Annotated in this window: 38 protein-coding genes, 1 tRNA gene and 1 pseudogene (1 of these 40 only partly in view); 27 read left to right on the plus strand and 13 right to left on the minus strand. The window is 61.1% G+C overall.

Annotated features, from left to right (window positions below; translation table 11 throughout):
- The 7 genes from BM017_RS20705 to BM017_RS20735 form a co-directional block, all read left to right on the plus strand.
- Window positions 1-2,000, plus strand: partial view of a 2-oxoglutarate dehydrogenase E1 component gene (locus BM017_RS20705; RefSeq protein ID WP_092247832.1) — the 3' portion only. The gene continues 832 nt to the left of window position 1, outside the view; 2,000 of the gene's 2,832 nt are visible here — the last part of the coding sequence; its start codon lies off the left edge, out of view; it ends in the stop codon at window positions 1,998-2,000.
- Between the two features lie 44 nt (window positions 2,001-2,044).
- On the plus strand, window positions 2,045-3,268 hold the full coding sequence (gene odhB / locus BM017_RS20710) for a 2-oxoglutarate dehydrogenase complex dihydrolipoyllysine-residue succinyltransferase (protein ID WP_092247835.1): 1,224 nt from the start codon (window positions 2,045-2,047) through the stop codon (window positions 3,266-3,268).
- 99 nt (window positions 3,269-3,367) lie between these two features.
- Window positions 3,368-4,804, plus strand: a complete 1,437-nt coding sequence (gene lpdA, locus BM017_RS20715; RefSeq protein WP_092247838.1) for a dihydrolipoyl dehydrogenase — start codon at window positions 3,368-3,370, stop codon at window positions 4,802-4,804.
- A gap of 204 nt (window positions 4,805-5,008) precedes the next feature.
- Window positions 5,009-6,175, plus strand: a complete 1,167-nt coding sequence (sucC, locus tag BM017_RS20720; protein ID WP_003190011.1) for an ADP-forming succinate--CoA ligase subunit beta — start codon at window positions 5,009-5,011, stop codon at window positions 6,173-6,175.
- Window positions 6,175-7,056, plus strand: a complete 882-nt coding sequence (gene sucD, locus BM017_RS20725) for a succinate--CoA ligase subunit alpha (protein ID WP_003172813.1) — start codon at window positions 6,175-6,177, stop codon at window positions 7,054-7,056. The genes sucC and sucD overlap by 1 nt, the downstream gene beginning before the upstream one ends.
- Window positions 7,057-7,473: 417 nt before the next feature.
- Complete coding sequence (gene brnQ / locus BM017_RS20730) at window positions 7,474-8,787, plus strand: branched-chain amino acid transport system II carrier protein (RefSeq protein ID WP_092247841.1); 1,314 nt, start codon at window positions 7,474-7,476, stop codon at window positions 8,785-8,787.
- A 141-nt stretch (window positions 8,788-8,928) separates the two neighbouring features.
- Window positions 8,929-9,666: a DUF599 domain-containing protein gene (locus BM017_RS20735; protein WP_092247844.1), complete on the plus strand. Its 738-nt coding sequence runs from the start codon at window positions 8,929-8,931 to the stop codon at window positions 9,664-9,666.
- A gap of 90 nt (window positions 9,667-9,756) precedes the next feature.
- Here the strand turns inward: BM017_RS20735 and BM017_RS20740 are convergent, their stop codons facing one another.
- Entirely contained in the window at window positions 9,757-9,999 is a 243-nt protein-coding gene (locus BM017_RS20740) for a hypothetical protein (protein WP_058427885.1), read from the minus strand.
- Window positions 10,000-10,155: 156 nt separating this feature from the next.
- Here BM017_RS20740 and BM017_RS20745 point away from each other — a divergent pair, with 156 nt between their 5' ends.
- From BM017_RS20745 to BM017_RS20760, 4 genes are all read left to right on the plus strand, one after another.
- Window positions 10,156-10,632 carry a PaaI family thioesterase gene (locus BM017_RS20745; RefSeq protein ID WP_092247847.1) on the plus strand — a complete coding sequence of 159 codons (477 nt, stop codon included), beginning with the start codon at window positions 10,156-10,158 and terminating at the stop codon, window positions 10,630-10,632.
- The gene (locus tag BM017_RS20750; RefSeq protein ID WP_092247850.1) at window positions 10,629-11,081 is read left to right on the plus strand and encodes a PaaI family thioesterase; all 453 of its coding nucleotides are present in this window, start codon (window positions 10,629-10,631) and stop codon (window positions 11,079-11,081) included. The genes BM017_RS20745 and BM017_RS20750 overlap by 4 nt, the downstream gene beginning before the upstream one ends.
- Before the next feature lie 89 nt (window positions 11,082-11,170).
- Window positions 11,171-13,075: a molecular chaperone HtpG gene (gene htpG, locus BM017_RS20755; protein ID WP_092248088.1), complete on the plus strand. Its 1,905-nt coding sequence runs from the start codon at window positions 11,171-11,173 to the stop codon at window positions 13,073-13,075.
- A gap of 66 nt (window positions 13,076-13,141) precedes the next feature.
- Window positions 13,142-13,870: a dienelactone hydrolase family protein gene (locus BM017_RS20760; protein WP_092247853.1), complete on the plus strand. Its 729-nt coding sequence runs from the start codon at window positions 13,142-13,144 to the stop codon at window positions 13,868-13,870.
- Window positions 13,871-13,967: 97 nt separating this feature from the next.
- On the opposite strand, the gene BM017_RS20765 is transcribed toward BM017_RS20760, so the two are convergent.
- Window positions 13,968-14,834, minus strand: a complete 867-nt coding sequence (locus BM017_RS20765; protein ID WP_092247856.1) for a pirin family protein — start codon at window positions 14,832-14,834, stop codon at window positions 13,968-13,970.
- Window positions 14,835-14,898: 64 nt separating this feature from the next.
- Entirely contained in the window at window positions 14,899-15,315 is a 417-nt protein-coding gene (locus tag BM017_RS20770; protein ID WP_092247858.1) for an OsmC family protein, read from the minus strand.
- A gap of 139 nt (window positions 15,316-15,454) precedes the next feature.
- Here BM017_RS20770 and BM017_RS20775 point away from each other — a divergent pair, with 139 nt between their 5' ends.
- Window positions 15,455-16,477, plus strand: a complete 1,023-nt coding sequence (locus BM017_RS20775; protein ID WP_092247861.1) for an amidohydrolase family protein — start codon at window positions 15,455-15,457, stop codon at window positions 16,475-16,477.
- Window positions 16,478-16,650: 173 nt separating this feature from the next.
- Here BM017_RS20775 and fabB read toward each other — a convergent pair whose 3' ends face one another.
- From fabB to BM017_RS20800, 5 genes are all read right to left on the minus strand, one after another.
- Window positions 16,651-17,871 carry a beta-ketoacyl-ACP synthase I gene (gene fabB, locus BM017_RS20780; protein WP_016974674.1) on the minus strand — a complete coding sequence of 407 codons (1,221 nt, stop codon included), beginning with the start codon at window positions 17,869-17,871 and terminating at the stop codon, window positions 16,651-16,653.
- An 11-nt stretch (window positions 17,872-17,882) separates the two neighbouring features.
- Window positions 17,883-18,398 carry a 3-hydroxyacyl-[acyl-carrier-protein] dehydratase FabA gene (fabA, locus tag BM017_RS20785; protein WP_071489573.1) on the minus strand — a complete coding sequence of 172 codons (516 nt, stop codon included), beginning with the start codon at window positions 18,396-18,398 and terminating at the stop codon, window positions 17,883-17,885.
- 249 nt (window positions 18,399-18,647) lie between these two features.
- On the minus strand, window positions 18,648-20,549 hold the full coding sequence (locus BM017_RS20790; protein ID WP_092247864.1) for an ATP-binding protein: 1,902 nt from the start codon (window positions 20,547-20,549) through the stop codon (window positions 18,648-18,650).
- The gene (locus BM017_RS20795; protein WP_092247867.1) at window positions 20,546-21,475 is read right to left on the minus strand and encodes an ABC transporter substrate-binding protein; all 930 of its coding nucleotides are present in this window, start codon (window positions 21,473-21,475) and stop codon (window positions 20,546-20,548) included. Before BM017_RS20795 ends, BM017_RS20790 begins: the two co-directional genes overlap by 4 nt.
- A gap of 1 nt (window position 21,476) precedes the next feature.
- Window positions 21,477-23,597, minus strand: a complete 2,121-nt coding sequence (locus tag BM017_RS20800) for a TonB-dependent receptor plug domain-containing protein (RefSeq protein WP_331459194.1) — start codon at window positions 23,595-23,597, stop codon at window positions 21,477-21,479.
- 195 nt (window positions 23,598-23,792) lie between these two features.
- Here BM017_RS20800 and BM017_RS20805 point away from each other — a divergent pair, with 195 nt between their 5' ends.
- The 9 genes from BM017_RS20805 to BM017_RS20845 all read left to right on the plus strand — a co-directional run bounded on the left by BM017_RS20805 (window position 23,793) and on the right by BM017_RS20845 (window position 31,638).
- Window positions 23,793-24,818, plus strand: coding sequence for an NAD(P)H-dependent glycerol-3-phosphate dehydrogenase (locus tag BM017_RS20805; RefSeq protein WP_092247873.1), 1,026 nt, complete (start codon window positions 23,793-23,795; stop codon window positions 24,816-24,818).
- Window positions 24,819-24,828: 10 nt separating this feature from the next.
- Complete coding sequence (locus BM017_RS20810) at window positions 24,829-25,176, plus strand: DUF4389 domain-containing protein (protein WP_071489568.1); 348 nt, start codon at window positions 24,829-24,831, stop codon at window positions 25,174-25,176.
- Window positions 25,173-25,622 carry a phosphohistidine phosphatase SixA gene (gene sixA, locus BM017_RS20815; protein WP_092247876.1) on the plus strand — a complete coding sequence of 150 codons (450 nt, stop codon included), beginning with the start codon at window positions 25,173-25,175 and terminating at the stop codon, window positions 25,620-25,622. Before BM017_RS20810 ends, sixA begins: the two co-directional genes overlap by 4 nt.
- An 85-nt stretch (window positions 25,623-25,707) precedes the next feature.
- Window positions 25,708-27,357 (plus strand): AMP-binding protein, encoded by a 1,650-nt coding sequence (locus tag BM017_RS20820; protein WP_092247879.1) that lies wholly within the window; start codon window positions 25,708-25,710, stop codon window positions 27,355-27,357.
- Between the two features lie 30 nt (window positions 27,358-27,387).
- Window positions 27,388-27,831 (plus strand): hotdog fold thioesterase, encoded by a 444-nt coding sequence (locus BM017_RS20825; RefSeq protein WP_092247882.1) that lies wholly within the window; start codon window positions 27,388-27,390, stop codon window positions 27,829-27,831.
- A gap of 97 nt (window positions 27,832-27,928) precedes the next feature.
- A complete protein-coding gene (locus tag BM017_RS20830) occupies window positions 27,929-28,732 on the plus strand; it encodes an alpha/beta fold hydrolase (protein ID WP_071489564.1) in 804 nt (267 codons plus the stop codon).
- A complete protein-coding gene (locus tag BM017_RS20835; RefSeq protein WP_092247885.1) occupies window positions 28,729-29,583 on the plus strand; it encodes an alpha/beta hydrolase in 855 nt (284 codons plus the stop codon). Before BM017_RS20830 ends, BM017_RS20835 begins: the two co-directional genes overlap by 4 nt.
- A gap of 102 nt (window positions 29,584-29,685) precedes the next feature.
- The gene (locus BM017_RS20840; RefSeq protein WP_092247888.1) at window positions 29,686-30,504 is read left to right on the plus strand and encodes a DUF4892 domain-containing protein; all 819 of its coding nucleotides are present in this window, start codon (window positions 29,686-29,688) and stop codon (window positions 30,502-30,504) included.
- A 72-nt stretch (window positions 30,505-30,576) separates the two neighbouring features.
- Window positions 30,577-31,638, plus strand: a complete 1,062-nt coding sequence (locus BM017_RS20845; RefSeq protein WP_071489561.1) for an AI-2E family transporter — start codon at window positions 30,577-30,579, stop codon at window positions 31,636-31,638.
- Here the strand turns inward: BM017_RS20845 and BM017_RS20850 are convergent.
- Both BM017_RS20850 and BM017_RS20855 read right to left on the minus strand, forming a co-directional pair.
- Window positions 31,635-32,669, minus strand: a complete 1,035-nt coding sequence (locus BM017_RS20850) for a sensor histidine kinase (protein WP_092247891.1) — start codon at window positions 32,667-32,669, stop codon at window positions 31,635-31,637. The genes BM017_RS20845 and BM017_RS20850 overlap by 4 nt on opposite strands.
- Window positions 32,669-33,433, minus strand: coding sequence for a response regulator (locus BM017_RS20855; protein WP_058427191.1), 765 nt, complete (start codon window positions 33,431-33,433; stop codon window positions 32,669-32,671). Before BM017_RS20855 ends, BM017_RS20850 begins: the two co-directional genes overlap by 1 nt.
- 259 nt (window positions 33,434-33,692) lie before the next feature.
- On the opposite strand from BM017_RS20855, the gene pyrF reads away from it, so the two are divergent.
- On the plus strand, window positions 33,693-34,391 hold the full coding sequence (gene pyrF, locus BM017_RS20860) for an orotidine-5'-phosphate decarboxylase (protein WP_010211681.1): 699 nt from the start codon (window positions 33,693-33,695) through the stop codon (window positions 34,389-34,391).
- Window positions 34,392-34,459: 68 nt separating this feature from the next.
- Here pyrF and BM017_RS20865 read toward each other — a convergent pair whose 3' ends face one another.
- Entirely contained in the window at window positions 34,460-35,467 is a 1,008-nt protein-coding gene (locus tag BM017_RS20865; protein ID WP_092247895.1) for an NADP-dependent oxidoreductase, read from the minus strand.
- Between the two features lie 226 nt (window positions 35,468-35,693).
- Between BM017_RS20865 and BM017_RS20870 the strand changes: the two genes are divergently transcribed.
- From BM017_RS20870 to BM017_RS29725, 4 genes and pseudogenes are all read left to right on the plus strand, one after another.
- Complete coding sequence (locus tag BM017_RS20870; protein ID WP_092247898.1) at window positions 35,694-36,455, plus strand: SDR family oxidoreductase; 762 nt, start codon at window positions 35,694-35,696, stop codon at window positions 36,453-36,455.
- A 203-nt stretch (window positions 36,456-36,658) separates the two neighbouring features.
- Window positions 36,659-38,071: an aminotransferase-like domain-containing protein gene (locus BM017_RS20875; protein ID WP_092247901.1), complete on the plus strand. Its 1,413-nt coding sequence runs from the start codon at window positions 36,659-36,661 to the stop codon at window positions 38,069-38,071.
- A gap of 1,023 nt (window positions 38,072-39,094) precedes the next feature.
- Window positions 39,095-39,292, plus strand: a pseudogene (locus BM017_RS29720) (HAMP domain-containing protein); the annotation flags it as partial.
- 18 nt (window positions 39,293-39,310) lie between these two features.
- Window positions 39,311-40,153, plus strand: a complete 843-nt coding sequence (locus BM017_RS29725; RefSeq protein WP_371322049.1) for a methyl-accepting chemotaxis protein — start codon at window positions 39,311-39,313, stop codon at window positions 40,151-40,153.
- Window positions 40,154-40,189: 36 nt separating this feature from the next.
- On the opposite strand, the gene BM017_RS20885 is transcribed toward BM017_RS29725, so the two are convergent.
- Together BM017_RS20885 and BM017_RS20890 are read right to left on the minus strand one after the other, a co-directional pair.
- Complete coding sequence (locus tag BM017_RS20885) at window positions 40,190-41,002, minus strand: alpha/beta fold hydrolase (protein ID WP_092247907.1); 813 nt, start codon at window positions 41,000-41,002, stop codon at window positions 40,190-40,192.
- 183 nt (window positions 41,003-41,185) lie between these two features.
- Window positions 41,186-41,956 carry a hypothetical protein gene (locus tag BM017_RS20890; protein ID WP_092247910.1) on the minus strand — a complete coding sequence of 257 codons (771 nt, stop codon included), beginning with the start codon at window positions 41,954-41,956 and terminating at the stop codon, window positions 41,186-41,188.
- A gap of 360 nt (window positions 41,957-42,316) precedes the next feature.
- On the opposite strand from BM017_RS20890, the gene BM017_RS20895 reads away from it, so the two are divergent.
- Window positions 42,317-42,392: transfer RNA gene (locus BM017_RS20895), tRNA-Glu, on the plus strand.
- The last annotated feature ends 15 nt before the right edge of the window (window positions 42,393-42,407 follow it).

Consider the following 42,407-nt stretch of genomic DNA (forward strand, 5'->3'; position numbering starts at 1 on the left):
GCAAGAACCCGCGTGAGCTGTTCGACGAGTTCGAAGGCAAGAAGAAGGTCGAGCTGGGCTCCGGTGACGTTAAATACCACCAAGGGTTCTCGTCCAACGTGATGACCACCGGCGGTGAAGTTCACCTGGCCATGGCCTTCAACCCATCCCACCTGGAAATCGTTTCTCCAGTGGTTGAGGGGTCGGTGCGTGCCCGCCAGGATCGTCGCAACGACACCACGGGTGAAAAGGTCCTGCCGATTTCCATCCACGGTGACGCGGCATTCGCCGGTCAAGGCGTGGTCCTGGAAACCTTCCAGATGTCGCAGACCCGCGGCTTCAAGACCGGCGGTACCGTTCACATCGTCATCAACAACCAGGTTGGCTTTACCATCAGCAACCCGCTGGATGCGCGCTCCACCGAGTACGCCACCGACGTTGCCAAGATGATCCAGGCGCCGATCCTCCATGTGAATGGGGATGATCCGGAAGCCGTGCTGTTCGTGACCCAACTGGCTGTCGACTACCGCATGCAGTTCAAGCGTGACGTGGTGATCGACCTGGTTTGCTACCGCCGTCGCGGTCACAACGAAGCCGACGAACCAAGCGGCACCCAGCCGCTGATGTACCAGCAGATCACCAAGCAGCGCACCACACGTGAACTGTACGCCGAGAGCCTGACCAAGGCCGGTGTGGTTGACGATGCGCGTGTTCAGGCGAAAGTCGACGAATACCGCAACGCGCTGGACAACGGCCTGCATGTAGTGAAGAGCCTGGTCAAAGAGCCGAACAAAGAGCTGTTCGTTGACTGGCGTCCATACCTGGGCCACGCCTGGACGGCGCGTCACGACACCTCGTTCGACCTGAAGACCTTGCAGGAACTGTCCGCCAAGCTGCTGGAAATCCCGGAAGGCTTCGTGGTGCAGCGCCAGGTTGCGAAGATCTACGAAGACCGTCAGAAGATGCAAGCCGGCGGCCTGCCGATCAACTGGGGTTACGCCGAAACCATGGCGTACGCGACCCTGGCGTTCGAAGGTCACCCGATCCGCATGACCGGCCAGGACATCGGCCGTGGTACGTTCTCGCACCGTCACGCGGTCCTGCACAACCAGAAAGACGCCAGTACCTACGTTCCGTTGAAGCACCTGTACGAAGGCCAGCCACGTTTCGACCTGTACGACTCGTTCCTGTCCGAAGAAGCCGTGCTGGCGTTCGAATACGGTTACTCGACCACCACGCCGAACGCGCTGGTGATCTGGGAAGCCCAGTTCGGTGACTTCGCCAACGGTGCCCAAGTGGTTATCGACCAGTTCATCACCAGCGGCGAGCACAAGTGGGGTCGCCTGTGCGGTCTGACCATGCTGTTGCCACACGGTTATGAAGGCCAGGGTCCTGAGCATTCCTCGGCCCGTCTGGAGCGTTACCTGCAGCTGTGCGCCGAGCACAACATCCAGGTGTGCGTGCCGACGACCCCGGCCCAGATCTACCACTTGCTGCGTCGCCAGGTGATCCGCCCGCTGCGCAAGCCGCTGGTAGTACTGACACCGAAGTCGCTGCTGCGTCATAAACTGGCCATCTCGACCCTGGAAGATCTGGCGGATGGTTCGTTCCAGACCGTTATTCCAGAAATCGACGCGCTGGATGCGGCCAAGGTGACTCGCCTGGTCCTGTGCAGCGGCAAGGTCTACTACGACCTGCTGGAAAAACGTCGTGCCGAAGGCCGCGAAGACATCGCCATCGTGCGTATCGAGCAGCTTTACCCGTTCCCGGAAGACGACCTGATGGAGGCCATCGCGCCTTACACCAACCTCACTAACGTAGTGTGGTGCCAGGAAGAACCGATGAACCAGGGCGCGTGGTACAGCAGCCAGCATCACCTGCGTCGCAGTATCGGCAACCACAACAAGGCCCTGGGCCTGGAATATGCCGGCCGTGATGCTTCCGCTGCACCTGCGTGTGGTTATGCGTCGATGCACGCCGAGCAGCAGGAAAAACTGCTGCAAGATGCTTTCACTGTTTAACGCCTTCGCGCTGACTGAAACCGAATTTTAAGGACCCACAGATAATGGCTATCGAAATCAAAGCCCCGTCATTCCCGGAATCGGTTGCCGATGGCACCGTTGCCACCTGGCACAAGAAACCAGGCGACGCTGTAAAGCGTGACGACCTGATCGTCGACATCGAGACCGACAAAGTCGTGCTGGAAGTGTTGGCCGAAGCTGACGGCGTGCTGGGCGCAATCGTTGCCGAAGAAGGCACTACCGTTCTGTCGAACCAGGTGCTGGGCTCGATCGAAGAGGGCAGTGCTGCTGCCGCTGCGCCTGCTGCTGCACCGGCCACCGCCGCTGCTGCTCCTGCTACCGCTCCGGCTGCTGGCGCTGAAGACCCGATCGCTGCACCGGCTGCCCGTCAGCTGGCTGAAGAGAACGGCATCAATCTGGCTTCCGTCAAAGGCACCGGCAAAGACGGCCGTGTGACCAAGGAAGACGTGGTTGCGGCTGTTGAAGCCAAGAAAAACGCTCCGGCTGCCGCACCTGCCAAGGCTGCTGCGCCGGCTGCCGCTGCGCCTGTGTTCGCTGCCGGCGACCGCACCGAGAAGCGCGTACCGATGACCCGCGTACGTGCCACCGTGGCCAAGCGTCTGGTTGAAGCCCAGTCGAACATGGCGATGCTGACCACCTTCAACGAAGTCGACATGACCGAAGTCATGGCGCTGCGCTCGAAGTACAAGGATCTGTTCGAGAAGTCCCACAATGGCGTGCGCCTGGGCTTCATGTCGTTCTTCGTGAAAGCGGCCACCGAAGCGCTGAAACGCTTCCCGGCAGTCAACGCTTCCATCGACGGCAACGACATCGTTTACCATGGCTATGCAGACATCGGCGTTGCCGTGTCCAGCGACCGTGGCCTGGTGGTTCCGGTACTGCGTAACGCCGAACTGATGAGCCTGGCTGAAATCGAAGGCGGCATCGCCACCTTCGGCAAGAAAGCCCGTGACGGCAAGCTGACCATCGACGAGATGACCGGCGGTACCTTCACCATCACCAACGGTGGTACCTTCGGTTCGATGATGTCGACCCCGATCGTCAACCCGCCGCAAGCCGCGATCCTGGGCATGCACAACATCATCCAGCGTCCGATGGCCATCAACGGCCAGGTCGTGATCCGCCCGATGATGTACCTGGCGCTGTCGTACGATCACCGCCTGATCGACGGTAAAGAAGCCGTGACTTTCCTGGTGACCATCAAGAACCTGCTGGAAGACCCGGCTCGTCTGTTGCTGGATATCTGATTGAAGCAGCTGCAAGTTGCGAGCTACAAGCTGTAAGAAAAAGCAGCTTGGCTTGCAGCTTGCGGCTAAAAGCTTGTCGCAAATAGAGGATCTATTTTCATGACACAGAAATTTGACGTCGTAGTGATTGGTGCAGGTCCTGGCGGCTACGTTGCCGCGATCAAGGCTGCACAACTGGGCCTCTCGACTGCTTGCATCGAAAAATACACCGACAAGGAAGGCAAACTGGCGCTGGGCGGTACTTGCCTGAACGTCGGTTGCATTCCTTCCAAGGCGCTGCTGGACAGCTCCTGGAAATTCCACGAAGCCCAGGATGGCTTCGCGATCCACGGCATCAACCATGCTGGCGTGACCATGGACGTGCCAGCGATGGTCAGCCGTAAAGCCAACATCGTCAAGGGCCTGACTTCCGGCGTTGCCACCTTGTTCAAGGCTAACGGCGTCACTTCCCTGCAAGGCCACGGCAAGCTGCTGGCTGGCAAGAAAGTTGAAATCACCAAGCCAGACGGCTCGACCGAAATCATCGAAGCCGAGAACGTGATCCTGGCTCCAGGTTCGCGTCCAATCGACATTCCGCCTGCTCCAGTCGACAACAACGTGATCGTTGATTCGACCGGCGCCCTGGAATTCCAGGCTGTGCCTAAGCGCCTTGGCGTGATCGGCGCCGGCGTGATCGGCCTGGAGCTGGGTTCGGTGTGGTCCCGCCTCGGTGCTGAAGTGACCGTGCTGGAAGCCCTGGACACGTTCCTGCTGGCTGCCGACACCGCCGTTTCCAAGGAAGCGCTGAAAACCCTGACCAAACAAGGTCTGGACATCAAGCTGGGCGCTCGCGTCACCGGCTCGAAAGTCAACGGCGAAGAAGTTGTCGTCAACTACACCGACAAGGATGGCGAAAAAACCATCACTTTCGACAAGCTGATCGTAGCCGTGGGTCGCCGTCCAGTGACCACCGACCTGCTGGCTGCCGACAGTGGCGTGAACATCGACGAGCGTGGTTTCATCCATGTTGACGATCACTGCGCGACCACCGTGCCGGGCGTCTACGCCATCGGCGACGTGGTTCGCGGCATGATGCTGGCGCACAAGGCTTCCGAAGAAGGCATCATGGTTGTCGAGCGCATCAAGGGTCACAAAACCCAGATGAACTACGACCTGATCCCATCGGTTATCTACACCCACCCGGAAATTGCATGGGTCGGCAAGAACGAACAGCAGTTGAAAGCTGAAGGCGTTGAAGTTAACGTCGGCACCTTCCCGTTTGCCGCTTCTGGCCGTGCCATGGCAGCCAACGACACCGGTGGTTTTGTCAAAGTCATCGCTGATGCCAAGACTGACCGCGTATTGGGCGTCCACGTGATTGGCCCGAGCGCTGCAGAACTGGTTCAGCAGGGCGCGATCGGTATGGAATTCGGCACCAGTGCCGAGGACCTGGGCATGATGGTCTTCTCCCATCCGACCCTGTCCGAAGCGTTGCACGAAGCAGCGTTGGCAGTGAATGGCGGCGCCATCCACATCGCCAACCGCAAGAAGCGCTAAGCGAGATAATAAGAAACCACGGCGGAGTTGCCCGTCGTGAGCCTTGCGCGCAAGACTCACCGCGGAATATCCGCTGGACGCAGCCTTGCGCAGCTTTACGGGCCTTGAGCCCCGCAAGTTGCGCAAGCAGCAGTCACAGGTGGCGCGGCACTCATAATGAGCGCAGCGCCGAATGCGCAGTACCTAACGAAGACGGTAAAAAGCATGAATCTTCACGAGTATCAGGGTAAGCAGCTGTTCGCTGAATACGGCCTGCCAGTTTCCAAGGGCTACGCAGTAGACACCCCGGAAGCAGCAGCAGAAGCTTGCGACAAAATCGGCGGCAGCGAGTGGGTTGTCAAAGCCCAGGTCCACGCCGGTGGTCGCGGTAAAGCGGGCGGCGTTAAGCTGGTTCGCAGCAAAGAAGACGCCAAGGCCTTCGCACAGCAGTGGCTGGGCAAGCGTCTGGTGACTTACCAGACTGATGCCAATGGCCAGCCAGTCACCAAGATCCTGGTTGAATCGTGCACTGATATCGCTAAAGAGCTGTACCTGGGCGCTGTCGTTGACCGTTCGAGCCGTCGCATCGTGTTCATGGCTTCCACCGAAGGTGGCGTGGACATCGAGAAGATCGCTCACGAAACCCCAGAAAAAATTCTGAAAGCCACCATCGACCCACTGGTTGGCGCTCAGCCATTCCAGGGTCGCGAGCTGGCTTTCCAGCTGGGCCTGGAAGGCAAGCAAGTTGCCCAGTTCGCCAAGATCTTCGTTGGTCTGGCCAAACTGTTCCAGGATCACGATCTGGCCCTGCTGGAAGTGAACCCGCTGGTGATCAAGGCTGACGGCGATCTGCACTGCCTGGACGCCAAGATCAACATCGACGCCAACGCCATGTACCGTCAGCCTAAGCTGAAGACTTTCCACGATCCGTCGCAAGACGATCCGCGCGAAGCGCACGCTGCCAAGTTCGAACTGAACTACGTAGCCCTGGAAGGCAACATCGGCTGCATGGTCAACGGTGCCGGCCTGGCCATGGGTACCATGGACATCGTCAACCTGCATGGCGGCAAACCAGCCAACTTCCTCGACGTGGGCGGTGGTGCTACCAAAGAACGCGTGACCGAAGCCTTCAAGATCATCCTGTCCGACTCCAACGTCGCAGCAGTACTGGTCAACATCTTCGGCGGCATCGTTCGTTGCGACATGATTGCCGAAGGCATCATCGGTGCAGTGAAAGAAGTCGGCGTTAAAATCCCGGTTGTTGTTCGCCTTGAAGGTAACAACGCTGAACTGGGCGCTAAAGTACTGGCAGAAAGCGGTTTGAACATCATCGCGGCTACCAGCCTGACCGACGCTGCTCAACAAGTTGTCAAAGCTGCGGAGGGCAAATAATGAGCGTCCTGATCAATAAAGACACCAAAGTTATCTGCCAGGGTATTACCGGTTCGCAAGGTAGTTTCCACACCCAGCAAGCCATCGAATACGGCACCAAGATGGTTGGCGGCGTAACTCCGGGCAAAGGCGGCACCGAGCACCTGGGCCTGCCAGTGTTCAACACCGTGAAAGACGCTGTAGCGGCCACTGGCGCCACCGCCAGCGTGATCTACGTTCCAGCACCTTTCTGCAAGGACTCCATCCTGGAAGCGGCATTCGGCGGCATCAAGCTGATCGTCTGCATCACCGAAGGCATTCCTACCCTGGACATGCTGGACGCTAAAGTTAAGTGCGACGAGCTGGGCGTAGTCCTGATCGGCCCTAACTGCCCAGGCGTGATCACTCCAGGCGAATGCAAGATCGGCATCATGCCAGGTCACATTCACTTGCCAGGCAAGGTCGGTATCGTTTCCCGTTCCGGCACCCTGACCTACGAAGCTGTGAAGCAGACCACTGACGCCGGTTTCGGTCAGTCGACTTGCGTCGGCATCGGCGGTGACCCGATCCCGGGCTCCAACTTCATCGACATCCTGAAGCTGTTCCAGGAAGACCCGAAGACCGAAGCGATCGTGATGATCGGTGAGATCGGCGGTTCGGCTGAAGAAGAAGCGGCTGCCTACATCAAGGCACACGTGACCAAGCCGGTTGTTTCCTACATCGCTGGTGTGACTGCCCCTGCGGGCAAGCGCATGGGCCATGCTGGCGCAATCATCTCTGGCGGCAAAGGCACTGCAGACGAGAAATTCGCTGCGCTGCAAGACGCCGGTGTAAAAACCGTGCGTTCGCTGGCAGACATCGGCAAGGCCCTGGCCGAGCTGACCGGTTGGGCTGTCAAGTAAGCCTCGCGCTTAGCTGACGCTTCACCACACAAAGGCCACCTTCGGGTGGCCTTTGTGCTTTCCGGGGTTTAATAAAGATCAAAATGTGGGAGGGGGCTTGCCCCCGATTGCAGTGGGTCCGTCAATAAATACAGTGACTGACACGCCGCCATCGGAGGCAAGCCCCCTCCCACATTTGCCTGTATTGCCAAATTAGGTATGAAAATGCGACATGCAGATGTCGCTTATCGGACAGTCCGCCCCGCAACAGTGCGTTCGTCAGCCAATTTCTGTACCCTGGCTGCCTCGTTATGCGTGCGCCTCCCAAAAGGAAGCCTCGCGCTAGACCGGTCGGCCGCCATAAGGGCCGGCAGTATTTCCCTCATCCACAGGGAATCCCTCTCTAAATTCCGATTCAGTAGTGTGGTATTTCCCGAAATGAAAGTGTTGAAAAGCCAGGACATCCTGGCGTTGGGCTTTATGACCTTTGCCCTGTTCGTGGGCGCCGGCAACATCATCTTCCCGCCTATCGTTGGACTGCAGTCGGGGCCTCACGTCTGGATGGCAGCGCTGGGCTTCCTGATCACCGCAGTCGGCTTGCCGGTGGTCACCGTGATCGCCCTGGCCAAGGTCGGTGGTGGCATGGACGCGTTGAGCAGCCCGATCGGCAAGATCGCCGGTGGCCTGCTCGCGGCGGCGGCGTATCTGGCGGTAGGGCCGCTGTTCGCCACCCCGCGTACCGCGACCGTGTCCTTCGAAGTAGGCCTGGCGCCGCTGACCGGTGAAAGCCCGCTGGCGCTGTTCCTCTATAGCTCGGTGTACTTCCTCGTGGTGTTCTTTGTCTCCCTGTACCCCGGTCGGCTGCTGGACACCGTGGGGCGTTTCCTGGCGCCGCTGAAGATCATCGCCCTGGCCATTCTCGGCATCGCCGCGTTTGCCTTGCCGGCCGGTGATGTGGGCGTCGCTACCCCGGAATATGTCGCCGCACCGTTTTCCCAAGGCTTTATCCAGGGTTACCTGACCATGGATACCCTGGGTGCCCTGGTGTTTGGCATCGTGATCGTCAATGCCATCCGCTCCCGTGGCGTCGAGTCGCCCAAGCTGATTACCCGTTACGCCATCATTGCGGGCTTGATTGCCGGCGTGGGCCTGGCCCTGGTGTACTTCAGCCTGTTCCGCCTGGGTTCGGGCAGCCATGCAGTGGCTGCCGGTGCCACTAACGGTGCTGCGGTGCTGCACGCCTATGTGCAACACACCTTCGGCTCCCTGGGCAGTGGCTTCCTGGCCGTGCTGATCTCCCTGGCGTGCCTGGTGACCGCGGTAGGCCTGACCTGTGCCTGCGCCGAGTACTTCAGCAAGATCCTGCCGCTGTCCTACAAGACCCTGGTGGTGATCCTGGCGCTGTTCTCGTTGTTCGTCTCGAACCTGGGCCTGACCAAGCTGATTGCCTTCTCGATCCCGGTGCTGACCGCGATCTATCCGCCGTGCATCGTGCTGGTGGCGCTGAGTTTCTGCAAAGACTTCTGGCAGGAGCAGGGCCGTATCGTTGGCCCGGTAATGCTGGTGTCGTTCATCTTTGGCTGCATCGATGCGCTCAAGGGCGCTGGCCTGGCGGGCTGGATGCCTTCGCAATTGGCCAACCTGCCATTGAGCGAGCAGGGCCTGGCGTGGCTGGTGCCGTCAGTGATGACACTGGTCGTGGCGTTCGGGGTCGATCGCATGCTCGGCAAGCGCAGCGAAGCTATCGCATAACCCACGTTTCTCGCTGTACTGAAATGCCCCGTATCAATCGATACGGGGCATTTTTTATGGGTGAACGGCAGTGTCTTTTTATGTGCGCTAACGTCGAACTGACGCAAATGCTTTTCAGCCCTCATTCTGCAAAGGACCCGCATGTCGTTCATCGAAACCAATCAGATCCACCTGCTTGCCGCCCTATGGTTCGCCCTTTGCTGGGGTGGCTATACCCGATACGCCATTTGGAAGGCCCGCGACACGGCCTGCCTCGCCAGCGTGCTGCACCTGTACCGCGAAGACTGGATGCGCCGCATGCTGCTGCGCGACAACCGCATCGCCGACGCCAGTGTGATCGGCAACCTGGAGCGCAATGCTTCGTTCTTCGCCTCCAGCACGTTGATCATCCTCGCCGGCATTCTCACGGTGTTGGGTGCTTCAGAGCGGGCGGTGTCGTTGCTGGCGGACATACCGATGGTGCAACAAGCGTCCCAAGGCATGTCGCAGATCAAGCTGCTGTGCCTGGCGCTGGTGTTCGTCTATGCGTTCTTTACGTTCAGTTGGTGCATGCGTCAGTACAACTTCGCGGCGGTACTGGTCGGCTCGGCGCCGATGATCGGCGAGCGGGAGGTGTCGGAGCAGGAGCGCAAGGCATTTGCTCTGCGTGCGGCGCGAGTCATCTCCATGGCGGCCAACCAGTTCAACTTTGGCCTGCGCTCTTATTACTTCGGCATGACCATGCTGGCGTGGTTTGTCAGCCCCTGGCTATTCATGTTGATGAGCGCGGGGGTGGTGTTGGTGCTGTATCGGCGGGAGTTTCATTCCGACGTGCTGCAAGTGATGGTGTTTACCCAGACGGATACACCGCCGTCGGAACCGGTTAAAGAAGCAGTTTGATCAACCCTTCAAGTAAAAACACCAGGCAAAGTAAAGCCCGCTATCTAAGCGGGCTTTCTTTTTGCAGCGAAGCTGTTACACGCCGCGGTCTCAAGAACCGGTAGCAGGTGCTGCTTCTTTTGCGGCGGCCTGGTTCGATTCAGCCTGAGCTTTGGCAGCTTCGGCGTTTTCTTTCGCAGCGTCGTTCACTTTATCCTGAGCCTTGGCCATATCTTTCTGAGCTTGCTCAGAATGGGCAGCAGCGTCTTGGGCTTTGTCTTCGGATTTCTTGTCGCAGGCAGCCAGACCGAGGGCAGCGGCCAGCATCATGGAAATAGCTAAAGTCTTGCGCATGGGTGTTTCTCCTTATTGAAGATATCTACTGGCCTTTCGAGCATGGCGCTTCGGCATTAGTTCCTTTTATTTGGTAGATATATAAATCGCAGACTAACCGGAACTTTTACCCTGCCGCCCATTCTGCGGATCAACACTAATAAGAGTCTGGAACGAATGACCGAAAATCCCCTGTTAGAGCGTGCGAAGCGCTTTGTATCGGCCTTGCGCCACTGTCAGGTGCTGGGCATTACCGCTCATCAGGCCAGCGAGGAGGGCATCACGCTGATCATGCCTTATGCGCCCCATCTGGTCGGTGATCCCCAATCGGGGGTGATCCACGGCGGTGCGCTCACTTCCCTGATGGACACCGCCTGTGGCATGGCCACCCTGTGTGTGTTGCCGGAATTCGAGGTTTGTCCGACCCTCGACCTGCGCGTCGACTACATGCATCCCGCTACCCCACACAAACCGGTGTACGGCTTCGCCCAATGCTACAGGGTGACCACCGACGTGATCTTCACCCGTGGCTTCGCCTACCAGGATGATCCCCAGCAACCCATCGCTCATGTGGTTGGTACATTCATGCGCATGGGCAAGCGTCTCAAGGGCACGCAAGGACTGGGCAGCACGATCAAGGGAGAGCAGGCATGACGCACCGATTCAAGACCCGCCTGGAACAGGCCCACGGGCGCGGCGATTACGCAGCGCTGCTCAACCTGATCCCCTACGCCAGGCTGATCGGCATCGAATGCACCCGGCTGGGGGATGAGCTGCTGTTTCGCCTGCCGGCCAACAAGGACAATATTGGTAACCCCATATTGCCGGCGCTGCACGGCGGGGTGATCGCGGGTTTCATGGAACTGTCGGCGGCGCTGCACCTGCTGGTGTTCACGGGCGCGCCGGGCATTCCGAAAATCATCGATTTTTCTCTGGACTACCTGCGCGCCGGGCAATTTCGTGACACCTACGCCAAATGCCAGGTATGGCGCCAGGGCCGACGGGTGGCGAACGTGGCGATCACCGCCTGGCAGAGCACCGCGGCCGAGCCCATTGCCACGGCTCGCGCGCATTTCAAGATCGAGGAACCAGGCCACCCTTGAAATCCTGCTCTTAGCCCCCAACTTTGATGACAACCCGCCGCCAACCCTCTAGGGCGCGGCCATTGCCATCCAATTGGAGTTTGATGACCATGAGTGTGGAAACTCAAAAGGAAACCCTGGGCTTCCAGACCGAGGTGAAGCAACTGCTGCACCTCATGATCCATTCGCTGTATTCCAACAAGGAAATCTTCCTTCGCGAATTGATCTCGAACGCCTCTGACGCTGTCGACAAATTACGTTTCGAAGCCCTGTCCAAGCCTGAGTTGCTGGAAGGTGGCGCCGAACTGAAAATTCGTGTGAGCTTCGACAAGGACGCCAAGACCGTCACGATCGAAGACAACGGTATCGGCATGAGCCGTGACGATGCGGTCGCCCACCTGGGCACCATCGCCAAATCTGGCACCGCCGATTTCATGAAGAACCTCTCGGGCGATCAGAAGAAAGATTCGCACCTGATCGGCCAATTCGGCGTGGGCTTCTACTCGGCCTTCATCGTTGCCGACAAGGTTGAAGTATTCAGCCGCCGTGCCGGCCTCGACGCCAGCGAAGGTGTGCACTGGTCCTCCAAAGGCGAGGGCGAATTTGAAATCGCTACCGTCGACAAGGCTGACCGTGGCACCCGTATCGTGTTGCACCTGAAATCCGGTGAAGACGAATTCGCCGATGGCTGGCGACTGCGCAATATCGTCAAGAAGTACTCCGACCATATCGCTCTGCCGATCGAATTGCCGAAAGAACAAGCGGCTGCTGAAGGCGAAGAGGTCCCTGCCCAGGAATGGGAAGTGGTCAACCGTGCCAGCGCGCTGTGGACCCGTCCGCGTACCGAGATCAAGGACGAGGAATACCAGGAGTTCTACAAGCACATCGGTCACGACTACGAAAACCCGCTGAGCTGGAGCCACAACAAGGTCGAAGGCAATCTGGAATACAGCTCGCTGCTGTACGTGCCGGCCCGTGCTCCGTTCGACCTGTACCAGCGTGAAGCGCCAAGAGGCCTGAAACTCTACGTGCAGCGTGTGTTCGTGATGGACCAGGCGGAATCGTTCCTGCCGCTGTACCTGCGCTTCATCAAGGGTGTGGTCGATTCCAACGACCTGTCGCTGAACGTGTCGCGGGAAATCCTGCAGAAAGACCCGATCATCGACTCGATGAAGTCGGCGCTGACCAAGCGCGTGCTCGACATGCTGGAAAAACTGGCGAAGAACGAGCCTGAGCAATACAAGGGCTTCTGGAAAAACTTCGGCCAGGTCATGAAAGAAGGCCCGGCGGAAGACTTTGCCAACAAGGAAAAAATCGCCGGCCTGCTGCGTTTTGCTTCCACCCAGGGCGACGACGGCGAGCAGGTTGTGTCCCTGGCCGAGTACCTGGCGCGCGCCAAGGAAGGTCAGGACAAGATCTACTACCTCACTGGCGAAACCTACGCCCAGGTCAAGAACAGCCCGCACCTGGAAGTCTTCCGCAAGAAAGGCATCGAAGTGCTGCTGCTGACCGACCGTATCGATGAGTGGCTGATGAGCTACCTCAACGAGTTCGACGGCAAGGCCTTTGTCGACGTGGCCCGTGGTAACCTGGACCTGGGTAGCCTGGACTCCGAGGAAGAGAAGAAAGAAGCCGAAGAAGTCGCCAAGTCCAAAGAGGGCCTGGTCGAGCGCATCAAGGCATCCTTGGGCGATGCCGTCAGCGAAGTGCGTGTCTCGCACCGCCTGACCGATTCCCCGGCGATCCTGGCCATCGGCGAGCAGGACCTGGGCATGCAGATGCGCCAGATCCTCGAAGCCAGCGGGCAGAAGGTTCCGGATTCCAAGCCGATCTTCGAATTCAACCCGGCTCATCCGCTGATCGAGAAACTCGATGGCGAGCAGAGCGAAGAGCGTTTTGGCGACCTGTCGCACATCCTGTTCGACCAGGCGGCCCTGGCCGCTGGCGACAGCTTGAAAGACCCGGCTGCCTATGTGCGCCGCCTGAACAAGCTGTTGGTTGAACTGTCGGTTTGATCCTGATGTAGAAAAACCCGCTTCGGCGGGTTTTTTCGTTCTAACGCACCTCAACTGGAGTAAATGATGAGCCAAGTCACTGTACGTTCCGTGGTCTATCAGATTGATGGCCAGTCCTACGAAAGCCGCCTTGCGTTCGACGCCAATCATAAAGGCCCGCTGCCGGGGCTGTTGATGGCTCCGAATTGGATGGGGGTGAGTGCGGGTGCCGAAGAGATCGCCAAAAGCGTGGCCGGCAAGGGCTACGTGGTGCTGATTGCCGACCTGTACGGGCAGACCGTACGCCCGTCGAATGGCGATGAAGCCGGCGCAGCGATGATGCCGCTGAAGAACGACCGTGCGTTGTTGAACAAGCGTATGCAGGCGGCCTTCGAGCAGTTGCAGGGACAGACCGAGGCCGTTGTCGATACGTCGAAACTGGCGACCTTTGGTTTCTGCTTCGGTGGTTGCTGCTCCCTGGAGCTGGCGCGTACCGGTGCGCCGGTCAAGGCGGCCATCTCGTTCCACGGCACCCTCGACACGCCAAACCCGGCGGACGCAAAGAACATCAAGGGCTCAGTGCTGGTGCTGCACGGCGCTTGCGACCCGCTGGTGCCGAAGGAACAACTGCCGGCGTTCGAAGATGAAATGAACGCAGCCGGCGTGGATTGGCAACTGCTGAGCTATGGCGGCGCGGTGCATTCCTTCACCGACCCCCATGCCAATGTGCCGGGCAAGATGATGTACGACGCCAAGACCGCCAAGCGGGCGTTCCAGTCGATGCATAACTTGCTGGATGAAGTGTTCAAGGGCTGATTTTTCAGCGCCTGTCCGGGCCTAATCGGGGGCAAGCCCCCTCCCATACTTGGATGCAATCACTGATCAAATGTGGGAGGGGGCTTGCCCCCGATGGCTATCTCAATGGCAACTCAATTCTTTCAGACTCACCCGGCACCGTCGGCCAATCCCCGGCTGCCCAGCGCTGCCTGGCCTGTTCAATCACCGCCGGATCACTCGCGACAAAATTCCAATTGATCCGCCGTGGCCCATCCAGCGGCGCGCCACCAAACACCACCAAGTGGCAATCACTGTCCGCAAACAACGTCATCTCCTGCCCCGCCGGCAATACCACCAGGCTGTGCACTTCCAGCGCCACGCCGTCCAACTGAGCTTCACCCTCCAATACATACACCGCACGTTCTTCATGCTCTTCAGGCACCAGCAGGGTCGTAGCCGTCTGCATCCGCACCTCGGCATACAGGGTGGGCGACAGCACCGGCACCGGTGACTTGAGACAGAACCCATCCCCTGCGATCAGGCGTATCTGCACGCCCAGGTTCTCACTCACCGGCAGACTCGCCGCCGGGTGATGGCTGTAATGTCCCGGCCCGGTCTCGTGGTCTTTGGGCGAGGCCAGCCACACTTGCAGCCCGTGCAGGCTGAAACCCTCGGCCCTGAGGGCTTCGGGTGTGCGTTCGACATGAGCGATGGCACTGCCGGCGGTCATCCAGCTGACGTCGCCGGCCTGCACCACCTGGTCCGAGCCCAGGCTGTCCTTGTGCTGCAACGCGCCTTCGAACAGATAGGTGAGGGTGGACAGCCCGATATGCGGGTGTTGGCGGATATTCATGCCATCGCCCGGTGCATAGCGGGTCAGCAGCATATGGTCGAAAAACACAAAAGGCCCGACGCTGCGGCATTCGCGCGACGGCAGCGGGCGCAGGATCGGTTGCCCTTCGACATCTTCGGGGCTAGGGCGGATCACGGTGAGGGTGGTCATGGTGCGTCCCAGTCTGAGCGGGTTGGATGCTGCTGAGCATAACCCGCTCGACGGGAGGTTGCCGCTATTGGCTGAAGGCGCCTTCCGACAGCTTGGTGTCGATGCTGATCTCGGCGGTAGTCATCAGCTTGTGCACCGGGCAGCGATCCGCTACGCGATGCAGCTCATCGCGTTGTTCGTCAGTGAGCACGCCCTTGAGCGTGAGCTTGACGTTGAGTCTGTATTTGCCCTTTTGTTCTTCGGTGGCGTCGTGGCTGACTTCCACGGTCACGCCGGTGAGCGGGATGTCTTTTTTCTGGGCGTAGAGCTTCACCGTCAGGGCTTTGCACGAGGCGAGGGCGGCGTCGAAGTAGTCATGGGGGGAGGGCGCCGAATCGTCACCGCCCAGGCTTTTGGGCAGGTCGGTGAACAACTCGTGGTTGTCGATATTGAGGCTATGGCGAAAGTTGTCCTGGTTCAGGGTGTTTACGGTAACAGGCATGGCAAACCTCACAGGGTGGCAGGATGAAGGTCATGCAGTTATAGAGCATGCTGGCACTTCGGTGTTCCTTGTTTTTGCCGGATGAACCCCGGCAAGGCGTTCAGGGTCTACCCGTATCAGCCCCTATCGAGGTGTTACCGTGCCCTGGACTCGCCTGACTCTTGCCCTGTTGTTCGCCGCCGGCAGCCTGGCCGCGCAGGCCCGCGACTATGCCTACAGCGATGCGCACCTGCATTACGTGGACTTCTTCCAGGAAACGGCGGGCATGGACAAGCTGCTCAAGGCGATGGCCGACAATCGCATCGATCACGTGATGATTTCTGGTATTCCCGTTGCGAAGAAATGGCACGAGGACGAACCCAAGCGACCGCGCTACTACGCCGGCGACGACGCGGATGCCTATTGGTACAGCGCCACCGATGTGATCGTGGCCGCAGCGGTCAACAAGCTGGCCCCTGGGCAGCGCCAGCACTTTCATCCGTTCCTGTCCGGCTTCAACCCCAACGACAAGAACTCGGCCGCCCATATCCAACGTATGCTCGATCTCAATCCAGGACTGTGGCAGGGCATCGGCGAGGTTTTTACCCGACATGACGACCTCACGGCCATCACTGCTGGTGACACACCACGGGCCAATAACGAAGCCATGACCCGCATCTATCACCTAGCGGCGGAAAATGACTTGCCGGTGATGCTGCACTCCAACATCACCTCCAAGCGCGAGCGCAACCCGCTGTACCTGGCTGAGGTCGAAGAACCCCTGCGCAACCACCCGCACACCCGTTTTATCTGGGCCCATGCTGGCACCAGCAAGGAGATCCATCGTCACCAGGTACAGATGGACTTTTTGCTGCCCACCTTGAGCCGTATGCTGGAGGCGTACCCCAACCTTTACATCGATCTGTCCTGGAGCGTGCTCACGCCCTACTTGCTGGATGATGCAGGCCAGCCTCGCCCCGAGTGGGTAAAACTGGTGGAGCGCTTTCCCGAGCGCTTTATGCTCGGCTCGGACGTCGTAGGGCGCTTCAACAAGTTGGGTAAGCAAATGCGCAGCTTCGACCCGTTCCTCGATGCACTCTCCGAAGGGGTCGCCCGCAAAGTGGCCCGCGATAACTTCCTGGCGATCCTGCCTGAGTCGACTCGCGATGGTGCCGCTGATTGATATCGCGTTTTGCTCTTGCTTCGGTATAGGGCACAGGCAGTTGCAAGCCTTGAGCGACGAGCTGCAAGTGGTTCGAGTGCTCTTCTCTTGCGGCTATAGCTTGAAACCTATGGCTCTGAAAGCAAAAAGCCCCGAACCAGTCGGGGCTTTTTCATGCGGTCAAGCTACAGGTCTTACTGACCCTGCCAGCGTTTCAGCACCAGGGTGGCGTTGGTGCCACCGAAGCCGAAGCTGTTGCTCATCACGGTGTCGATTTTTGCATTCTCGACAGTCTTGGTCAGGATTGGCATATCCGCCACGACCGGATCAATCTCGTCGATGTTGGCTGAGCCGGCCATGAAGTTGCCTTCCATCATCAGCAGGCAGTAGATCGCTTCGTGAACGCCGGCGGCGCCCAGGGAGTGACCGGACAGGCTCTTGGTAGAGCTGATGGCCGGGGCCTTGTCGCCGAATACCGCACGCACGCCTTCCATTTCCTTGGCATCGCCGACCGGAGTCGAGGTGCCGTGGGTGTTCAGGTAGTCGATTGGGGTGTCCACGGTGGACATGGCCATCTGCATGCAACGGATGGCGCCTTCACCGCTTGGGGCAACCATGTCGTAACCGTCGGAGGTCGCGCCGTAGCCGACGATTTCCGCGTAGATCTTGGCGCCACGGGCCAGGGCGTGTTCCAGCTCCTCGACCACCACCATGCCGCCACCGCCGGCGATGACGAAACCGTCACGCTTGGCGTCGTAGGCGCGGGAGGCCTTTTCCGGGGTTTCGTTGTACTGGGTGGACAGTGCACCCATGGCGTCGAACAGGAACGACTGGCTCCAATGTTCTTCTTCACCGCCGCCGGCGAACACGATGTCCTGCTTGCCCAGCTGGATCTGCTCAACGGCAGTCCCGATGCAGTGAGCGCTGGTGGCGCACGCGGAGGAGATCGAGTAGTTCACGCCCTTGATCTGGAACGGCGTGGCCAGACAGGCCGAAACGGTGCTGCCCATGGTCCGTGTGACACGGTACGGGCCAACGCGCTTGACGCCTTTTTCGCGCAGGATGTCCAGCGCTTCCATCTGGTTGAGGGTCGATGCGCCGCCGGAGCCGGCGATCAGGCCGGTGCGTACGTTCGATACCTGGTCGTCGCTCAGGCCGGAGTCGGCGATCGCGTCTTTCATCGCCAGGTAGGCGTAGGCGGCAGCGTGGCCGACGAAGCGATAGATCTTGCGATCGATCAGTTCTTCGAGGGGCAGGTCGATGGAGCCGGAAACCTGGCTACGCAGACCCATTTCGGCATATTCCGGGTTGAAGCGGATGCCAGGGCGACTTGCACGCAGGTTAGCGGTGACGGTCTCTTTGTCATTGCCCAGGCAAGAAACAATGCCCAGACCAGTGATAACGACGCGGCGCATGCGGATAACCCTTAAAAGTTGTCAGTGGAAGTGAATACGCCGACCCGAAGGCCTTCGGCAGTATAGATCTCGCGACCGTCGACGCTCACCGAACCATCGGCGATGGCCAGGTTCAGCTTGCCCTTGAGGACGCGCTTGATCTGAATGTTGTAGGTGACTTTCCTGGCGGTCGGCAGGACCTGGCCAAAGAACTTCACTTCGCCCGAACCCAGGGCGCGACCGCGGCCCGGCAGGCCTTGCCAGCCCAGGAAGAAACCGACCAGCTGCCACATGGCGTCAAGGCCCAGGCAGCCCGGCATCACAGGGTCGCCTTCGAAATGGCAGGCGAAGAACCACAGGTCCGGGGTGATATCCAGCTCGGCGACCAATTCACCTTTGCCGTACTTGCCACCCTCTTCGCTGATATGGGTGATGCGATCCACCATCAGCATGTTCGGGGCGGGCAGTTGCGCGTTACCTGGGCCGAACAGCTCACCGCGACTGCAGCGCAGCAGATCTTCCCGAGTAAAGGCGTTTTGTTTGGTCATGCGAGCTCCTCAATAATCCCATGCGGCAGGGTAGGGCAAATCTTCCCGAACCGAATGAAGCGTTCATGCCTCATGTCGGCAGCCTACACGTAGACTATTGCGTTGTAGTGAAAGTCACAGCGGCAAGGTACTGAATGTACACTTGTTCACTGAAATTTTAAACCGGGCCCGTTTATGGGCCCGTTCGGGTGCCTAAGACTGCCGCACTTTCGTCTTTCACGCCAGTCGGAGTTGGCTGATGGCGCGGCGCTATTGCACCCAGCGCTGCAGGATTTGCTGCAAATCCGTACGTTTGAACGGCTTGGCCAGGTAATCGTTCATTCCGGCTGCCAGGCAGGCTTCACGGTCGCCCTGCAACGCGTTGGCAGTCAGGGCGATGATCGGCAGGTCGGCGCAGCCCGGCAGTTGACGGATCCTGCGGGTGGCCTCGTAGCCGTCGATCAGCGGCAGCCGGCAATCCATCAGGATCGCGGTGAAAATCAGGCTCTCGGCACTGCGGATCGCCTCGGCACCGTCGGTGGCCAGGCTCACTTCAAAGCCCAGGCTGCGCAACATGGCTTCGACCACGGTGCGGTTGACCGGGTTGTCCTCCACCAGCAATACATGGCGGCCATCGCCGGCGTTGGCTTTGCCGTCGGCGCCTTGCGCGATGGCCGGCACGCTCTGCTGGTCGATGGCCAGGGGAATTTCCAGGGTAAATACCGAGCCGCGGCCTTCTTCACTTTGCGCGCGCAGGGTGCCGCCCATGCGTTCGGCCAGGGTACGGGCGATGGGCAGGCCGAGGCCGGTGCCACCGTAACGTCTTGAAATGGAACTGTCGGCCTGCTGGAACGCGTCGAACATCAACTCCAGGCGTTCGGCGCAAATCCCGATGCCACTGTCGCGCACGGTGCAGGTGAACCACACCAGTTCATGGTCAAGGGTCTGCCAATGGGGTTCGACGCTGACGCTGCCCTGCTCGGTGAACTTCAGCGCGTTGCCGATCAGGTTCACCAGGATCTGGCGGATTCGCGTCGGGTCGCCCTGCACGCGCAAGGCGTCCAACCCCGGTGGTATCGACAGTTTCAACGCCAGCCCGCGCTGCTGGGCGCTGTGCTGGAACGCCTGGGCGCAGCTGTTGATCAGGTCCGCCAGGTTGAACGGAATATGCTCCAGTTCCAGGGCAGCGCGTTCGATGCGCGAGAAGTCGAGGATGTCGTTGATGACCTTGAGCAAATGCTCGGTGGACTCGGAGGCCAGCGCCGCGTACTCGGTCTGCTCCTCGGTCATCTCGGTGGTTTCCAGCAACTGCAACATGCCCAGCACGCCGTTCATGGGCGTGCGCAGCTCATGGCTCATCATCGCCAGGAAATCCGACTTGGCGTTGTTGGCGCGCTCTGCCTCTTCGCGGGTCTGGATCAACTGGGCCATGGCCTGCTGCTGTTCGCGGCTGGCCTGGTTGAGGCCTTCGGCCAGGTTATTGATGTGTCGCGACAGGTCGCCCAGTTCCGAGTCGTCCACGATCGGCAGCGGCGTCTTGTAGTCACCTTGTTGGATGGCTTTTACCGCGTGGCCCATGGCGCTGATCGGCTGAGACAGGCTGGCGGCCAGGCGCCGCGCGAGCAGGAAGGTAAACAGCAGGGCGAACAGCGCCAGGATGCCGGCCTTGAACAGGATTTCCTGCTGGCGCTGGCTGAATGCGTCGTTGGACATGCCGACGATCACCCGGCCCAGGTAGTCGGCCCGCGGTGCCTTGGGTTCGTTGAGGTTGTCCTGGAAAAAATCATTGCCCAACTGGATGTGTTGCAGGCGAATCGGTGCCTGGAACACTTTGACGGACAACGAGCGGTCGTGTTTTTCCGACGGCTGCTCGACATACACCAGGATGTTCTCGCTGCTGTCCTGGATCTCCAGGAACCGCACATGGGGCGTAGCGAGCGTGGCGCGCAGCAGGCTGTCGAGCACTTCGTTGTTTCCGGAGATCACCCCGTACTCGGTGGCGGGCGCCAGTTGGTTGGCGATCAACTGGCCGGTGTGGTCCAGTTCCTGGCGCAAGTCCTGGATCCGCACGAAGGTGAAAAAGCTGATCAGCAGCAACGTCAGCAACAGCGCCGGGCCCAGGGTGATGAGCTGGGTGCGGGTGTTGATGTCCCAACGACGGCGCAAGGTCATGGGCGTTTTTCTCCTTCGGCCAGGCGGATCGCGACGCCGGCTTCGTCCACCTGTTCGATCCCCAGTGAGCGCGCGACTTGCGGGTTGCCCACGACTTTGAAGTGTTCCGGGTACAGCGAGCGCGGCCAGTTGGCCGGCGGGTGGTCTAGCAAACGGTCAAGCACGGCCAGCCAGTCGGTCTGGTCGCTGTAGGTGCTGGCCAGGCTGCCGGCCCGCACAAAGCCTGCATTCGGGCCCACCAGCGGCAATTGCTGGGCATAGCTGCTCAGCAACAGGTTCTTCGCGGTTTTCGAGTTGTACAACTGCGGGTCATCCAGGCCGAGCAGCACGTCACTGTTCCTGAACAGGTTTTGCAGGGGGCGGCTGTCATTAATGTTGTCCCAGAGCTGTGGCACGATTTCCAGGCCGAGGGGTGTGGCGTGCTGGCGCAGTTCGGGCAGCAGGAACTCACTGTCGGCGCCGTAGAGCACGCCGATGCGCCGCGCCTGGGGCAGGATGGCGGCGATCAGGCGCAGTTGGCGTTCCAGCGGTGGGTCGCTCCACAGCAGGCTGATGTGCGGGTGAGGTGTGGTGCCCAGGCGTTGATGGGCCTGCAACCGACTGATACGCAGCACCAGGGTCGGCGGGCCTTGGGTCTCCTGCAGGCGCCAGTCGAGGCTGGGCAGGTCGAGCAGGATCAGACGTGTGTTGGCCGGCAGTCGACCAGGGGCTGGCAGGTTTTTGAGCGGGGTGAAGGTGATGTGGTCTTCGGGGCGTTGCTGGGCCAGGGCCTGGGCGAAGGCCTGGACGCCGGCGCTGTCTTCGGCAGCGGTCAGCAGGATCTCGGCACTCCAGGCCGGCGCGGCAGACAGCAGGCAAGCGAACAGCACAATGCGTCGCCAGAGCGTGTGGATAAAAAAGCAGGTCATCCGTGACGAGTCGCCCATGTCAGAACTCTAACTCTGCGCTGAAGTAGAGCACGTGGCGATGGTCATAATTGTTATCGGCCCAGGTGGTGGGCTGGTGATCCAGGCGTTCTTGCAGCATGCCGGCCAGCTCCACGTTGGCTTTGCCCAGGGCAATGCGCTTGGCCACCCGCAGGTCGACCCGTTCGAAGCGATATTGGTTGAGTGCGTCATCGCCGTAGTAGAACAGCGCGCTGGACCAGCCTTGGCCCCATTCACGCAACCAACCGGCAGAGCCACTGTTGCGTGCGGTCTGTGCCTTGTCCAGCGGGTTGCTGGCGCTGGCATCGACATAAGCATAGGTCAGCCGCAAGCGGTCGGCGTTGCTCACGCGCCAGTCGAACTGGGTTTCGGCACCGGTGAAGCGTGCGCTGTTGGCGTTGCTGGCAATGTACTGGTTATTGCGCAGCGGCGAACTGATCATGTCGGTAATTTCGTCGTAGAACAGTTTCACGTCCATGTTCAGCCCGATGTCGGCAAAGAAGCCGTTGTACCCCAGTTCCCGCGACTTCATCATCTCTTTATCGAGGTTGCCCGGCCCCCGCGTCTTTACGAAGTATTGCCCGGTGGTCTGACCGTAGGCCGGGGAGCTGAGGTTGGTGACGCGATAACTCCAGTTGACGTTGTTCTCGAACATGTCCGGGGAGCGGATGGCTTCGGAGTACACCGCGCGCAAGCCATGGCGCGGGTTGATCAGGTAGTTGACCGCCACCCGTGGCGTCAGCGAATTGCCGCTCAGGTGCGTGTCTTCATACATGGCGCCGCCTTGCAGCAGCCAATGTTCGCTGGCGCGCCATTCCAACTGGCCGAACAGGCGCCAGGTGGTGTCGTCCAGGGTGCCATTGAAGTAGGTATCGGAGTCGGCGCGGTCGTAGCGGTAGTTCATGCCGCTGACCAGGCGCAGGCTGTCGGACAGGCTGAGGGTGTCCTGGATTTCCAAGTCATAGCGACTTTCGCGGGTGCTCTGGTCGATGTCGCCGCACACGCTTTGACTGGCACCGTCGCGCCACTGCTGCAACACCTGGTTGGCCAGCGCTTGCTCGGCAGCGCTACCCGGCGGTGCGCTGCCCTGGCTGTAGGTGTCCATGTGGCGGGCCAGCAGCTCGGCGTAGTTGGGGTTCATCTGCCACAGCTGGGTCAATTCCGGGCTGAACGACACCTTGGCGTCGCAGGCCTTCCAGATTTGCCGGCGGTCCCACTGCTGGGCCGAGCCCTGGATATAGAGGCTGTGTTCAGGGTTGAAATCGAAATTCCAGCGCAGCGAGCCGGCGTAGTCCTTGGCCGTGACGTCGGAGTTGTTGCCACCTTCGGTAATCCCGGCGAATACCGGGCTGTAGGTATACGGACGTTGGTTGGTGCCTTCCTTCGCATCCAGTTGCCAGTCGATGCTCTGCTGCGCGTTCAACGTCTGGCTCACCGCCAGGCTGAAGCGATTGAGACGACGCCCGTCGCGGCGGTCGGCGCCAGCGGCGTCGCTGTCGAACCCATCGTCCTGCTGGCCGGACAGCGACAGGCGCAAATCGCCGGTTTCCCAGCCGATGCCCTGGCTGGCATAGAAGTCATTGATGCCACGCTCGCCACGCACCACTTTGACCCGTGTGCCGTGGCTGTTAGCCGGCGAGCGCGTGAGAATGTTGACCACCGCCATCAAGGCATTGGCGCCGTAGCTGACGGTGTTGGGGCCGCGGAAGACTTCGATGCGCTCGATATCTTCCATCGCTACTGGAATGTCGCTCCAATCCACGGTGGCCAGGCCGGCGCGGTACACCGAGCGGCCGTCGATCAGCACCTGCATGCGCCGCGCATCGCTGGCGCTGGTGCCGTGGTAGTTCACCGCCGCTTGGTTGCCGGAGGTGTAGCCGACCATCATCCCCGGCACCAGGCGCAGCAACTCGCTGATATCCCGCGCGCCGCTGGCCTTGATCAACTCGCTGTCGATCACGGTCATGCTGCCGGGCACGGCGGCGGCCGATTGCTTGAGACGCGTGGCGGTCAATACCTGGGGCAGCGGCTGGCTGTCGAGGAACAGGTCGTCGGCCATGACAGGCGCACTGCACAGCAGCATCAACCACAGAGATGAACGGGGAGGAGGGCCCAAATACACGGCACGGCCTTGATAATTACGGATAGCCGCCCATGTTAACTGAGGTGGGGCCATTTGCCAGTCGCCGGACTTGCAATTACTTCATGTAAGTGTGGCATTTTCCGACAAGCGCACGAATTGATACGGGGGCTGGCCGCCGACGGGTCGGCCCGTATAATGCCGCCATCGCCACTGGTATGGATTAACGGATTGCATATGACTGAACAGCGCCCTATCGCGGTCCTGGGAGGCGGAAGTTTTGGTACCGCCGTGGCTAACCTGCTGGCCGAGAACGGTCACGCTGTGCGCCAGTGGATGCGCGATCCCGAACAGGCCGAGGCCATTCGGGTGCACCGGGAAAATCCGCGTTACCTCAAAGGCATCAAGATTCATCCGGCGGTCGAGCCGGTTACCGACCTGCTGGACACCCTCATGGCCTGCGACCTGTGCTTCGTCGCGCTGCCGTCCAGCGCCTTGCGCTCGGTGCTGGCACCGCACGCCGAACGCCTGGCGGGCAAGCTGCTGGTCAGCCTGACCAAGGGCATCGAGGCGCAGACCTTCAAGCTGATGAGCGAAATTCTCGAAGAGATCGCGCCCCAGGCGCGCATTGGCGTGTTATCCGGGCCGAACCTGGCGCGGGAGGTCGCCGAGCACGCGCTGACCGCCACCGTAGTCGCCAGTGAAGACGAAGAGCTGTGCGAACGGGTCCAGGCTGTATTGCACGGCCGTACCTTCCGGGTCTACGCCAGCAGCGACCGCTTTGGCGTCGAGCTGGGCGGTGCGCTGAAAAACGTCTACGCGATCATCGCCGGCATGGCCGTGGCGCTGGGCATGGGTGAGAACACCAAAAGCATGTTGATTACCCGCGCCCTGGCCGAGATGACCCGCTTTGCGGTCAACCAGGGGGCCAACCCGATGACCTTCCTCGGCCTGGCGGGCGTGGGCGACCTGATCGTCACTTGCTCCTCGCCGAAAAGCCGCAACTATCAGGTCGGGTTCGCCCTCGGCCAGGGCCTGAGCCTGGAAGACGCTGTCACGCGCCTGGGCGAAGTGGCCGAGGGCGTCAATACCCTCAAGGTGCTCAAGGCCAAGGCCCAGGAAGTCGGCGTGTATATGCCGTTGGTCGCCGGGCTGCACGCGATCCTGTTTGAAGGGCGCACCTTGAACCAGGTCATCGAGTTGCTGATGCGCGCCGAGCCCAAGACCGATGTCGACTTTATTTCCACCAGTGGTTTCAACTGAGGAACGCGTCATGAACGATCCGCAAGCAGCCCCCAAGTACGAATCCATTGCCCTGCGCATCCTGTGGATGCTGGTGTTTGCCCTGGTTTGGCAAGTGGCGCAGTTCCTGCTCGGCGCGCTGGTGGTGGTGCAACTGATCTACCGCCTGGTCTACGGCGCCCCGAACCTGGGCCTGATGAACTTCGGCGACAGCCTCAGCCAGTTCCTGGCGCAGATCGGTCGTTTCGGCAGCTTCCATACCGAGCAAAAACCGTGGCCGTTCGCCGACTGGCCGACCCCGCGCGCACCCGAGGGCGAAGCTGCCCACAGCGTGCCGCCGGCGCCGCACCCGGTGCGTGATGAAGAGCCGAAACTATGAAGTTGTGGATACTGCGCCACGGCGAGGCCGAAGGGCATGCGCGCACCGATGCCGAACGCAACCTCACCGAGCATGGCCGTGGCGAAGTGTTGCGCAGTGCCGCGCACCTGATCGGCCAGCCCCTCAGCGCGATCATCGCCAGCCCCTATGTGCGGGCACAGCAGACCGCGCATCTGGTGCGTGATGCGCTGGGCTTCGAGGCGCAGATTCGCACGGTGCCGTGGCTGACCCCCGATGGCAGCCCGTTGCAGGTGCTGGAAAAGCTCGACACCGACGACAATGTGCTGCTGGTCAGCCATCAGCCCCTGGTGGGCAGCCTGATCAGCTTTCTGCAGCATGGTCATCAGCGCCAGCCGCAGCCCATGCACACCGCCAGCCTGGCGGAACTGGAAGGGGATTTCCCGCTGGCGGGGCTGATGAGCCTGGTCAGCGTGAAGAATCCGTAGGCGTTATCGCGGCTTTGTGTGTGCTATATAGTCAGCCAAGCAAGTGCTTGGTTGGCTATCGTCGGACCACAAAGGAGCGCGTCCCATGCCCGTCGCATTTCGATTGCCGTTGCAGGTGTTCTTCGAACGTGAAGCGCGGCACCCGCGCCAGACCTTTCTGGTGCAGCCCGTGGGCGGCGGTGAGGTGCAGCGCCTCACCTGGGGCGATGTCGGCCAACAGGCCCGGTGTGCCGCGCACTGGCTGCGCGCCCGCGAGCTGCCCCCAGGCTCGCACATTGCCCTGATTTCGAAAAACTGTGCGCACTGGATCATTGCCGACCTGGCGATCTGGATGGCCGGGCATGTCTCGGTGCCGCTGTACCCCAACCTCACTGCCGACTCCGTGGCCCATGTGCTCGCCCATTCCGAGGCGGCGCTGGCGTTCATCGGCAAGCTCGACGACTGGCCCGCTATGGCGCCCGGCGTGCCGTCCAATGTCCCGACCATCAGCTTGCCGCTGTGCCCAGCCGGCGCGTTCGATTTCAGCTGGGCCGACCTGCAAGCCTGTTCGCCGATCCAGGATGACCCGGCGCCTGCGGACTGGGACTTGGCCACCATCATCTACACCTCTGGCACCACCGGCCTACCCAAAGGCGTGATGCACAGCTTCGGCGCGCTGGGGTTTGCCGCCACCCGTGGCACCGAATTATTCGGGTTGGGGGAGGGCGACCGCCTGCTGTCCTACCTGCCGCTGTGCCATGTGGCCGAGCGCATGTTTGTGGAAATGGCGGCGATCTACACCGGGCAGACAGTGTTTTTTGCCGAAAGCCTGGAGACGTTTCTGACCGACCTGCGCAGGGCACGTCCGACCGCCCTGTTTGGCGTACCGCGTATCTGGACCAAATTCCAGATGGGCGTCTACGCCAAAATCCCGGAAAAACGCCTGGACACCCTGCTGCGTCTACCCTTCATCGGCAAGCGCGTGGGCCACAAGGTGCTCGCCGGGCTGGGCCTGGATGCGTTGCGCATCGCACTGTCCGGGGCGGCGCCGGTGCCCGAGGCGCTGCTGCGCTGGTATCAGCGCCTGGGCCTGGACGTACTGGAGGTGTACGGCATGACCGAGAGCTGCGGCTACTCCCATGTGTGTCGCCCCGGGCAACAGTCCATCGGCTGGATCGGCCTGCCGTGCCCTGGTGTCGAGGTGCGCATCGATCCTGCGGGCGAAGTGCAAGTGCGCAGCGGTGCGACCATGCTCGGCTACTACAAGGACCCGCACAAAACCGCTGAGACCATCACCGCCGACGGCTTCCTGCGCACCGGCGACAAGGGCGAGCAGGCTGCCGACGGTCGGCTGCGCTTGACCGGGCGCCTCAAGGAGATCTTCAAGACCAGCAAAGGCAAGTACGTGGCCCCGGCACCGATTGAGAACCGCCTGGCCGAACATGCGCGCATCGAACAGGTGTGCGTGGTGGGCGATGGCCTGACCGCGCCGATGGGGCTTTGCGTGTTGTCGGCAATGAGCGAAGAACCGCATGTGCTGCGCAGCAGCCTTGAACGCTGGCTGGAGCAGGTCAATCAAGCATTGGATAAACATGAACGCCTGCGACAGTTGGTGGTGGTGAAAGACAACTGGGCGGTGGAAAACGGCTTTCTGACCCCGACGCTCAAGATCAAACGCAATGTGATCGAATCGACCTACGGTGAACATTTCCAGACGTGGAGCGAGCGTTCCGAAACTGTTCTGTGGCAGGATTAGGGCCATCATAAAACCAACAAGGACAACCGTATGAGCCTGTGGCGCACTCAACCGAATATTGACCAACTCAATGCGATCCAGAAGAACACCATCGGTGAATTGCTGGATATCCGTTTTGAACGCTTCGATGACGAATCGCTGACCGCCAGCATGGTGGTCGACCATCGCACCCATCAGCCTTACGGCTTGTTGCACGGCGGCGCATCGGTGGTCCTGGCCGAAAGCGTCGGCTCCATGGCCGCCTATCTTTGCATCGACGCGAGCAAGTTCTACTGCGTGGGCCTGGAGATCAACGCCAACCACCTGCGCGGTGTGCGCAGTGGGCGGGTGACGGCGGTGGCCAAGGCGATCCATATCGGCCGCACCACCCAGGTGTGGGACATTCGCCTGACCAGCGACGATGGCAAGGCCAATTGCGTGTCGCGCCTGACCATGGCGGTGGTGCCGCTGGGCGAGAACCCGCCGGCGCGATAGGCGTGGCGTGAGTGTCATCATTCCTGGCAGTTACAGTCATTGCTGTGGCGGTCGGGGCTGGTGACAATCAATCTCTGTTTTTGTCGATGGATCCGGTATGTCGCAGCATGTGTTTTTCGCCCACGCCAATGGTTTCCCCTCGGCCACCTACGGCAAGCTGTTTGCCGCCCTGGCCCCGGAATATGCAGTGGCGCACCTGCCGCAGCACGGTCACGACCCCAGGTTTCCGGTGGACGATAACTGGCAGAACCTGGTGGATGAGCTGATCCACCACCTGGAGCGGCAGCCGGAACCGGTGTGGGGTGTGGGGCATTCCCTCGGTGGCGTTTTGCATCTGCATGCAGCCATGCGTTGCCCTCAGTTATATCGCGGAGTGGTCATGCTCGATTCGCCGGTGCTGACCCGCGCCGACCGCTGGGTGATCCGCGCGGCCAAGCGCTTTGGTTTTATTGACCGCCTGACCCCGGCCGGGCGCACCCTGGGACGCCGCGAAGAGTTCAGCGACCTGGACGCCGCGCGCAGCTATTTCGCCGGCAAGACCTTGTTCCGTGGCTTTGACCCGGAATGCTTCGACGCTTACCTGCAACACGGCCTGCACCAGGTCGGTGACCGCCTGCGCCTGCGCTTCGACCCGGCTACCGAGATCAGCATCTACCGGGGCGTGCCCCACACCAGCCCCGGTCAGGTGCGCCAGATGAAGGTGCCGCTGGCGGTGGTGCGCGGCCGGCAGAGCCGGGTGGTGATGCGTCACCACGCCAGCGGCGTCGGTCGCCTGCCCATGGGCGAAATGCTCACCATGCCCGGCGGCCATATGTTCCCCCTTGAACGCCCCCAGGACACCGCGACCTTGATCAAGAACCTGTTCTCCCGCTGGGAAGCCCGCGAGCGCAGTTGCGCATGAGCACACCGGTCGAAGAAGTGCGCCTGAGCCTGCCGCATATCGAGTTGGCGGCCCATCTGTTCGGGCCCGAGGACGGTTTGCCGGTGATCGCGCTGCATGGCTGGCTGGACAACGCCAACAGCTTTGCGCGACTGGCGCCGAAACTTCAGGGCTTGCGCATCGTTGCACTGGATATGGCCGGGCATGGGCATTCGGCGCATCGTCCTATCGGCGCCGGTTACGCCTTGTGGGATTACGCGTACGACGTGCTGCACGTCGCCGAGCAACTGGGTTGGAAACGTTTTGCATTACTTGGCCACTCCCTCGGCGCCATCGTTTCCCTGGTGCTGGCCGGTGCGCTGCCGGAACGGGTGACGCACCTGGGATTGATCGACGGGGTGATCCCGCCCACTGCCAGCGGTGACAACGCCGCCGAACGCTTGGGCATGGCGTTGCAGGCGCAATTGAACCTGCAGGACAAACGCAAGCCGGTCTATAGCACCCTGGATCGAGCGGTCGAGGCGCGCATGAAAGGCGTGGTGGCGGTCAGTCGCGAAGCCGCGGAACTGCTGGCCCAACGCGGTCTGATGCCAGTGCCGGGCGGTTACACCTGGCGCACCGACAGCCGCCTGACCCTGGCTTCGCCGATGCGTCTGACCGATGAGCAGGCAATGGCTTTCGTGCGGCGTGTGGGTTGCCCTACACAGTTGGTGGTCGCGGCTGATGGCATGCTGGCGAAACATTCCGAATTGCTTTCCCAGCTACCCTTTACCGTGACCACGCTGCCAGGCGGCCATCATTTACACCTGAATGACGAGCCCGGCGCGGTCCTTGTTGCAGACTGTTTCAATCGGTTCTTCTGCGCGCCTTGACTTGGGGCGGTCAACTGCCGAGGCTGGGCGGATTGAAAGGGAGTCAACCATGAACTACTTCAACACCGCTGTGACCGCCGATGGCCAGGGCTCGTTGATCCTATGAGCGTGCGTAACGGATGTATCCGTATCCTGGGCTTGGGCCTGCTGAGCCCACTGGTATTTGCCGCCGACATACCGGGTAGCCAGGACCTGCCCACCGTGGCCCGCCAGGTCGACGCGCAAATCGTCGATTACCGTCCCACCGAAGAAAAAGAACGCATCTACCCCATGGGTGCCATCCGCAAGATCAGCGGCCAGCTGCGTTATGAAGGCCAGGCCACCGCACGGGGCCAAGCCACCGCCATCACCTATGAATTACCTGCCGAACACAGCTCCAGTGCCGCATTTACTGCGACGCGCGAAGCATTGCAGGCGAAGGGCGCGCAGTTGCTGTTCTGGTGCCAGGCCCGGGATTGCGGCGAAAGCAGCCTGTGGGCCAATGAAGTGTTCGGCAACGCCAAGTTGGTCGGCGCCGACGGCCAGCAGGAATACCTGCTGCTGCGCCTGGCAGCCCCCCAGGAAAACTCCCTGGTGGCGCTGTATGGCATCACCCGTGGCAACCGTCGCGCCTATCTGCACGTGGAGCAACTGGACGCCAACGCGCCGCTGGCCGACCTTCTGCCCACCTCCGCAACGCTGCTGCGAGAGCTGAAAAGCACCGGCGAGCTGGATTTCCCCGCGCTGGGCGGCGACCCTGACGACACCTGGCTGACCCTGATTTCCCGTGGGTTGAACCTTGATACCACCTTGCGCGTCAGCCTTACCGGCCCGAACGCCGAAGCCTGGCGCCAGGCCCTGGTCGACAAAGGTGTGCGCGCCGCGCGCATGGAAACCGGCTCCGCTGAAACCAAAGGCCTGCACCTGCATCTGATACGCTGACCGTTACAAGGCGAACGGACCCGCGCCGTTCGCCTAAGCTCTCTTCCTATAGCCTTCTTCTAGAGATACTCCATGCTCAATAACGATCGCCTACTGGTGCAAATCCTGCTGCTGGTGCTGTTCGGTGCCAGCTTCTGGGTGATGGCGCCGTTCTGGTCGGCGCTGTTCTGGGGCGCGGTACTGGCATTTGCCAGTTGGCCGTTGATGGTCCTGCTCACCCGCTGGCTGGGGGGGCGCGAATCCCTGGCCGCCGGCATCCTGACGTTGGGTTGGATGCTGCTGGTGGCGCTGCCGCTGGTGTGGCTGGGCTTCAACCTCGCGGATCACGTGCGCGATGCGACGGCGTTGATCAAGGATATCCAGGTTGACGGCCTGCCGGAGGCACCTGCCTGGCTCGGCTCGATCCCCTTAGTCGGTGAGCGGCTGGTGGCCATGTGGGACAGCATTGACCAACAGGGCGCGGCCTTGATGGTCAGCATCAAGCCCTACCTGGGGCAGGTCGGCAATTGGTTGTTGGCGCGCAGTGCGCAAATCGGTGGTGGGATTCTAGAACTGACCCTGAGCCTGGTCTTCGTGTTCTTTTTCTACCGGGACGGGCCGCGCCTGGCGATGTTTGTTCACCGCCTGCTGGAGCGCTTGATCGGCGAGCGTGCCGGCTATTACATCGAACTGGTGGCCGGCACCGTGCAGCGCGTGGTCAACGGCGTGATCGGCACGGCCGCCGCCCAGGCCCTGTTGGCGCTGATCGGTTTCCTGATCGCCGGGGTGCCGGGTGCGCTGGTGCTGGGCATCGTCACCTTCCTGCTCAGCCTGATTCCCATGGGCCCGCCACTGGTGTGGATCCCGGCCACGGCGTGGCTGGCCTGGAAGGGCGATTACACCTACGCGGTGTTCCTCGGCGTGTGGGGCACGTTCATCATCAGTGGCGTGGACAACGTGCTCAAGCCTTACCTGATCAGCCGCGGCGGCAACCTGCCGTTGGTCATCGTGCTGCTCGGGGTGTTCGGCGGCTTGATTGCCTTTGGTTTCATCGGCCTGTTTATCGGCCCGACCCTACTGGCGGTGGCCTACAGCCTGTTGATGGACTGGAGTGCAACCCAGGCCCAGGGGCGGCGGGAAGACAAGCCGCTCTAGACGCGTGGTAACCACATCACGGCGGTCAAACCACCGCCGGGGGTTTCTTCCAGGTGCAGCCGACCGCCGAGGCGTTCCGCCGCTTCCCTGGAAATCGTCATGCCCAGGCCGACCCCGCCAGAGTTGCGGTTGCGTGAGCCTTCCAGCCGATAGAACGGTTCGAACACCGCCTCACGCTGGTCGGCGGCAATCCCGGGGCCATGGTCGATGACACGGATGACCAGCGCCTCGCGGCTGTCTTTCAGCTCGATGCGCGCCGAACCGGCGTACCGCAGGGCGTTGTCGATCAGGTTGTTGAGGCACGATCGCAAGGCCATCGGCTGCACTTGCAGCGGTGCGCAGGTCCCGCCGAACTGCACATCGGAACCCTGGTCCTGGGCGTTTTCGCTCATCGACTCGACCAGCGCCTGCACGTCCAGCCAATGCCGGGTTTCGCTGGTGCGTTGTTCGTGCAGGTAGCTCAGGGTCGCGTCGAGCATGCCGATCATGTCGTCCAGGTCCTGGCGCATCTGGCCTTGCAGCCGGGTGTCTTCGATCTGTTCCAGGCGCAGCTTCAGGCGTGACAACGGGGTGCGCAGGTCATGGGAGACAGCGCCGAGCATACGGGCGCGTTGGCTGACTTGCTCGCGGATGCGTCGCTGCATCAGGTTGAAAGTCGACGCCGCTTGCTGTGCCTCACGCGGGCCAGATTCGTCGAGGGGCGGGCTGTCGAGGTCCAGGCTCAGGCGCTCGGCAGCTTCGCTCAGGCGCTGGATCGGCCGGCTCAGCAGCTTGGCACCGTACCAGGCGGCGATAATCAACGAGATGAACTGGAACGTCAGTGGCACCACCGGGCCACCAAACCATGGTCGCTTGTGCCTGGCCAGGTGTTTCATCGTGCCGTCCGGCTGCTCGACAAAGGTCTCCTGAGGCGGCGGCGGAGGCGGGCCGTAATAGCGAAACCAGGAAATGGCCAGCACATGAGCCAGCACAATCGCCACCAGCAACACGCCAAACAGTCGACCGAACAGCGTGTTGAAGGCGTTGCGCATCAACCGATATCCCGGGCGTCGAACAGGTAGCCTTCACCCCGCACGGTCTTGATCAATTGGGGCGCCTTGGGATCATCTCCGAGTTTTTGCCGCAGGCGCGACACCAGCAAATCGATGCTGCGATCAAAGGCTTCGATGGAGCGGCCACGGGCGGCATCCAACAGTTGTTCGCGGCTCAACACCCGGCGCGGACGTTCGATGAATACCCACAGCAGGCGAAATTCCGCGTTGGACAGCGGCACCACCAGGCCATCGTCGGCGACCAGTTGGCGCAGCACGCTGTTGAGGCGCCAATTGTCGAAGCGGATATTGGCGCGTTGTTCGGTACGGTCGTCACGCACACGGCGCAGGATGGTCTGGATGCGCGCTACCAGTTCGCGGGGTTCGAAGGGCTTGGACATGTAATCGTCGGCGCCCAGCTCCAGGCCGATGATGCGGTCAGTGGGTTCGCAGCGGGCGGTGAGCATCAGGATCGGGATATCCGATTCCGCGCGCAGCCAGCGGCACAGCGACAGGCCGTCTTCGCCCGGCAGCATCAGGTCGAGCACCACCACGTCGAAGGTTTCGGCCTGCATGGCCTGGCGCATCGCCGTACCGTCGGTGACGCCGCTGGCGAGAATGCCGAAGCGGGCCAGGTAGTCGATCAGCAGTTCACGGATCGGCACATCGTCGTCAACGATCAGCGCGCGGGTGTTCCAGCGTTTGTCGTCGGCGATCACCGCGCCTTTTTGCTCGTCGTTCATGGAGACGGAAGGGGTATGCATAGTGCGATCATCTGCCCTGTTGTTGCGCTCAGCATAGGCGCCCAGCCCCATGGCTGGAAGTGCTGGTCGGTGGGTCGTGCAAGCGAGGCTAGCCGTGAGGCGTGTTGGGGGCATGTCGTGAATGTATCGGCTTTGAAATAATTCCCTGAAATGCCTGCCCGATAGCGCTTGGTCAGTATTTACCGATCATCGGATCCCGCAACGCCGCCGCTTGCGCTACAATCCGCGCCGATTTCGACTTGCCTGAGAGCCCATTCCAATGTCCGTCTGCCAGACTCCTATCATCGTCGCCCTGGATTACCCCACTCGTGACGCCGCACTGAAGCTGGCTGACCAGTTGGACCCGAAGCTGTGCCGGGTCAAGGTCGGCAAGGAATTGTTCACCAGTTGCGCGGCGGAAATCGTCGGTACGCTGCGTGACAAAGGTTTCGAAGTGTTCCTCGACCTGAAATTCCACGATATTCCGAACACCACCGCGATGGCGGTCAAGGCCGCCGCCGAAATGGGCGTGTGGATGGTCAACGTGCACTGCTCCGGCGGCCTGCGCATGATGAGTGCCTGCCGTGAGGTGCTGGAACAGCGCAGCGGGCCTAAACCGTTGTTGATCGGTGTGACCGTGCTCACCAGCATGGAGCGCGAAGACCTGGCCGGTATCGGCCTGGATATCGAGCCCCAGGAGCAGGTACTGCGCCTGGCCGCCCTGGCGCAAAAAGCCGGCCTGGATGGCCTGGTGTGTTCGGCGCTGGAAGCCCAGGCCCTGAAAACCGCGCACCCGTCGCTGCAACTCGTGACCCCGGGTATTCGTCCGGCGGGCAGTGCCCAGGATGACCAGCGCCGTATCCTGACCCCGCGCCAGGCGTTGGATGCAGGTTCCGATTACCTGGTGATCGGTCGCCCGATCAGCCAGGCGGCCGATCCGGCCAAGGCATTGGCGGCAGTCGTCGCCGAAATCGCCTGATTTTCGAATGTGGGAGCGGGCTTACCCCCTCCCACATTCAGATCTCCAACATTTAGATCTATGGGTGGTCAGCTGACCTTGAGCACCAACTTCCCGAAGTTCTCACCGTTGAACAGCTTCATCAGCGTTTCCGGGAACGTCTCCAGCCCCTCCACGATATCTTCCTTGCTCTTGAGCTTGCCCTGGGCCATCCAGCCGGCCATTTCCTGCCCGGCAGCGGCAAAGCCTACGGCGTGATCCATCACGACAAACCCTTCCATGCGCGCGCGATTGACCAGCAGTGACAAGTAGTTGGCCGGACCTTTCACGGCTTCCTTGTTGTTGTATTGGCTGATGGCGCCGCAGATCACTACGCGTGCCTTCAGCGCCAGGCGGCTGAGCACTGCGTCGAGGATATCGCCGCCGACGTTATCGAAATACACATCCACGCCCTTGGGGCACTCGCGCTTGAGTGCGGCAGGCACATCTTCGCTTTTGTAATCGATAGCAGCATCGAAGCCCAGTTCATCCACCAGGAACTTGCACTTGTCGGCGCCGCCGGCAATGCCCACCACACGGCAGCCTTTGAGCTTGGCGATCTGCCCGGCAATGCTGCCCACGGCACCGGCCGCGCCGGAGATCACCACGGTTTCGCCAGCCTTCGGCGCACCGGTGTCCAGCAGTGCGAAGTAGGCGGTCATGCCGGTCATGCCGAGTGCCGAAAGGTAACGGGGCAGGGGCGCCAGTTTCGGATCGACCTTGTAGAAACCCCGCGGCTCGCCCAGAAAGTAATCCTGCACGCCCAGGGCGCCGTTGACGTAGTCCCCGACTGCGAATGCCGGGTTGTGCGAGGCAATCACTTTGCCCACGCCCAGGGCGCGCATTACTTCACCGATACCGACCGGCGGGATATAGGACTTGCCTTCATTCATCCAGCCGCGCATGGCGGGGTCGAGGGACAGGTATTCATTGCGCACCAGCACCTGGCCGTCCCGGGGCGTGCCCACCGGGACTTCCTGGTAGGTGAAGGTGTCCCGGGTGGCCGCGCCGACCGGGCGCTTGGTGAGCAGGAATTGGCGGTTGGTCTGGGCGGTCATGGCAGCGACTCTTCTGGAAATGAACCTGAAGTGATAGACCTTGAACGGGCTGGGAGCAAGGTTCACCGAGCGTGCGAATGCCGGTCGATAGGTGTTGCTGATAGTCAGGCGGCGGCTGTTATCACTACGATTCATGCAGTTTCAACCGGCCTTTTGATAGTGCTGACGCGTCTGGTGCGGCGTTGGCTAGACTCGACCCACGACTTTCCCTCACAGGACATCCCTCATGAGCATGACGTTTTCCGGCCAGGTCGCCCTGGTGACCGGTGCCGCCGCCGGTATCGGCCGCGCTACCGCACTGGCGTTCGCCGCCGAAGGGTTGAAGGTGGTGGTCGCTGACCTGGACGTTGCGGGCGGCGAAGGCACCGTCGCGCTGATCCGCCAGGCCGGCGGCGAAGCGCTGTTTGTGCGCTGCAACGTCACGCTGGAGGCGGATGTTCAGCAATTGATGGCCCAGACCCTCGCCGCCTATGGCCGCCTGGACTACGCCTTCAATAATGCCGGGATCGAGATCGAGAAGGGCAAGCTGGCGGATGGGACCCTGGACGAGTTTGACGCCATCATGGGCGTCAACGTCAAAGGCGTGTGGTTGTGCATGAAGCATCAATTGCCACTGCTGTTGGCCCAGGGCGGCGGGGCGATTGTCAACACCGCGTCGGTCGCGGGGTTGGGCGCGGCGCCGAAGATGAGCATTTATGCCGCGTCCAAACACGCGGTAATCGGCCTGACCAAGTCGGCGGCCATCGAGTATGCGAAGAAGAACATTCGCGTCAATGCGGTCTGCCCGGCCGTGATCGACACCGATATGTTCCGGCGTGCCTATGAAGCCGACCCGCGCAAGGCCGAATTCGCTGCTGCCATGCACCCGGTGGGGCGCATCGGCAAGGTCGAGGAAATCGCCAGCGCGGTGCTGTACCTGTGCAGCGACGGTGCGGCCTTTACCACCGGTCACGCCTTGGCAGTGGACGGTGGCGCGACGGCTATCTAGGACCTCAGGTCGCCCTCCATTCGAAAAGGCCTGGGAGGGTGTGAGGTTTTTCCATAGCTGGCACGGTGCCTTGTCAGAATGTGTATCAGCAGGTAAATAACTCAATAAAATCAATAATTTAATAAAAGTTGGCGAGCGGCCGACATGGGCTTCTGTGCTTAACTGTCCCGGGTTGAATTACAGACAGTTGAAGTGAGTGGCGCATGGATTTAGGGATCGATCGACAAGCCCTTGTACCGGTGGTGCAGCAAATCATCAGCGCGGTGGCGCAATGGATTCGCACGAGTGGGGCGAGCCCTGGTACACGCTTGCCCTCCGTTCGCCAGGTGGCTCTCGATAACCTGCTCAGCCAGTCCAGTGTGATCGAGGCATTCGAGCGGTTGGTCGCCCAGGGCGTGCTGGTTTCGAAACAGGGGTCGGTTTTCTGCGTGGCCCAGCCACCGACGGTACACGAAAGCCAGTGGTATGAAGGTGCCGAGCGAGATTGGGGCGCCTTTGCCGATAACCCGTTGGGCGAGCTGAAACTGGGCTGCGGCTGGCTGCCTGATGCCTGGCGCGAAAGCGATGACATCAGCTACGCGATTCGCGAAGTCACCCGCTGCGACACGGCTGCGCTGTTCAACTACAGCACCCCGTTGGGGCTTCCGGCATTGCGTGAGCAATTGCTCAAGCGCCTGACACAGGTCCACATCCCCACCCACCTTGACGGCATCCTCACCACGGCGGGCGCCAGCCATGCACAGGACCTGCTGATACGCACCCTGCTCAAGGCCGGCGATTGCGTGATGGTTGAAACGCCGGGGTACGGCAACCTTTATCGGCAACTGGTCTTTCATGGTGTGCAACTGCTGCAGGTGCCACGCACCCGTGGCGGGCCGGACATCGCGACGCTTGAGGCCTTGCTGCAGCGTCATCGGCCCAAATGCCTGTTCATCCATAGCCTGTATCACAACCCCACCGGTTCCAGCCTGAGTCGCACCGTGGCGGAGCGCGTGTTGGAGCTGGCGCACCGCGAGAACTTTTTGATTATCGAAGAGGACGTGTTTGGCGATCTGCAACACGCCAGTTGCACGCGGCTCTCGGCGTTACCCCACGGTGACCGGGTGATCTACGTCGCAAGCTTTTCCAAGACCCTGAGCAGTGCCTTGCGCGTGGGTTATCTCAGTGCGAGCACGGCGATCATCGAGCAATTGGCCAGCCTCAAGACCCTGACCGGCTTCGGCACTTCGCGGTTTGCCGAGGCCGTAGTGGCGACGCTGCTGGCTAATGGCACTTATCGCAAGTGGGTGCAGCGCCTGCGCAAGCGGCTGAGCGCGCAAATGGCTGCGACCTTGCAGGTGCTGGAAGATGAGGAATGGGAGGTGTTCGCCAACCCTGCCGGCGGGATGTTCGTGTGGGCGCGGCCAGGGGTTGGGGATCGGTCGCGGTTGCAGGCGTATGCCCGGCGGCTGGGGGTTTTGTTGTCACCGGGGGCACTGTTCAGTCCAACGGATGAGCCCAGTGAGTGGCTGCGAATCAATGTGGCCTATGCTGATGATCAACGGGCACTGGCGTTATTCCGCGCCATGGGACCTGCAAGATCGACCTCGACCATTCTGAAAACGACGAGCGTGTAGCTTTTTGCCATTATTGTGGCGCCAATGACTTGTGTTCGGTGCCTTGTGGTTGCCAATCTCGCCTGTGTAAACCGGGCTTGATGGCATCTGCCATTGCAAGAGGATGCAAGTGCAATGATTTCGGCCGTGCAACGACGCTTCGCCAACCTCGGTATGGCAAAAAAACTGGGCTTGGGCTTCACCCTGGTATTGCTGTTGACCGCCCTGGTCGCGGCCATCGGCGTGTGGTCCCTGCAATCCGTTGGCCAGCGCTTCGAAGGCCTCAAGGCCATGTCGTCGCTCAACAGTGGCTTGCTCAAGGTGCGCCTGATCGAGCAGGACTACGCGTTGCATGCCGACCCCAAGGCCGTCGACGCCCTGCATGAAAGTGTCGATGGCTTGGCCGCGCTCGCGGCGAGCCTCAAGGCCCAGTCGGCGGCCAACGTGCCCGTCATGACGGATGTCGAACAGGCTCTGGCCGCCTACCGCAAGGCGTTCGATGAGTTTGTCGAATTGACCCAGACCAAGGACCTGGCGTTGGAAATGGCCAGTTGGTCAGTGTCCAGCGTGGCCAATAATCTCGATGTGCTGCAGGCCGGGCTGGCTGACGACGGTGCCTATGGCCTCAAGGAAAGCCAGGGCAAGGAGGGCGCCGAGTTTATCGAGCAGGCGGGGCAGGTCAGCCAGGTTTCACGGCTGATGTTGCAAGCCATGAACGAAGCCCACGTACGTCTGGACCAGAGCCGCAAGGTAGACGCCGATGACGCCGAGCAAGGCAAGATCGAGCAGGCCGACCAGGCGCTGGCCCAGGTTGAAACACTGAAAACCGCGGTCAAGGACCCCGGTTACCAGACGGTGTTGAATGAGGTCTCCGGGCATATTGCTTCGTTCAGTGAAAAACTCGGCGAGTACACCGGCCTGCTGGCCCAGGAGAAGGTGGTCTACAAGCAGTTGCATGATCGGGCCGAGCAAGTGGTCGGCCGGGTCAACCAGGCGTACGACACTGAAGACCTGTCGATGCAGGCACAGTTGAAGAAAAGCGCGATGCTGATCATCGGCTCTTCGGCCCTGGCGCTGTTGGTGGGGTTGATCGCGGCCTGGGTGATCACCCGCTTGATCGTCGCGCCGCTGCGCAGCGTGATTGCGGTTGCCCAGCAGATTGCGGCCGGCGATTTGAGCGGGCGCATGGAGGTCAGTCGCCGCGATGAGATCGGCCAACTGATGCAGGCGATGCAGCAGATGGGCAATGGCCTGAGCCATATGGTCAGCGGCCTGCAGGCCGGTATCGAGCAACTGGCCAGCTCGGCTCACTCATTGTCCAGCGTCACCGAACAAACCAATGTCGAAGTCAGTAGCCAGAAAGAAGAAACCGAGCAGGTCGCCACGGCGATGAACCAGATGACCGCTACCGTGCATGACGTGGCGCGCAACGCCGAAGAAGCCGCGCAAGCCGCACAGACAGCGGACGACAAAGTCGACAGCGGCCAGCGTGTGGTGCGCCAGAGTTTGCAGCGTATTGAATTGCTGGCCACCTCCAGCACCAGTGCCAGCGCCAGCATCGAGAGCCTGAGCGCCGAGATCCAGAACATCGGCACTGTGTTGAGTGTGATCAAAAGCGTGGCCGAACAGACCAACCTGCTGGCCCTCAACGCGGCTATCGAGGCCGCCCGTGCCGGCGAGCAGGGCCGTGGTTTCGCGGTGGTGGCGGATGAAGTGCGGGCGTTGGCCAAGCGTACCCAGCAATCGACCGAAGAAATCGAGCGGCTGGTCAGTACGTTGCGCAACGCGGCCCAGTCCTCGGTGCAGCAGATCCAGCAAAGCGGCGAACTGGTGAAGCTGGCGGTGAGCGATGCCTTGGAGACCGAGAGCGCCTTGGGCAGCATCGCGGTGGCGGTGTCGCTGATCCAGCAGATGAACCAGCAGATTGCCGCGGCGGCCGAGGAGCAAAGCTCGGTGGCCGAGGAGATCAACCGCAGTGTCACCAGTATCCGTGCCAGTGCCGATCAGTCGGCATTGAGCATGCAGGGCAACGCCGCATCGAGCATTCAGCTGGCGCAGCTGGGCGCGGAACTCAAGGGGATGGTCGGGCACTTCCGCCTGTGATCGCAGCGTTCATGCGGCGATCACAGGGGAGGGCGGTCAGGCGTTGTTGGCGAGGAAGGTCAGTAGGGCTTCGTTGACGAAGTCCGGGTTTTCCCTGGCGCTGATATGCCCGGCTTGCGGGATCAGGATCAGGCTGCAGCCGATCAGGCCGGCCATTTCCTCGGATTCGGCAGGTGGGCGCGGTTTGTCCTGTTCGCCGCACATCACCAGGGTGGTGTCGGCGTCCAGCTTGGGCAACTGTCCCAGCACATCTTCGCGACTGAAGATCAAGCGACCCAGGGGCACGATGCTCTGCAGCAGGCGCTCCTTGGAGTAGCCCTGCAATTGCTTGCGGAAATCCTGATACAGCGCGGATTCGCGGTCGATACCCGGGCGGAAGAAGATCGGCGCGACCACGTCCAGCAACGGCCCGGGGATAGCGCCGGCGTCTTCGATCATCTTGAACAGCGAGAAGTAATACTGGCGCGTGGCTTCGGGCTCGGCACCCAGGTAGGTGTCCATCAGCACCAGGCTGTTGATGCGCTCGGGAGCCAGCAGCGCCAGGCGTGCGCCCCACATGCCGCCGACCGAGAGGCCGATCAGGTTGATCTGTGGAATATCCAACTGGTCCAGCAGGGCCAGGGCCTGGCGCGCGAGGTCGTCGAGGGAGCGGGTTGGTGCGGGCAGCGGGCCGGATTCGCCATGGCCCCACAGCTCGGGCACGATCACCCGGTACTGTTGCGACAGGGCTTCGATCTGCGGCGCCCACATGTCGCGGTCCCACAGGTAGCTTGAGCCCAGCAGGACGACGGGGCCGGAACCCTGGTCGACGTAGTGCAGCGGTTGTCCATCAATGACGGCGACAGGCATAGCGGGCCTCTGACTTCATGGAGTGAGGGGCACTTTTTTACGCTAGTCGGGGGCGGGGGGATAGATGCAAAGTGATGGCATCTCGTGAAGCAGCGAGGTGGTTTGTACTGGCCTGGCTTTTATTGCTGTGGTGAGCGTGCTCACCACAGCAATAAAAGCCAGGCCAGTCTTCCAGCCGGCGAATCAGTCGTAGATGACTTTCTTCTTCCACTCGGCGTCGGCGTCGACCACTTTGAGGCCTTCGGTCAGTTCGTTGACTTCGTCTTCGGCCGGCTTACTGTTGGTCAGCACCGTGGAGTTGGCGCGTCCCAGTTGGGCCTCCAGGTGTTGCAGCTGTGCGCTGTAGATCACCGGCTCCGGCTGTTTGCGCAGGTACTGCACGCCACGCTCGAATGCCAACCGCGCCTGGCCCGGCTGGCCTTGCTGCAGGGCGTGCTGGCCGAGGTTGTTGAAGAACTCGATATGCAGCAACACCAGGATATGGCGGATCTCGCGGATCCAGTGCTTGGCCTCGTTGGCCGGCAGGAAACCATCCTGGGCCGCACGGGTGACCTGGCCGTGCAGGGCTTCGAGCAGGAAACGCACATCCTTGGCCTTGGCTTCGGTCTGGATTGGCGCGGGCGGGTTGTTCACCGGGATCGATTCGCCCTGGGCGACCAGCGTATTCAGCTCGGCGATGCGGGCCTTGAGCGCCATGCTGCCTTTATTCAGGTTCAGCAGGCGCTGGTTGACGTTGAGTTCCAGGCGGGTCAGCAACAGCTTGAGCGCCGGGGTCATCAACTGGCCAGGGAAGGTCTCGGTGATTTCACCGCAACGGCGCAGGCGATCGTTAAGCTCGATCTCGGTGCGCTTCTTTTCCAGCTTGTTGTTTTCCACCACGTGGTTCATGTAGCCAATGGCGATCAGTATTGCGATCCCGGCTATTACCAGCAGGGTGATCATGAGTGGTGTCACCGGTGTGACCTCTTTATAGGGTTTACAGTGGAGTGTAGTGACTGGGCCATCCGGCGGATAGGACTGATCGACCAGTTGCCCGGGTAGTTTGCTTCTATAGGCATAGGCGCTCCCTGCATGGATGCACATTGCCATCATTTGCTGGAGCGAACTATAGCGTCTTGTCGGGCGCCAGAATATAGGCGTCAAAGCCCGGACGCGCACAATCCCCCCATGAGCCCGAAAAGCTGGGGGAAGTCATTGATTTTAATAAATTTATCCTTGGGGGTTGACGATCTTTCAATCCGTCCATAGAATGCGCGCCACTTAACGCGTAAAGCACACAGCAAAACGCGGTTAAGCAGTGAGTGTTGTACGTGTGTCCCCTTCGTCTAGTGGCCTAGGACACCGCCCTTTCACGGCGGTAACAGGGGTTCGAGTCCCCTAGGGGACGCCATTTGCGGGAATAGCT

Origin of the sequence: Pseudomonas sp. NFPP04 (assembly GCF_900113815.1) — a bacterium.
In the GTDB taxonomy this organism is placed as follows: Bacteria; Pseudomonadota; Gammaproteobacteria; order Pseudomonadales; family Pseudomonadaceae; genus Aquipseudomonas; species Aquipseudomonas extremorientalis.

What these genes read in the sequence shown, in the direction of transcription:
- odhB (WP_092247835.1), top strand. Translation starts at nt 2,045, where the DNA reads ATGGCTATCGAAATCAAAGCCCCGTCATTCCCGGAATCGGTTGCCGAT.
- lpdA (WP_092247838.1), top strand. Translation starts at nt 3,368, where the DNA reads ATGACACAGAAATTTGACGTCGTAGTGATTGGTGCAGGTCCTGGCGGC.
- sucC (WP_003190011.1), top strand. Translation starts at nt 5,009, where the DNA reads ATGAATCTTCACGAGTATCAGGGTAAGCAGCTGTTCGCTGAATACGGC.
- sucD (WP_003172813.1), top strand. Translation starts at nt 6,175, where the DNA reads ATGAGCGTCCTGATCAATAAAGACACCAAAGTTATCTGCCAGGGTATT.
- brnQ (WP_092247841.1), top strand. Translation starts at nt 7,474, where the DNA reads ATGAAAGTGTTGAAAAGCCAGGACATCCTGGCGTTGGGCTTTATGACC.
- BM017_RS20735 (WP_092247844.1), top strand. Translation starts at nt 8,929, where the DNA reads ATGTCGTTCATCGAAACCAATCAGATCCACCTGCTTGCCGCCCTATGG.
- BM017_RS20740 (WP_058427885.1), bottom strand. Translation starts at nt 9,999, where the DNA reads ATGCGCAAGACTTTAGCTATTTCCATGATGCTGGCCGCTGCCCTCGGT.
- BM017_RS20745 (WP_092247847.1), top strand. Translation starts at nt 10,156, where the DNA reads ATGACCGAAAATCCCCTGTTAGAGCGTGCGAAGCGCTTTGTATCGGCC.
- BM017_RS20750 (WP_092247850.1), top strand. Translation starts at nt 10,629, where the DNA reads ATGACGCACCGATTCAAGACCCGCCTGGAACAGGCCCACGGGCGCGGC.
- htpG (WP_092248088.1), top strand. Translation starts at nt 11,171, where the DNA reads ATGAGTGTGGAAACTCAAAAGGAAACCCTGGGCTTCCAGACCGAGGTG.
- BM017_RS20760 (WP_092247853.1), top strand. Translation starts at nt 13,142, where the DNA reads ATGAGCCAAGTCACTGTACGTTCCGTGGTCTATCAGATTGATGGCCAG.
- BM017_RS20765 (WP_092247856.1), bottom strand. Translation starts at nt 14,834, where the DNA reads ATGACCACCCTCACCGTGATCCGCCCTAGCCCCGAAGATGTCGAAGGG.
- BM017_RS20770 (WP_092247858.1), bottom strand. Translation starts at nt 15,315, where the DNA reads ATGCCTGTTACCGTAAACACCCTGAACCAGGACAACTTTCGCCATAGC.
- fabB (WP_016974674.1), bottom strand. Translation starts at nt 17,871, where the DNA reads ATGCGCCGCGTCGTTATCACTGGTCTGGGCATTGTTTCTTGCCTGGGC.
- fabA (WP_071489573.1), bottom strand. Translation starts at nt 18,398, where the DNA reads ATGACCAAACAAAACGCCTTTACTCGGGAAGATCTGCTGCGCTGCAGT.
- BM017_RS20790 (WP_092247864.1), bottom strand. Translation starts at nt 20,549, where the DNA reads ATGACCTTGCGCCGTCGTTGGGACATCAACACCCGCACCCAGCTCATC.
- BM017_RS20795 (WP_092247867.1), bottom strand. Translation starts at nt 21,475, where the DNA reads ATGGGCGACTCGTCACGGATGACCTGCTTTTTTATCCACACGCTCTGG.
- BM017_RS20805 (WP_092247873.1), top strand. Translation starts at nt 23,793, where the DNA reads ATGACTGAACAGCGCCCTATCGCGGTCCTGGGAGGCGGAAGTTTTGGT.
- BM017_RS20810 (WP_071489568.1), top strand. Translation starts at nt 24,829, where the DNA reads ATGAACGATCCGCAAGCAGCCCCCAAGTACGAATCCATTGCCCTGCGC.
- sixA (WP_092247876.1), top strand. Translation starts at nt 25,173, where the DNA reads ATGAAGTTGTGGATACTGCGCCACGGCGAGGCCGAAGGGCATGCGCGC.
- BM017_RS20820 (WP_092247879.1), top strand. Translation starts at nt 25,708, where the DNA reads ATGCCCGTCGCATTTCGATTGCCGTTGCAGGTGTTCTTCGAACGTGAA.
- BM017_RS20825 (WP_092247882.1), top strand. Translation starts at nt 27,388, where the DNA reads ATGAGCCTGTGGCGCACTCAACCGAATATTGACCAACTCAATGCGATC.
- BM017_RS20830 (WP_071489564.1), top strand. Translation starts at nt 27,929, where the DNA reads ATGTCGCAGCATGTGTTTTTCGCCCACGCCAATGGTTTCCCCTCGGCC.
- BM017_RS20835 (WP_092247885.1), top strand. Translation starts at nt 28,729, where the DNA reads ATGAGCACACCGGTCGAAGAAGTGCGCCTGAGCCTGCCGCATATCGAG.
- BM017_RS20840 (WP_092247888.1), top strand. Translation starts at nt 29,686, where the DNA reads ATGAGCGTGCGTAACGGATGTATCCGTATCCTGGGCTTGGGCCTGCTG.
- BM017_RS20845 (WP_071489561.1), top strand. Translation starts at nt 30,577, where the DNA reads ATGCTCAATAACGATCGCCTACTGGTGCAAATCCTGCTGCTGGTGCTG.
- BM017_RS20850 (WP_092247891.1), bottom strand. Translation starts at nt 32,669, where the DNA reads ATGCGCAACGCCTTCAACACGCTGTTCGGTCGACTGTTTGGCGTGTTG.
- BM017_RS20855 (WP_058427191.1), bottom strand. Translation starts at nt 33,433, where the DNA reads ATGCATACCCCTTCCGTCTCCATGAACGACGAGCAAAAAGGCGCGGTG.
- pyrF (WP_010211681.1), top strand. Translation starts at nt 33,693, where the DNA reads ATGTCCGTCTGCCAGACTCCTATCATCGTCGCCCTGGATTACCCCACT.
- BM017_RS20865 (WP_092247895.1), bottom strand. Translation starts at nt 35,467, where the DNA reads ATGACCGCCCAGACCAACCGCCAATTCCTGCTCACCAAGCGCCCGGTC.
- BM017_RS20870 (WP_092247898.1), top strand. Translation starts at nt 35,694, where the DNA reads ATGAGCATGACGTTTTCCGGCCAGGTCGCCCTGGTGACCGGTGCCGCC.
- BM017_RS20875 (WP_092247901.1), top strand. Translation starts at nt 36,659, where the DNA reads ATGGATTTAGGGATCGATCGACAAGCCCTTGTACCGGTGGTGCAGCAA.
- BM017_RS29725 (WP_371322049.1), top strand. Translation starts at nt 39,311, where the DNA reads ATGGTCAGCGGCCTGCAGGCCGGTATCGAGCAACTGGCCAGCTCGGCT.
- BM017_RS20885 (WP_092247907.1), bottom strand. Translation starts at nt 41,002, where the DNA reads ATGCCTGTCGCCGTCATTGATGGACAACCGCTGCACTACGTCGACCAG.